The organism is Spongiactinospora sp. TRM90649, from assembly GCF_029382225.1.
Taxonomy (GTDB): Bacteria; Actinomycetota; Actinomycetes; order Streptosporangiales; family Streptosporangiaceae; genus Spongiactinospora.
In genome coordinates this window covers 339,725-396,088 of the sequence record NZ_JARLTC010000005.1, presented here as the reverse complement: position 1 = coordinate 396,088, position 56,364 = coordinate 339,725, and the positions used below count along the sequence as shown (strand labels likewise).

Sequence of the window (56,364 nt, the reverse complement as noted above, 5' to 3'; positions counted from 1 at the left end):
GGAGGCCCGCAGCACCGACGCGCCGTTCGTGGCCGCCAGCATCCCGGCCCAGTCAGAGGGCGGTCCGGGCACCAGGTCGCGCCGGTAGAGCAGCAGCGGCGCGTCGGTGTTGAACGGCGCCGCGTACTGGGTTCCCTCCCACGCCCCGGCCCGCCAGATGGCGTCGGGTATGTCGGCGACCGGCTCGTGCTTGCTCGTGTCCAGCGGGGCGAGCCGGCCGTCGGCGGCGAACTCGGCGATCGACTGGATGTCGAGGTTGTAGACGTCGTACCTGCCGCCGCCGGACTGGGCCTCGCCCATCATCTCGCTGCGCTGCTCGTCGGCGACGGGGGAGATCGGCGAGAAGCACGCCTTGGCCTCATTGCCGTGCCTGCCGTTCCAGTCCTCCAGCAGCCTCTTGCGCACGTCGCCCGAGACGTCGAGCCCGGTGGCCACGACCAGCACGCAGTCACCACCGGGCTCGTTGGGCAGGGCCTGCCCGGAGCAGGACACCGCGGCGCACGCCAGGAGCGCGAGGGGTATCAGGACGGCGGCGCGTCTCATCCGGCCTCCCCGGGCGCCCGCGACGACAGGTCGAGCACGACCTTGCTCAACGTCTCCTCCGGCGGCTCGTCCCCGAGCGGGTAACAGCGCAGGTCCTTGTGCTTCTCCAGGGCCGATACGGCATCGAGGTCGCATCCGTTGTTCGTGGCCAGCACGACGACCTCGGTACCGTCGCGCGTGGCGAAGTCGCCGGGGCCGAGCCCCCTGGTGTCGCCGCCGTCGGTGAACACCACCAGCACCCGGCGTCCGAACAGGCCGCGCAGGTCGGCGAGGGCGTCGGTGATCACCGTGCGCAGCGGGACGTCGGGCAGGTTGGTGCGCAGCCCGGTGGGCGCGAGTTCGCGCTTCAAATCGGCCTCGACCTCTCCCGACGGGCCGAGCGGCACCTGCGGGGCATGGCCGCCGACGGCGCTGGAGGGAAAGACCCACAGGCCGGTGGACTGGGTGCCCGGCATGTGCGACACGATGGTCTGCGCGGTGTCGGTGGCCACCGCGAGACGGGACCCCACCTGCCCGATCGCGCCGTCCATCGAGCCGGAGACGTCGATCGCCAGCAGCACGTGATCGCCGAGGATGGGACGGCCGGCCAGATCCACCGTGTCCGCCACCTTCGGACGCCAGCCGGGCGAGACCTGCGCGTTCCTGCGCAGTTCATCGGCGTCGCCGAGCCTGTCGGGCAGCGCGCCCTCCGTGTCGCGGAAGCCGTAGCGGGCGAGATAGCCGGGCAGCCGACGGCAGAAGTCCCGGGCCGGGTCGTCCGTGCCGGAACCGCCGGGCCAGATCACCCGGACACATCGATAGGTCAGCGCGTGGCCGCCCGCCGGGTAGAGCGGGCGTAGCTGGCTGATCTCGGCGGCCCGCTGGCAGTCGGGGCGGTCCCACACTTCGCTCGCCGAGCCAGACCGGGCCTTGTTGAACTCCAGGAGCTGCTGCTCCGACAGCACCATGGCGGGCATCGTGGCGGGTGCGACGTCCAGATCTCGGCACATCACGTCGAGCGCCGTCTCGGCCCAGCCGACCCCGGCGGACACCCTGGCCTCCAGCGCGGCGCGCTCCTTCGGATCGCGCTCGATGCCCGTGTACATCCCGGCGGTGGCGAGCATCCCCACGTTGGAGGTCTCCGGGTGGGTGCGCAGCACGGCGCGCGGCTCAAGTTTGGAGATCAGCTCCCGCCAGGTGAAACGTCCAGGCTTGGTGCCGCCGAGAAGCTCGGCCACGGCCGCGGGCACGGCGACCACCAGGGGAGAGGTGGCCACCGGCGTATCGGTGCCGATCAAGGACCGGACCTGGGACCTGACCTCGGCCACCTCGGCGGCCGAGTCGGCGATCCACAGGTCGGGGTGCGGCCCGGGCGGCGTGGGCGGCCCGGCGGCCGAGGCCTGCCAGCCGTTGAGGAGCCGGGTGCGCAGGTCGTCGGCCGAGCCGGGGGCGCTGACCGTGACCTGCGCGGTACGGCAGCCGCGCCAGTCGGCGGTGTCCCTGACGAACTCGGCGGCGGCGGCCTGGATCGCCGGGGCGGTCTCGGCGGACGCCGCCACCCTCATCTCGCGTGGCACCGGGCACGCCGACCAGGGCGAATGGGTGACGAACAGACCGACCGGCACGGCGGCGGCGAGCAGCACAGCCGACACCGTCACCCGCGCCGTCGAGCCGGACAGTACCGCGACGGCGGTGAACACCCGCCCCAGCGCGTGCATGGGCACCGCCGCGGCCCGGCCCAGCAGTCCGGGTAACCTGCCCGCCGCGCGTCCCAGCGAGGCGAGCCCGGCGACGGCCCGGTCGGTGTAGTAGAAGGCCACCCCACCGGCCAGCGCGAACAGGGTGACCAGCGACAACCGCTGCGGCAGGTCGGCGAGCGGGCTGGACGCCGCCAGCCCGACCAGCTCGGCGACCAGGACGCCGACCGAGGCCCGGGCCGCCTGAGCCCCCGACTGGCCCTGGCTCTGTGCCGGGCCCTGCGACTGACCCTGTGCCTGGCCTCGTGACCGCCCCTGCGGCTGCTCGGTTGCCGCCTGCTCGGCGGTCGTCGGGGCAGCGTGATTCGCCCCCCGATTCTCTGGACCCGCGCTGGGGCCCTCGCCCTGTGCCATGGTGTCCGTCGCCCCGCTCCGGCTGTGCCGCCCATGCTATGCCGGAGATCGGCCGGACGCGGGCCGGAACGGGGCGAAGCCGTGCGATTTCGTCGAGTCAGTCGCCCGCGAGCGTCACGACCATCCCGGACTCGCGGACGGCCGCCCGCATCGCCCGGGCGAGCTGGCGGTATTCGGCGGCCTTGCCCGAGCTGGCGCGGTAGGCCAGGCCGATCGTGCGTCCGGGGGCGGGGGAGCGGAAGCGGCGCAGCGCCAGCCGTACGCCGGGGCCGCCCTCCACGGGCACGGCCGACTCCGGCAGCAGGGTCACGCCGAAACCGCCCGCCACGAGCTGCACGAGCGTGGGCAGGCTGGTGGCGTAGGTGGTCGCGGTCGCACGGTTGCCGACCTCCCGGCAGATCTCGATGCTCATCAGGTCGTCCACCGACCGCAGCACCCGCAGGGCGTGGACGGCCGCGCGATCACCCTCCGGAGTCAGCAGCACCTTCCTCGTGGTACGTTCCAGCAGTTTCACGCCCAGCACCTCCTCCAGCGCGTAGGCCGCCCCGGAGAGCGCGGACTGGCTCATCCGGAGCGTCGCCGCGGCCTCGCGGAAGTGGAGGTGCTCGGCGACCGCCAGGAAAGCGCGCAGTTGAGCGAGGGTGGGCATTGGCTCACTGACAGATATCACCTTTCACAGCGGTCCGGATCGCCGATTTCTCGGATCAATGCTAGATGCGGCAGGCTTGGACCGGGACAGCGGCGTCCCTTGATCCACTGACCGTTAAGGAGATCCGGACTTGCTCACCGTCGGTGACCAGTTCCCCGAATACGACCTCACCGCCTGCGTCTCGCTCGACGCTGACGCGGCCTTCGAGAGGATCAACCACAAGACCCACGATGGAAACTGGCGCGTGGTGTTCTTCTGGCCGAAGGACTTCACGTTCGTGTGCCCGACCGAGATCGCGGAGTTCGGGCGGCTCAACGGCGAGTTCGCCGACCGCGACGCCCAGGTGCTCGGCGTCTCCGTCGACTCGGAGTACGTCCACCACGCCTGGCGCAAGAACCACGAGGACCTGCGCGACCTGCCGTTCCCGATGCTGAGCGACATCAAGCGGGAACTGTCGCAGGACTGCGGCGTGCTCGGCGCGGACGGCGTCGCCCAGCGGGCCACCTTCATCGTGGACCCCGACAACGAGATCCAGTTCGCCATGGTCACCGCGGGCTCGGTCGGGCGCAACGTCAAGGAGGTGCTGCGGGTCCTCGACGCGCTGCAGTCCGACGAGCTGTGCCCGTGCAACTGGAACAAGGGCGAGTCGGGCCTCGACGCCAAGAAGCTGCTGGCCGTATGAGCATCGACGCGCTGAAGGAGGCGCTGCCCGCCTACGCCAAGGACATCCGGCTCAACCTAGGGTCGCTGGTGACCACCTCGCCGCTGACCGGGCAGCAGTTGTGGGGGACCCTCCTGGCGTGCGCCATGGCCGCCCGCTCGCCACGGGTCGTCGCCGAGGTGGCGGCCGAGGCCGCTGAGAACCTGACGCCGGAGGCGGTCCAGGCCGCCAAGGCGGCGGCGTCCATCATGGCGATGAACAACGTCTACTACCGCTCGGTCCACCTCATCGGTGACGACACCTACGCCACGCTCCCGGCCCGGCTCCGGATGACGGTGATCGGCAAACCCGGCGTGGACAAGGTCGACTTCGAGCTGTGGTCGCTGGCCGTGTCGGCGCTGAACGGCTGCGGCCGGTGCCTGGAGTCGCACGAGCGCACGCTGCGCGAGGCCGGCATGCCGCGGGAGCAGATCCAGGAGGCGATCCGGATCGCCGCCACCGTCAACGCGGTGGCCGCGACCCTGGAGGCCGAGGCGGCGCTCGCCACGGTCTGACCCTCCCGCGTCCCCTCCCGCGTCCCCTTCCGCGTCAGCGAAACGCCCGCCCGCCGAACTCGGCGGGCGGGCGTTTCGCGTGAGCGGCCTGATAGGGGCGATCAGTCGGACGTGGCGGGCGCGGCGGAGGAGCGCAGCGGCAGCTCCTTCAGCGCGATGGCCGCGACCGCGCCGAGCAGCGCCACCGGCACGCCGACCAGGAACACCATGTCCATGGCGTGGGTGAACGAGTCGAGCACGATGTCCAGCACCGGGCCCGGCAGGTCTCGGATGGCGTTCGGCGCTCCGAGGTCGGGGGTCGCCTGCCCGCCCGCCAGCGGGATCTTCGCCGCCGCGAGCCGTTCGGCCAGCTCGCCGCTGAGCCGGTTGGACAGGATCGCGCCGAAGGCCGCCACGCCGACCGCGCCGCCCAGCGAGCGGAAGAACGCGACGCCCGAGGTGGTCGAGGCCATGTCGGCGCGGGTCACCGCGTTCTGCGCGGCGAGCACGAGGATCTGCATGCACGCGCCGAGGCCGATCCCGAGCAGCGCCAGCTCCACGCCGATGATCGCCAGGCCCGTGTCCACGCGCAGCCGGGACAGCAGGAACAGCCCGCAGGCCACCAGCAGCATGCCCACGACGGGGAAGATCTTCCAGCGGCCGGTGCGGGTCACGAACCGCCCGGAGGTGATGGAGGACGCGAGCATCCCGAGCACCATCGGCAGCGTCATCAGTCCCGAGGCCGTCGGGCTCATGCCCTTGACGATCTGCAGGTACTGCGGCATGAACATCAGCGCGCCGAACATGGCCGCGCCGACCAGCAGGGACGCGAGGCAGGTGAGCACGAAGGTGCGGTTGGCGAACAGGCGGGGCGGCAGGATCGGCTCGGGGGTCCTGCGCTCGGCCACCACCGCGCCCGCGAACATGAGCAGGCTGAACGCCGTCAGGCCGTAGGTCCAGACCGAGTTCCAGGCGAACTCGTGGCCGCCGAGCGAGAGCATCAGCATCAGCGCGGTGGTGCCGCCGGTGATGAACGTGGCCCCCCACCAGTCCACCTTGGCGTCGCGGCGGTTCAGCGGGAGCTTGAGCACCTTCTGGATGACGAAGAACGCGACCACGGCGAGCGGGACGCTGATCCAGAAGCACCAGCGCCACGACATGTTGTCCACGATGAAGCCGCCGAGCAGCGGCCCGGCGACCGTGGACACCCCGAACACGGCGCCGATGTAGCCGCTGTAGCGCCCGCGCTCGCGGGGTTCGACGATGTCGCCCAGGATGATCTGCGGCAGCGCCTGCAGGCCGCCCGCGCCGATGCCCTGCAGGGCACGGGCGACGATGAGCTGCGGCATGTCCTGGGCGAACCCGGCGCCGACGGCGGACACGGTGAAGACGACCAGGGCGAGCTGGAACATCCGCTTCCTGCCGTACAGGTCGGAGAGCTTGCCCCACAGCGGCGTCGAGGCCGTCATGGTGAGCAGCGTCGCGGCGGCCACCCAGGCGAGCTGTTCCTGCCCGCCGAGGGTGCCGACGATCGTCGGCAGCGCCGTGCCCACCACCGATGTGGAGATCATCGAGGTGAGCATGGCGAGCACCAGCCCGATCAGGATCTCCAGCACCTGTTTGTGCGTGAACCGCGGCGCGACCGCGACGTCTGTAAGCAAGGCCCCGTTCCCCCTGTTAGCTGTAGTATGCATATAAAATCTAGTAGACGTGCGTTTACCCAGTCAAATGGGAGGATGGTGAGGTGCAATACACCAACGCGTGCGAATCGCCCACGGTCGGAGAGCCCGCGGAGGGCGCCGAACGCCGTGACGCGCGGCGGCGCGACAAGGAGAGCACCCGGCGCCGCATCCTCGACGCGGCCCGGCGCCTGTTCGCCGAGCTGGGCTACGAGCAGGTCACCATGCGGATGATCGCGGCCTCGGCCGACGCCAACATCGCGCTGATCAACCGCTACTTCGGGAGCAAGCGTCAGTTGTTCGCCGAAGTACTGGCCCAGCAGGGCAGGTTTCCCGGCGTGCTGGACGTGGACGAGGCCGAACTGCCGCGCAGGCTCGCCGAGTACGTCGCCGAGCGCCTCGGCTCGGAGTCGGACGGCCCGGTGCTGGCCACGCTGACCCGGTCGTCGTCCAGCCCGGAGATCCACGAGCTGATCCGCGACCGGGTGGAGTCGGCGATCCTGCTACCCCTTCAGGCCCGCCTGTCCGGGCCCGACGCCCGGCTGCGCGCGGGCGTCGCCACCGCCCTGATCATGGGCGGCGGCAGCCTCCGCCAGATCTTCGGCCCCGACTCCGTGGGCCGCCACGACCACGAGGTCGTGGTGGCCCGGCTCACCGCCGTCTTCACGGCGTGCCTGTCCTGAGCCCTCCGCCCCCGTCCGCCGGGCCCGCGATGCGGCACGCGCGACCGGGCACGTGATCCACCTGGAACGTGGAGTGCTCGATGTGGAAGCGCTCGTGCACCAGGTCGGCCAGCTCGCGGCGGACCCGGTGGCAGTCGCCGTCCGGCCGTACCGTGACGTGGACCGACAGCGCGGGGAAGCCGCTGGTCACCGTCCACACGTGCAGGTCCTGGATCTCGGTCACGTCGGCGTGCGCGGCCAGCGCGGCGGCCAGTTCGGCGGGTTCGAGGCCGGCCGGGGCCGCCTCGAACAGGATGCGCCCGGCGTCGCGCAGCAGCGCCCAGCCGGACTTGGCCATCAGCGCCGCGACGACCAGCGCCGCGACGGCGTCGGCCCGGTGCCAGTGGGTCACCCACACGACCGCGCCCGCCGCCGCCGTGGCCACGAACGAGTACAGGTCGTTGAGGATGTGCTGGAACGCGCCCTCGACGTTGAGGCTGCCCCGGTTGGCGCGGGACAGGAGCCAGGTCGCGCCCGCGTTGAAGGCCACCCCCGCCAGGGCGGTGCTGAGGATCAGCGGCCCCGCGACCGTCGGCGGCTCGATCAGCCGGTGGATCGCCTCGTAGGTGAAGAACCCGACCAGCAGCACGAACGTCAGGCCGTTGAAGGCGGCGGAGAGGATCTCCGCCCGCTTCCAGCCGAAGGTGTACGCGCCGCGCGCCGGGCGGCCCGACAGCGCGATGGCCACCAGGGCCAGCACGATCGAGGCGGCGTCGGTCAGCATGTGACCGGCGTCGGAGACCAGCGCGATGGAGTTCGCCATGATCCCGATGACCACCTCGGCGGCCATGAACGCCAGCAGCAGGCCGAGGGCCGCGCCCAGGTAGCGCCGGTCGGATGACGCGCTGTGCCCGTGCCCGTGCCCGTGCCCATGTCCATGGCCGTGCCTGTGGCCGTGCCCACGTGATTTCGTGGTCAACGTCCCTCCCTCAGATGCTCGCGGCTCAGATCGAGCAGCATGCGGACATTGGTGTCGGACAGGCGGTAGTAGACGGTCCGGCCGTCACGGCGGCTCGCCACCACCCCCGCCCTGCGCAACCGTCGCAGCGCGTGCGACACCGCCGTGCCGGTGACCGGCACGGCCTCGCACAGGTCGCCGACGCTCACCTCGCCGCCCGCCAGCAGCGCGTACAGGAGCTGCGCCCTGGTCGGATCGCCGAGCAGCCGGAAGGTCCCCGCCAGGCCCGCGGCCTGCTCGGCGGTCACCGCCCGGTCACGGGTCGTCCTCACCTCGGCCTCGACGGCGGAACGGGCGCCCCCGCGCTGTTGAATCCCGGCCGCGCGCTGGTTAGCGTCACGCTGTGGGGGAACGTGTCCTGATCGCGCTCGGCGGCAACGCCATGACGGCTCCCGACGGCAGCGCCTCCCCGGACGACCAGCGTCGCGCGGTCGAGTCGGGCATGCGGCACGTCGGCGCGCTGATCGACGCCGGGCATCAGGTGATCCTCACCCACGGCAACGGCCCCCAGGTCGGCAATCTGCTGCTGAAGAACCAGCTCGCCGCCGACGTCGTGCCGCCGGTGCCGCTGGACTGGTGCGGCGCGCAGACCCAGGCCACCGTCGGCACCCTCATCCTCAACGCCCTCGCCCGCCCGGCGGCGGTGATCGTCACCCGCACCCGGATCGACGCCGCCGACCCGGCGTTCGCCGATCCGGTCAAGCCGATCGGGCGCTACTTCACCGAGGCGGAGGCGCGGCGCTTCATCGAGATGGGGCAGCACTGGCGCGAGTTCGACCGGGGCTGGCGGCGGGTGGTCGCCTCGCCGGAGCCACGCGAGATCGTGGACGCCGAGGCGGCGTCGGCGCTGGTCGAGCGGGGATTCGTGGTGGTCGCGGCGGGCGGCGGGGGAGTGCCGGTCGCGCGCGGCGCGGACGGCGCGCTGCGGGGAGTGGAGGCGGTCGTGGACAAGGACCTGGCGGCGGCGCTGCTGGCGCGTGCCGTACGGGCCACCGTCCTGGTGATCGCCACCGACGTCCCCGCGGCCGTCACCGGGTTCGGCACCCCGCACGCCCGGCCGATCGGCGTGATCACCGCAGGGGAGCTGCGCGCCCTGCACGCGCGGGGCCACTTCGCGCGCGGCAGCATGGGGCCCAAGGTCGAGGCCGCGCTGCGGTTCGTCGAGCATGGCGGAGCCCGCGCGGTCATCGCCGCGCTGGACGACCTCGGCGCGGTCCTCACCGGCGAGGTCGGCACCGTGGTGGTGCCCGGCGCACCGGAACGACCCTCCGGAATCACGGAAGGTCCGGGCGCTGCGTAAAGAGGGGCCTCCACTTCCGCGCACGGAACGGAGAGACCGGCGGCTGTCCAAGGTCACCGACCTGATCGAGACGGCTACGACGACGCGCGCAGCGACGATGTGCCCCTGATCGCCACCAGAACGAGGACGGGGCGCCCCTCCCAGGTCGGGCGCTCCCCCTCCTCGCGGCAATCGTCGTGCGCGCCCGCACTCCCGGTCAAGACCTTTGTTACAGGGCGCTACAGAAATTGTGTTACCGCGTTATGGACCGTCGATATGGAGAGTTTCGCCCGTGAATCGCGGCCGATCGGCGGGTAATTTCGGCGGGGAGTCTCCAGGCGGAGTCTCCAGGCCGAGCGGAAGGTGCCAAGGCATGCCGGACCCGATCGAAGTACGCAAGGTCGTCATCGAGAGCGTCACCGACGCGTCCGGGCTGGAGCGCCTCATCGACGAAGGGGCGATCGAGGCCGACCGCGTGCTGGCCGTCGTCGGCAAGACCGAGGGCAACGGCGGCGTCAACGACTACACCCGTATCCTGGCCGACCGCGCCTTCCGCGAGGTGCTGCTGTCCAAGGGGACGCGCACGGCCGAGGAGGTCGCGCAGGTCCCGCTGGTGTGGTCGGGCGGCACCGACGGCGTGCTGAGCCCGCACGCCACGATCTTCGCCACCGTCGACCCGGCGAGCGTCCCGAGGACCGACGAGCCCCGCGTCTCGGTCGGCGTCGCGATGAGCGACGTCATCCTGCCCGAGGACATCGGCCGCCCGGCCATGGTCGCCAAGGTCGCCGCCGGGGTGCGCGAGGCCATGAAGACGGCCGGCATCGACGATCCCGCCGACGTCCACTACGTACAGACCAAGACGCCCCTGCTCACCCTGGCCACGATCACCGACGCCAGGTCGCGCGGGCAGGACGTGGTGACCGACGACACCGGCGCGTCCATGGACATCTCCAACTCCACCACCGCGCTCGGTGTCGCGGTGGCGCTCGGCGAGATCGAGACGCCGGACGCCGCCCAGATCCACCGCGACCTTTCCCTCTACTCCAGCGTTGCCTCCTGCTCCAGCGGCGTGGAACTGGACCGCGCCCAGATCGTCGTGGTCGGCAACGTGCGCGGGATCGGCGGGCGCTACCGCGTCGGGCACGCCGTGATGCGAGACGCCCTCGACGCCGACGGCATCTGGGCCGCGATCAGGTCCAGCGGCGTCGAACTGCCCGACCGGCCGCATCCCAGCGACCTCGGCGACCGCCTGGTCAACGTGTTCCTCAAGTGCGAGGCCGACCCCTCAGGGCGGGTCAGGGGACGGCGCAACATCATGCTCGACGACTCCGACGTCCACTGGCACCGTCAGATCAAGGCCGCGGTCGGGGGCGTCGCCGCCGCCGTGACCGGCGACCCGGCCGTGTTCGTCTCCGTGGCCGCCGTCCATCAGGGGCCCTCCGGTGGAGCCCCGGTGGCCGCCATCGCCCGCCTGGACTGATCCGCGCCGGTGCGGCGGCCGGTCCGCCGCGCACGCCGCGAAGGGACCGGCGGCCACGGCGGGTAAGCTCCCCGAACGTGCCGAGCATTCCGCGACCTCTCTTCTCCGGCGACGACGGCCGGGCCGATCCCGCCCTGGCCGCCGCGCTGGCCGCGCACGCCCAGGGCGAGGCCGACGCCCGCGAGATCATCGCGCCGCTGAGCACGGCGCGGCTGCTGGTCCCCGTGGTCGCGGTCCTCACCGAGTCCGAGATCGGGGAGAACGGGCTCCGGCAGGAGAAGTCCAGCGACATGGCGCTGCCCAAGCTGGTCGGCGAGGACGGCCGGCAGGCGGTGCTCGCCTTCACCGGCACCGAGCCGCTGGCCAGGTGGCGCCCGGACGCCCGTCCCATCCAGGTCACCGGCCCGCAGGTCTGCCAGGCCGCGACGCGCGAGGGCGCCGCCGCCGTCGTCCTCGACGTGGCGGGCCCGGCCGCGTTCGTCATCGAGGGCCCGCTGCTGCACACCCTGGCTGCCCTGCACGGCCCGCCGGAGACGGTCGCCGAGCGCCTGCGGGAGCACGGCGTCCCGATCACCGAGCACGGCCCGCCGGAGACGGTCGCCGAGGGCCTGCGGGAGCACGGCGTGCCGATCAGCGATCTCACCGCGCCGCCCGAGGTCGCCCCGGCGCCCCGCCGCCGGTTCCCCTGGTCCCGCCGCCGCTGACGCCTTTCCCGGCCGCCTCCCGCTTTCCCGGGCCGCCGCTCCCGCAGTTTCGGTTAGGGTCGGCGGGTGCTGGTCGCTCTGCTCGCGGTCGTGGTGGCGGTGTGCGGCATGTGGCAGCGGGAGACGGCCCGGCGCCACACGGTCCCGGACGCCCTCCCTTGCCTCTCGCCGAGATGGCCCCCTGCCGGGTTCGAGACGGTCACCGCCGTGGCACTGATCCCGCCGGCCGCGCGCTTCGACGATCCCTGGGAACTGGCCGCCTACACCGCCCTGGTCGTGGCGGCCGTGCCCCTCGCGCTGATCGACGTCGCCGACCTCCGGCTCCCCGACGACCTGACCATCCCCGCCTACGCCGTGGTGACGGCGCTCCTCACCGTCGCGGGCCGCGCCGACCACCGCTACGACGACCTCCTGCGCGCGGGCCTGGGCGCGGTCGCGCTGGCCGCGTTCTACCTGCTGCTGTTCCTGATCCGCCCGGCCGCGCTCGGCCTCGGCGACGTCAAGCTGGCGCTCCCGCTCGGCGCCGCGCTCGGCTGGGCGGGCTGGGAGGCCCTTCTGGCCGGCGTCGTCGTCACCCACGCGTGCGCCGCCCTGTACGGCCTGGCCCTGCTCGCCTCCCGCCGGGCCGACCGCGCCACCGAGCTCCCCTTCGGCCCCTTCATGATCCTCGGCGCGCTGGCCGCGATACACGCCTGGTGAGCGGGGCGTGACATCAGCACTGCGTCGCACATGGAAGACTTATGACCATGTTGCGCTGGTTGACCGCAGGTGAGTCGCACGGGCCCGAGCTCGTGGCGATTCTGGAAGGACTGCCCGCCGGGGTCGAGGTGACGACCCCCGAGATCGCGGAGGCGCTGCGGCGCCGCCGTCTCGGATATGGGCGCGGCGCGCGGATGAAGTTCGAACAGGACGTCGTGACCATCGTCGGCGGCGTGCGGCACGGCCGCACGCTCGGCAGCCCGGTCGCGATCCGCGTGGGCAACAGCGAGTGGCCGAAGTGGGAGACCGTCATGGCGGCCGACCCCGTCGATCCCGACGTGCTGGCCGGGCAGGCGCGCAACGCGCCGCTGTCCCGCCCCCGTCCCGGCCACGCAGACCTCTCCGGCATGCAGAAGTACGGTTTCGACGACGCCAGGCCCGTCCTCGACCGCGCCAGCGCCCGCGAGACCGCGGCGCGCGTGGCCCTCGGGCAGGTCGCCGTCTCCTTCCTGCGCCAGGCGCTCGGCGTCGAGATCGTCAGTCACGTGGTCGGCATCGGCGAGGCCGCCGCGCCCGACGGCGTGATCCCCGAGCCCGGCGATCTCGCCAGGGTCGACGACGACCCGGTCCGCTGCTTCGACCCCGCGGCCAGCGCCGCGATGATCGAGGAGATCGAGACCGCCCGCAAGGAGGGCGACACGCTGGGCGGCGTGGTCGAGGTCGTCGCCTACGGCCTGCCCCCCGGCCTGGGCAGCTACGTCCACTGGGACCGGCGGCTCGACTCCAGGCTCGCGGGCGCGCTGATGGGCATCCAGGCGATCAAGGGCGTGGCCGTCGGCGACGGTTTCGAGACCGCCCGCCGCAGGGGCTCGCGCGCCCACGACGAGATCGTCGGCGAGGTCGGCGGCGTGCGCCGGGTGACCAACCGCGCGGGCGGCATCGAGGGCGGCATGACGAACGGCGAGCCGCTGCGGGTTCGCGCCGCGATGAAGCCGATCTCCACCGTGCCGCGCGCCCTGGCCACCGTCGACGTCATCACCGGTGAGCCCGCCAAGGCCATCAACCAGCGCTCCGACGTCTGCTCCGTCCCCGCCGCCGCGATCGTCGCCGAGGCGATGGTCGCCCTGGTGCTCGCCGACGCCGCGGTGGAGAAGTTCGGCGGCGACTCCGTCGAGGAGGTGGCCCGCAACGTGTCCGGTTACCTGTCCACGATGCTGAAGCCGCCCCACCCGGCCGACTCCCCGGAGGTGGCCGAATGACGGCCACCGTGATAATCGGCCCGCCCGGGGCCGGTAAGACCACGGTGGGACGGCTCCTCGCCGAGCGGCTCGGCGTGGAATTCCGCGACACCGACTCCGACGTCGAGGCGATCGCCGGCAAGGCGGTCAGCGACGTGTTCGTCGAAGACGGCGAGGAACGGTTCCGCGAGTTGGAGGCCGAGGCGGTCCGCGCGGCGCTGGCCGAGCACGGCGGGGTCCTTTCGCTGGGCGGCGGCGCCGTCCTGGCGGAGGAGGTCCAGCGGCTGCTCGCCGGGCACACCGTGATCTACCTCGCGGTCGGGCTCACGCAGGCCGTCCAGCGGGTGGGTCTCGCCCAGGCCAGGCCGCTGCTGGTGCTCAACCCGCGCAGCCAGCTCAAGAAGCTGATGGACGCCAGGCGCCCGATCTACGAGGAACTCGCCACCATCACAGTGTCGACCGACGAGCGCGACCCCGGCGACGTCGCCGACGAGATCGTCAAGGCGATCGCCCGGTGAGCGCCTCCCGGATCACCGTCAAGGGCGACGCCCCCTACGACGTCGTGGTGGGCGCGGGCGTCCTCGGCGAGGCGGCGGGCCTGCTCGGCGACGGCGTGCGAACCGTCGCCGTGGTCCATCCGGCCGGGCTGCCGCAGATCGCCAACCCGGTGGCCGGCGCCCTGGAGGCCACCGGATACGACGTCGTCGCGCTGCCCGTCCCCGACGGCGAGCAGGCCAAGACCCCGCAGGTCGCGGCCGAACTGTGGTCGGCCTTCGGCCGGCACGGCATGACCCGCTCCGACGCCGTCGTGGGCGTGGGCGGCGGGGCCACCACCGACCTCGCCGGGTTCGTCGCGGCCACCTGGCTGCGCGGCGTCAAGGTGGTGCTCATCCCCACCACGCTGCTGGCCATGGTCGACGCCGCCGTGGGCGGCAAGACCGGCATCAACACACCCGAGGGCAAGAACCTGGTCGGGGCCTTCTACCCGCCCGCGGGCGTGCTGTGCGACCTGGCCACCCTCGTCTCGGTGCCCCGCGACGACTACGTGGCGGGCCTGGCCGAGGTGATCAAGGGCGGGTTCATCGCCGACCCGGCGATCCTGGCCCTGATCGAGGACGACCCGGCGGGCGCCAGGCACCCCGAGGGCCGTCACACCCGCGAGCTGATCGAGCGGAAGATCCAGGTCAAGGCCGACGTGGTGGGCGCCGACCTGCGCGAGTCGGGGCTGCGCGAGATCCTCAACTACGGCCACACGCTGGCCCACGCGATCGAGCGCGCCGAGGGCTACCGGATCAGGCACGGCGAGGCCGTCGCGATCGGCATGGTCTTCGCCGCCGAACTGTCCCGTCTCGCCGGCCGGATCGGCGACGACCTGGTCGAACGCACCCGCACCGTGCTCACTTCGGTCGGGCTGCCCACGGCCTACCGCAAGGAGGCCTGGCCCGAGCTGCGTGAGCACATGCGGCTCGACAAGAAGAATCGCGGCAAGAAGCAGCGTTTCGTGGTCCTCGACGGCCTGGCCGAGGTCGGCAGGCTGGAGGATCCCGGGCCCGACCTGCTGGCCGCCGCATACCAGGAGGTGGCGCGATGACCACGGTGCTCGTCCTGAACGGTCCCAACCTGGGGCGGCTCGGCCGCCGCGAGCCCGACGTCTACGGCGCGGAGACCTACGACGACCTGGTCGCCCTCTGCCAGAAGACCGGGCAGGAGCTCGGCCTGTCGGTCGAGGTGCGCCAGACCGACGCCGAGGGCGAGCTGATCGGCTGGCTGCACGAGGCCGCCGACGGGCGCGTCCCGGTCGTGCTCAACCCGGCCGCGTTCACCCACTACTCCTACGCCGTCCGCGACGCGGTGGCCCAGCGCACCGCGCCGCTGATCGAGGTGCACATCTCCAACCCGGCGGCGCGCGAGGAGTTCCGGCACGTCTCGGTGGTGTCGGCGCTGGCCAGCGGCACGATCGCGGGCTTCGGCCTGCGCTCCTACGTGCTCGCCCTGCACGCCCTGGCAGAGATGGCCGACCCGGCCGCCCGGGGCTGACCATGGCGACCTACCGCTCGTTCGTCGCCCTCGGCGACAGCTTCACCGAAGGGCTCAGCGACCCGGGGCCCGACGGGCGATACCGCGGCTGGGCCGATCGCGTGGCCGTGCGGCTGGCCCGGCTCGACCCCGAGTTCCGCTACGCGAACCTGGCGGTGCGCGGCAGGCTGCTCGGCGAGGTGGTGCGCGACCAGGTGCCGAAGGCCATCGCGATGCGGCCCGACCTGATCTCGTTCTGCGCGGGCGGCAACGACCTGCTGCGGCCGGGGTGTGATCCCGACGTGATGGCCAAGACTTTCGCGCACGCCGTACGCGACCTGCGTGCGACCGGCGCCGAGGTGCTGGTCTTCACCGGCGTCGACCCGCGTGACACGCCGCTGATGCGGCACGTCCGGGGCCGCTTCGCGATCTTCTATCTGCACCTGCGGTCCATCGCCGACCTCTACGGCTGCCGCCTCGTGGACCAGTGGTCGATGCAGGGCCTGCGCGACTGGCGCGCCTGGCACGAGGACCGCCTGCACATGAACGCCGAGGGCCACCGCCTGGTCGCGGCCCGCGTCCTCGACGTCCTCGGCGTCCCCGGAGAAGACTCCTGGCGTCACACCTGGCCGCCACGCGAGCTCGTCGACCCCAAGGTCAGACGCCGCGAAGACGCCCAGTGGCTCCGCCACCACCTCCTGCCCTGGGTCGGCCGCCGCCTCCAGGGCACCTCCTCAGGCGCCGAACTCGCCCCCAAACGCCCCGACCTGTCGCCCTACGTCTGACCCGCGTGGTCAGCCGTTCGCGAGGCGCTTCAGGGCGCCGCGGACGAGGTCGGGGTCGCTGGTGTTCCAGAAGGGCGGCAGGGAGGCCCTCAGGAAGCCGCCGTAGCGGGCGTTCACCAGACGCGGGTCGAGGACGGCCACCACGCCCCTGTCGTTCTGCGAGCGCAGCAGCCGTCCCGCGCCCTGCGCGAGCAGCAGCGCCGCGTGGGTGGCGGCCACCGCCATGAAGCCGTTGCCGCCCTTGGCCGCCACGTGCCGCTGCCTGGCCGAGGTGAGCGGGTCGTCGGGCCGGGGGAACGGGATCCGGTCGATGATGACCAGGCGCAGCGAAGGACCGGGGACGTCTACCCCCTGCCACAGCGACAGCGTGCCGAACAGGCAGGTCGGCTCGTCCTCGGCGAATTGCTTGACCAGCAGCATCGTGGAGTCGTCGCCCTGGCACAGCAGCGGCACGCCGAGCCGGTCGCGCAGCGCTTCGGTGGCCGCCTTGGCGGCGCGCATCGAGGAGAACAGGCCGAGGGTGCGCCCGCCCGCCGACTCGATCAGCTCGGCGATCTCGTCTACGTACGCCTGCGGCAGGCCGTCACGGCCCGGCTGGGGGAGATGCTTGGCGACGTAGAGGATGCCGCTGCGGGCGTGGTCGAACGGCGAGCCGACGTCGAGGCCGCTCCAGCCGGCGGGGGCGGCGGCCTTCTCGCCCTCGGCCGCCGCCTGCGGCTCTTCCAGCCCCCACTGGCGGGCCAGGCCGTCGAACGACCCGCCCAGGGCCAGAGTCGCCGACGTGAGCACCACCGTGCGGTCGCCGAACAGGTTGTCGCGGAGCATCCCGGAGACCGACAGAGGGGCGACCCGAAGCGTGGGCGGACGACGGTCGGTGCCCTCCAGCAGCCACACCACCTCGGCCCGGTCGATCTCCCGCTCGTGGCCGAACGCGTCGAGCATCCGCTGCGCGCTGTCGTGCACCTCGTCGAGCGCGTTGAACGCGGCCTTGCGCAGGCCCATCTCCTCGGGGTCGCGCGCGTCGCGGGCCTGGCCGCCGCCACGGTCGGCGGAGCCGCGCGGGCCGAGCGCGGTGAGGCACGCCGCCGCCGCGTCGCGGACCATCGCGAGCGTCATCCCGAGCACCTGCGGCAGGTCGTCGACCCGCCCGGCGGGGGCGGCGGCGAGCAGCGACTCCAGCGACTCGCCTGACTCCTGCAACCGGTCGGCGGTGGCCTGCTCGATGAGCTTGGCGACCCGGCGCACGGCGAGCCCGACGCCGGGGCCGGACAGCTCGTCGGTCACCACGGAGGTGACCCGGTCGACCAGCTCGTGGGCCTCGTCCACCACGACGACGTCGTGCTCGGGCAGCACGTCGAAGTCCTCCATGGCGTCGATGGCCAGCAGGGCGTGGTTGGTGACCACCACGTCGACCTTGCCGGAGCGCTCGCGCGCCAGCTCCGCGAAGCACTCGGCCCCGCTGGGGCAGCGCTGCGCGCCCAGGCACTCCCTCGCGCTGACCGAGAACTGCCGCCACGCCTGCTCGTTGACGCCGGGGACCAGCTCGTCGCGGTCGCCGGTCTCGGTGGACTCGGCCCACTCCTGGATGCGCTGGACCATCCGCCCGGTGGCGCTGACCTCGCGGGGGTCGAAGAGCTGATCCTGCTCGTCTTCTGGCCAGCCGGCGGTGGCCTTGTAGCGGCACAGGTAGTTCCGGCGGCCCTTGAGGATCGCGAAGTCGGGCTCGTGCGGCAGCTCGGGCGCGAGCGCCTCGGCCAGCCGGGGCAGGTCGCGATCGACGAGCTGGCGCTGCAGGGCGATCGTGGCGGTGGAGACGACGACGGCCGACCCCGTGATCATCGCGTGCCGAATCGCCGGGACGAGGTAGGCCAGCGACTTCCCGGTGCCGGTGCCCGCCTGCACGGCCACGTGATCGCCCGCGTCGATGGCCCGCTGCACGGCCTGCGTCATGCGCACCTGGCCGGGCCGCTCACTGCCGCCGAGCGCGCTCACGGCGACGCCGAGCAACCGCTCCACGGGTGGAAGGGTGATCTTGGAACCCTTCCCGCCGGGCTTGTCACTGGGCTTTTCGCCTGGCTTGTCGCCGGTCATGAGGGCAGAGCCGTCGTCGGGCCGGGCGTCACCTGAGTTCTGGTCGGGCACGACAATCAACGCTACCCGTTCGCCGGGCCGCTCGTGCCTGCCTGTGGACGACGGGGCACCTGTGGACGACGCCCCGAACGGCCCGCCGTCGTCCTGATGCGAGCGCCTTTGCCGCGTTCACCGGACGTGGACGGCGGAGGGCGTGGCACACTGGCGTGAGGTCCCGCGCGACGGCGCCACCGGGGAGGGGGAGAGTATGAACGATCTTCGTTCGGTATCCTGGTGGGGTCAGAGGGGAAGGCGAGAGCGCCGGTTCGGTAGGGTTTTCCGGGGTCGAGTGGACGAATAAAGGCTGGTTAAAGCACTATGTCCTCCATGTCGGAAGTTGTCCCATTGCCGTCGTTCGGCGAGGTCTTCTTTGATTCCCGTGGTCAGGAGCGGGTTCTCCGGGTCACGTGGCATGAGGGAACCCTCGTGCTGAGTCTGTGGCGGGGCGAGATGTGCACCGCCAGTTTCCGCATGCCGCTCGAAGACGTCGGCCGTCTGATCGACACCCTCGACGACGGCTACGAGGAGGCGGGCGGCGACCAGATCGTCGAATCCGGGCAGCACGCGGCGCAGTACCAGGAAGGCGAGCAGTACGCCGAGGAGCACGGCGACTACCCCGAGACCGGCCACTACGCCAGGCCGGGCGGAGACGAGTACGCCCCCGAGTACCAGCCCGATTATCACGGCGGCGACGACTACCAGGGCGGCCACTACCCCGAGCAGGAGACGCAGGCCGCGCCTCCGCCGGAGGAGCGTCCCGCGCCCACCCGGCCGCAGAACGACGTGCTCGTCGCGCGCGGCACCCCGGCCCCCGACAAGCTGGTCGCCGGTTACGGCCCGCCTGGAGAGTCCGTTCCCCGCGAGAACCTGATCGTCGGCGACTCCCTGCCCTACGTGCAGCAGCAGCCGACCGGTGCCGACCCCGGCTACGGCCACGACGCCGGTTACGGCGGGCCATCCGAGACGGGCTACCACTCCGCGCCCGACCCCGGCTACGCGGGCGGCCACGACTCCGGCTACCGGCAGGCCCCCGACACGGGCTACCAGCAGGCCCCCGACGGCGGCTATCAGCAGGGCGGGGCGCAGGGCTATCAGCAGTCCGACTCCGGCTACCACTCCGCGCCCGACACGGGCTACCAGACCGCCCCTGACACGGGTTACCAGCAGGCCCCCGACCCCAATTACGGCGGATCGGCCGACTCCGGCTACCACACCGCCCCGGAATACCCCGCCCCCGGCGAGCACGACTACTCCTCGATGCCCCAGACCGGCCGCACCTCGCGACGCTCGGCCAAGGGCGGCGGCCCGGCCACCGACCCGTACGGCTTCTCCGCCTCCGAAGTGGACGACCAGGCGCCGCCGTCGTACCAGGGCCAGGGACAGCCGTCGGGCCGCCAGGCCCCGGTTCCGGCCCCGGGAGACCCTGGCGACTACAGTGACCGCTACGCCGCCCACCCCGACCCCTACCCGGGCGACACGTACCCGCCGGAGGCGTACCCCGCCCCCACACACCAGCAGCAGGGCAGGCAGGTCCCGCACCCCGACCCGTACGGCACCCCCGCCTACCCCGACGACGACGCCGGTTACCGCGGCGGCGAACACGGCAGGCACTACCCCGAAGACGACAACCAGGGTTACCGAGGCGTCGACCCCGCCGACCCGCTAGGCCTCGGCGGCCCCCCGCCCCCCGGAGCCCCGGCCCCGGAGTCCGACGACTACTACCAGACCGACTCTCAGGTGCGCCCCTACATCAACGAGTCCCTCTACGCCACCGGCGAACGCCTCCGCCCCGAACAGGGCCACGACCCCCGCGACAACCACCGCGACTGGTAACCCCACCCCACCCCACCTCGGCCGTGCCGCCGACCGGCCTCCCGCACGGTCCAGGCCGCGTTTCCCCGTGCGCCCGGCCGAGCCCATCGCGGTCGGCTTGTCATGCGCGGATCTTCGACCCGCTCCGGAGATCAGCGCACTCGCGGCCATCCACCTGGCCACCGTGGGAACCCGCGGCCGGTACCAGCGCTGGGGTGCAAGGCAGCGTCTTTCAGGCCGCGCTGTCGACCGCGCGGCACCGCACATCATCGTTCGTGATCAGGCGGCACATCGACGCTTCTCACGACAGTGTTCTGATCTACCGGCACCAGGGCCCGGCATCACATCCAGACCGAGCTTCCGGGGCAGCCTCTCGGAATACGGATCTGTCCTCTGATCGCACCCATCCTGACCTGCGCATCTTCACAACCGCCGAACCGCCGCAGAACGCGGCTGTCCACGGCCCCCATTCGGACCATGACCTGCGACGTCATCCTCGGTCACTGATCATCCCTTGAGGGATCGCAACTGAGCGGACTATCCGAGCGTCGTGTGGAACGCCGATCAGGGATAGCGGTCCCCGTAGGGGGGAATGTCCGTCGCCGTCCTCCCCTGGCCGCCGGAGCGGGAGCCCACGGGGGGCGGTGGACGTGTCGTGTGCCGCCTCGCTGCGGCCGGTCTTTGAAGGCGAGGGCCGCACGGCCGGTCTCTGGGGGTTGGACTCGGCCGTGCGGCTTGCCGTCCCCCGCCGTACGGCGGCGGGGGCGGTGCGGGACATGAGGCTAGTTCGCGGTGGTGTGGCCCGTCTTCCGGGAGATTGCCTATGCGGGCCGGGGCGCCCGAGGCTCAGGCGGCGACCATCCCGCTCAGGTCGCGTACGGCGGACAGCTCGCGCGCTCGGGCGGGCAGCGCCTTTCGCCGTCATCGATGTAGACGCGTAGCGCGTTCCGGTCCATGAGAGGTCGTTCGCTGGACCAGCCCCAGATGGTGGTCTTCTCTTCGGCCACCTCACGCGGAAGCCGGACGGCGAGCGCATCGAACTCCGCCAGCAATCGTTCGAGGGCGTATACCGGGAGAGTGCCGGATTCGATGAGAGGTCGCCGGAGGCGTTCGGCATGGCACGGCATGCGGAACTCTCGTTGCGGAGCGTGGCGAATGGTCGCTCTCCGGCATCATCTCCTGTGGGAGGCCGGTATCGCGCTCATAATGGCGTTGCCGAGGCCGAGTGGCCCGGTGAAACGTGGAACCCGCCGAACGTCCGGGCTCGCGAGGTGAGGGACGGCCGGGCCTTAATCTGATCTACGACGACGAAGCAGGAGGTCGGGTGGACGCCGCTACGGGGTTACAACTGCTCGCGCTGGCCGCCGGGGCACTGGCGTTGGCCGCCGTGGCCAGGCGCAGGGGCTGGCCCGCGCCGTTGTTGCTGGTGGCGGCCGGGTTGCTGGTGTCGTTCATCCCGGGGGTGCCGGTTTACCAGCTCGATCCGGAGATCGTGCTGCTGGTGTTCCTGCCGCCGTTGCTCTACTCGGCGGCGCTGGACAGTTCGTTCCTGCGGCTGCGTGACTTCAAGCGCGCCGTGGGGCTGCTGTCGGTCGGGCTGGTGCTGTTCACCACGCTGGTGGTCGGCGTCGTCATGCATCTGCTGATTCCGCAGCTCGAACTGGCCGCGGCGTTCGCGCTCGGCGCGATCATCGCGCCTCCCGACGCGGTGGCCGCCGTGGCGGTGGCCCGCAGGCTGGGGCTGCCCCGGCGGACGATCACCATTCTGGTGGGGGAGAGCCTGTTCAACGACGCCACCGCGCTGACGGTCTACCGGGTGGCGATCGCCGCCGCGATGGGCGAGGGGATCAGCCTGCTCGGCGGGGTGCTGGAGTTCCTGATCGCGGCGGTGGGCGGCGTCCTGATCGGCCTGGCCGTGGCTTGGGTGCTCGGCTGGGTGCTGGAGCGGATCAAGGATCCGCTGGTCGAGAACACGGTGATGCTGCTCATCCCGTTCGCGTCGTATCTGGCGGCCGAGTCGGTGCACGCGTCGGGCGTGATCGCCGTCGTGATCGTCGGGCTCTACATCGGGCATCGGATGCACCGCACCGGCTTCGGCACGCGCCTGCTGTCCGACGCGTTGTGGCGGGTGATCGGCTTCTTCCTGGAGACCATCGTCTTCGCGCTGATCGGCCTGCAACTGCACAGCATCATCAGCGGGGCGCTCCAGGACCATGACGCCTGGACCCTCGCCGCCTACGCCGTGGTGATCTTCGTAGTCACCGTGCTGGCCAGGTTCGTGTGGATCGTGCCCGCCGCCGCGCTGCCGCCCAAGCTGTCGGCGAAGATCCGGGAACGCGAGGGCCCGATGTCGTGGACGCGGGTCGTCACCGTGTCGTGGGCGGGGATGCGCGGCGTGGTCTCCCTGGCCGCCGCGTTCAGCATTCCCGAGAGCGTGGCCAACCGGGAGCTGCTGTTGTTCCTGACGTTCGCCGTCGTGATCGGGACCCTCCTGGTGCAGGGGCTGTCGTTCCCGGCCCTGATCAGGCGGCTGCGGATCAGCGGTGAACGCGAGGTCTACGCCGACAACCTGGCGGAGGCCGCGGCTCAGCAGGCCGCCGCCTCGGCCGCGCTGGCCAGGCTGGAGGAGCTGACCGCGGACAGCGAGCGTGAGATCCATCCGGACGTCGCCGCCCAGCTCCGCGTGAAGGAGGAACGCCGTTCGCTCAACGCCTGGGAGCGGCTGGGCGGCGGCACGGGCCAGGAGGGCGACGAGACGCCCGGCACGACCTATCGCCGGTTGCGCCGTGCCATGCTCGACGCCGAGCGCCAGGTCTTCGTGCGGTTGCGCGACGAGCGCCGCATCGACGACGAGGTGCTGCGCCGCGTCATGCAGGAGCTGGACTTCGAGGAGGCCATCCTGGAACGCGACTAGCCGGAGCGCCCGGCCGTACGGTCTCGCCCTACGCCACGGACTGGTGGACGAAGCACCAGCGCCATTCCTCGCCCGGCTCGTAGGAGCGGATCACCGGGTGCCCGGTGTCGTTGAAGTGCGCGGTGGCGTGGCGGTTGGGCGAGGAGTCGCAACAGCCGATGTGCCCGCATTCCAGGCAGCGCCGCAGGTGGACCCATCGGCTGCCGGTCTTCAGGCAATCCTCGCATCCCTGCGGCGTGCGGGCCGCGGGATCGTCGGCCTCGATCATGTGCTCGCACATGGTCATGATCTCCCCCTCACCGGACGGATGTCGGCGACCGTCCTCCCAATGATCGTAGTTCCCCCGGACCGGATTCCCCGATCGGCCATCCCGCGCCTATTGATCGCCGGTCCGCCGAGGCGCACGCTTCTCGCGGGTGCGCCACGTCACACTTCCGAGGGCTGGGAAGCGCCATGCCGGGTATCGGGACGCCCATGCTGGAGTTCAGCGGCGTGGAGTTGTCGGTGGCGGGCGTGCGGGCGCTGGACGGTGTCACCTTCCAGGTGCGTCCGGCCGAGCTGTTCGCGATCGTCGGTCCGGACGGCTCGGGCAAGACATCGGTCATCGACGTGGCCAGCGGGGCCCGCCGGCCGCACCGGGGCGGGGTCGTGTTCCTCGGCCGCGACGTCCTCACCAGGGGCCCGGACGAGATCGCCGCGATGGGCATGGCGCGGATCCCGGCGGAGGAGGGACTGTTCGGGAACCTCACCGTGCTGGACAACCTCGCCCTGGGCCGCTTACGACACTTCCGGTACGGCGTGCTGTCGGCGATCCTCTGGCTGGGCCGGGCGAGGTCGCGGGAGCCCGCCGTCCACGCCCGCGCCGAGGACACGATCGACCTGCTCGGCCTCGCCGCCTGGCGCGAGCACCCGGTCCGGCTCCTGCCGTACGGCGTGCGGCGCCGCGTCGAGCTGGGCAGGGCCCTGGCCACCGAGCCCCGGATGCTCCTGCTGGACGACCCCACGGCGGGCCTGAACCGTGAGGAGACCGATGACCTGGCACGGTTCGTCCAGCGCGTCCGCGACGAGCTGGGCGTCGCCGTCGTGCTCGCGGACCACGACATTGGCCCGCTGACGGGGCTGGCCGACCGGGTGCTCGCGCTGGACTCCGGCAGGCGCGTCGCGCTCGGCACCCCGTCGCAGGTCCGCCGTGACCCCAGGGTGCTGCGCGCCTACCTGGCCGAGGCCGGACGGCGCGGCGGCGGGCGGTCGAACTGACCCCCCTTACCCTGCCGCCGATCTGGGCCGCCGATCCGGTCGGCGATGAGCGCCGTAGGCGGGGGCGACTTGGGTAGGGTCGAGACATGCGACTTCTCCCCCGAGTGATCCTGCCGGTCTCCGCCGCCGCCGTGTTACTGACCGGTTGCGGCGAACTCCAGGAGGTCAGCGGCACGGTCGACAAAGCCCAGGCGTGTCTGGAGGCGACGAAGATCGCCGGAGAGATCGCCGCTAAGGCGACCGAGCTCGCCAACAACCCCGACCAGTTGGAGAAGGCCCTCGGCGACGCCGCCACCAAGCTGGACAGCGCGGCGAAGAAGGCGGGCGACACCACGCTCAGCGAGGCGCTCCAGGGCCTGGCCAACGCCTACCAGAACATCAACATCACCGACGTCAACTCCGCCGTCGACGCGGCGCAGAAGGCCGCGACCGACACGGCCAAGTACATGACCGACATCACTCAGGCGTGCGCGGGTTCATGACGCGTCCCGCTACGCGCGGATTCGCCGTGGCGGCGGCACTGGCAGTGCTTGTGTCCGCCGCCGGGTGCGCCGGGGTCGGTGAGGTGAGCGGCGCGCTGGTCCGCGTCCAGGCGTGCGAGGAGGCCATCGCCGTCGCCACGAAGACCCCCGAGGAGATCCAGCGGGCCGCGCCCGCCGAGGTGGAGAAGAGCCTCGGCCGCGCCGCCGAGGCGCTGGAGAAGGCCGCGGGCACGGCGGGCGACGCCACGCTCAGGAAGGCGATGGAGGGCCTGGCGGAGAGTTACCGCGATCTGAAGGTCACCGACACCGCGCGGGCCGAGCGCGAGGTCGCCGCCACCACCGCTAAGTTCCTCCAGGTCATCAGCGCCTCGTGCGCGACGACCTGACCCCGTATCCCGGGTTGTCTAGGGGAAATATGGCGGAAATAGCCTCTTTGGTATGAATGCCCAAGGACCGCCAGGACTTCGCGGATCCCACCGGGAACCCGCGGACTCGGGGCCGGGTAAAGAGCCGGATCCCCGGTTCACCCTGGCCAACGAGCGTACGTTCCTGACCTGGTTGAGCACCTCGCTCGCGCTGAGCGCGGGCGGCGTGGCGATAGCCGCGGTGTCCGCGGACTCGTTCGTGCCGTGGCTGCGGACCACCATGGCGGTGGTCCTGGTCGCCCTGTCCGCCGTGGCCGCGGCCATGGCCTATCCCCGCTGGCGGCGCGTGCAGCGGGCACTGCGCAGCGAGTCGCCGCTGCCGCCCCCGGCGCTGGCCGCGGTCTTCGGGTACGGCGTCGCGACCGTCGCCGTGCTCGCCCTGATCCTCATCCTGATCGCGCGCTGACCGTGTCTCCCGAGCCGTGGGACCCTGGGCTGCAGAGCGAGCGCACCCGGCTGGCCTGGGTGCGGACGGCCACGGCGCTGGCCGCCGGCGGGCTCGGGGCCGGCGGCGCCGCGCTGCGCGGCGGACTGCCCCCGCTCCCGGCGGCGGCGTTCGTGCTGGCCGCGCTGTTCGGCGGAATCCTGCTCTCGCGCACCGGCGTGCGCTACCTGCGGGTACAGCGCGCCCTGCACGAGGGCCGTCCGCTCGACCATCGCGCGGACGCGCTGCTGGCCTGGCTCGGCGTGATGGCCGTGGCGGTGGGCGCGATCATGTTCGTGATCACCCGCCTGCCGCAATAGCCACTTCGGCCGCACTAGCAGCATTTAGTGGCATCTAGTGCCATCTAGTGGCGCAGGCCGCATTGGTTTGTGGGCGTGGCCGGCCCCGGACGGCGGCATCCCGCACGACGTCCGTCTCTCCTCGACCGGCGACGCGACCGACGTTGGAGCGCGCCCTTCCCCTGGGCGCTCCCGCCGTCAGTACCAGTTGTGCGACTGGAAGTGGCCCCACGCTCCGCAGGGCGAGCCGTAACGGCCCTTGATGTAGGTGAGTCCCCACTTGATCTGGGTGGCGGGGTTCGACCGCCAGTCCCCACCCGCGCCCGCCATCTTGGTGGCGGGCAGGGCCTGCGGGATGCCGTACGCTCCCGAGGACCCGTTCGTGGCCTTGTGGTTCCACCCGCTCTCCCGGGTCCACAGGCTGTCCAGACAGCGGAACTGCCGGACGGTCCAGGCGCGCTGCACGACGATGCGGAAGGCGATCGCCTTGTTCCTGATCGTCGGCATCCTGACCCCGGTCTTCGACGGCCTGGCCGAGGTCTTCCAGCGCCGGTGATAGACGCGCTGGGCGCCGGTCCGGCCGGTCAGCTCGGCCGTGGTCGGCACCGGTGGCTCGTAGCCGGTCTCCTGTTGGGCGGGCGGTTCGATGGACGGCGGTTCCTGTTGTTCGGCCTCCGCGTCCGCCCGCTCGGTCTCTTCCGCGGCTCGCGCGGACGTCGCGCAGCCTCCGGTGATGGCCATCGCGGCGACCAGGGTGGCCACCGCGTTACGCAGTACTCGATGACTGTCCACATGAATCCTTGTCGTCGGGTCGCGTGCGAGGGCGCCCGAGCGCCGGGATGACCCGTGCTCGCGCGCGCTGCCCGCCCCCGCCCGTGGCTTCGGGCGAGGCGGGCCCGCATGGCCGACCGGACCTCTACACCCGGAGGTGCTCCGGAAGGCGCCGCGACGCTTCCTCTAAGGCGGATTGAAATACGTGGACCGCCATCAGCGGCATTTCCCGCGACACGCGTAGGACAAGAGTTTGCTCAGGTGAGCTCGATGTCATGCGGTTCTGGGTGTACTGATTTACCGGACGACAGGTCGGCGCGGGATGCGATTACCGTGCTCCGGCTCCCGGTTTGAATTCGGGGCGCGAATCGCTCAGTACCAGCCCCGCGCACGGAAGTGCGCCCATGCGCCGCACGGAGTGGCGTAGCGTTCCTTTATGTATGAAAGGCCCCACTTAATCTGGGTACGGGGGTTGTGTCGCCAGTCCTTGCCCGCGCTGGCCATCTTGCGCCCCGGCAGAGCCTGCGGAATCCCGTAAGCCCCTGAACCGCCGTTGCGCGCGAGGTGGTTCCAGCCGCTCTCCCGCTGCCAGAGCCGGGTCAGGCAGCGGAACTGGGCGGACTTCCAGCCACGCTTGAGCGCGAGCCGCTTACCGGTGGCTTTGTTGGTTGTCACGCGCTTGGCGATCTTTCGCGGCTTTTGGGCCTTCTTTGCCCGCTCCGCGGTGGCGGGTGCCGCCTTGGGGGTAGCGGCGCTCGCGCCGGCGGGTCCGGCCGTGCTCGTGACGCTGCCCGCGGCGAGAGCGGCGGTGACGAGCAGCGCGCTGGTACGGCGTGGCGTCGGCATGAGTGTTCCCTTTCGTGGGAGATCGGGGGACGGCCGACACCTTGCCGTAATGGTGTGGATTTCAGCTAGTTTACAAGCGGTTGTGTAGATCGTTGTTAGAGATCATTCATGTTCCGATCATGCTCCTTATGTGGACTTACAGAGACGTAGTGTGGTTTAGCGCACACTTTCGCCTTCCGCGCCTTGTTGAGTAGTCTCTAGATCATGAATGTTCGTGACATCCCCGTCCGCACACTCGCGGACGTCCCCACCACCCTTGCCGAGCTGACCGGGGACAAGGCGGTCCTGGTCGTCAACGTCGCGTCCAGGTGCGGCCTCACGCCGCAGTACACCGGCCTGGTCGAGTTGCAGCGCACCTACGGCGAGCGTGGCTTCACCGTGGTCGGCGTGCCCTGCAACCAGTTCATGGGCCAGGAGCCGGGCACCGCCGAGGAGATCCAGGAGTTCTGCTCCACCACCTACGGCGTGGACTTCCCGTTGCTCGCCAAGTCGGAGGTGAACGGCGAAGGCCGTCACCCCCTCTACACCGAACTGACCGCCGTCGCCGACGCGGCCGGTGACGCCGGCGACATCCAGTGGAACTTCGAGAAGTTCCTGCTCGACCGGGAGGGCCACGTGGTGGGCCGGTTCCGGCCGGGCACAGAGCCGGGCGACCCGGCGATCACCGGAGCGATCGAGAAGGCCATCGGCTGAGATCGGACCGACTGGAGAGCCTCATCTGCGGGGGCCGCAGCTCCCGCGGATGATCAGCTCGGTCGGCAGGCGCACCGGGCGCGTCCGGCGGCCCGGCGTGCGCAGCACGAGTTCGGTGGCGCGGTAGCCGATGTCCCGCGCGGGCGGAGCGATGACGGTGAGCGGGGGAGCGCACAGCTCGGCCCATGGCACGTCGTCGAACATGATGAGCGAGACGTCGCGCGGCACCCGCAGGTCGAGCTCCCGCGCGGCCAGGACGGCCGCCTCGCCGAGCATGTTTCCCCCGGTGATCACCCCGGTCAGGTCGGGCCGGTGCTGGAAGAGCCCGGAGGCCGCCGCGTAGGCGGAGTCGCGGGTCGCCCGGCCGAACACGATCAGTTCCTCGTCGATCTTCACGCCCAGGGCCGCCAGTGTGTCGCGGAAGGCCGCCGCCCGCCCGCTCTGCCCGACGCCGCCCAGATACGCGATGCGGCGATGGCCCAGCCCCACCAGGTACTCGACCGCCGTCCGCACGCCGGAACGCTCGTCGGCCAGCACGGCGGGGATCGCGCCGACCATGTCGTCGCGGCCGTTGACCCGCCGGTCGGCGAAGACCACGGTCATCCCGGCGCGGAGCGCGGGCGCCCAGGGCTCGGTGTCGCCGGACGGCACCGCCACCACGCGGTCGACCCCCTGCTCCAGCAGGATCCCGATCATCTCCGCCTCGCCCTCGGCGTCGTCGCCGGTGGCGCCCACGATCACCGGTTCTCCGGCGGCCCGCGCGCAGGCCAGCACGCCGTCGGCCAGCCGTCCGTAGAAGGAGTCGGTGATGTCGGGGATCAGCAGGCCGATGCCGCCCGTACGGCGCTGGCGCAGGTTGCGCCCGAGGGCGCTCGGGCGGTAGTCGAGCTGCGCCGCGACCGCCAGCACCCGCTCCCTGGTCTGCTGGCTGGCCGACCCTCCGGACAGCACGCGGGAGACGGTGGCGACCCCGACGCCCGCCGCCTCCGCCACGTCCTTGATCGTTGTGCGCGCTCTCATGGAAACGATTCCATCATGGATTCCATCGGTGGACCAGCGCGGAACGGTAACAGAACGCCTGGTGACCTAGGGGGTCTTGACAGCGATGTCCGTTTCGGGTGAGATGCATGAAAACGTATCCACATCCGTGGTGATCCCTACGGAGGCGGGGCCCGGTCCCGTAAGCGCTGAAGGACTGTCATGGCATCCATCGTTCTGACCAATGTCGACAAGATCTACGCCGGTGGCGTGAAGGCCGTGAACGGTCTGAACCTGGAGATCAAAAACGGGGAGTTCATGGTCCTCGTCGGTCCTTCGGGCTGCGGCAAGTCGACCGCTCTGCGCATGATCGCCGGGCTGGAGGACATCAGCGGCGGCGAGATCGCGATCGGCGAGAAGGTGGTGAACCACCTGCCGCCCAAAGACCGTGACATCGCCATGGTCTTCCAGAACTACGCGCTCTACCCGCACATGACGGTCGAGGAGAACCTCGCCTTCGGCCTCAAGCTTCGCAAGATGCCCAAGCCGGAGATCCAGAAGCGGGTGCACGAGGCCGCCAAAATGCTCGGCCTTGAGCAGTACCTCAAGCGCAAGCCGGCCGCGCTGTCCGGTGGTCAGCGCCAGCGTGTCGCGATGGGCCGGGCCATCGTGCGCGAGCCGCAGGCGTTCCTGATGGACGAGCCGCTGTCCAACCTCGACGCCAAGCTGCGCGTCTCGATGCGCGCCTCGCTGAACCAGATGCACGAGCGCCTCGGCGTCACCACCGTCTACGTCACCCACGACCAGGTCGAGGCCATGACGCTCGGCGACCGGGTCTGCGTGCTGCGCGACGGCGTGCTCCAGCAGGTGGACACCCCGCAGAACCTCTTCGACAGCCCGATCAACCTGTTCGTGGCCGGTTTCATGGGCTCGCCGTCGATGAACTTCGTCACGGCCGACCTGGTCCGCACCGACCGGGGCGGTGCCGTGTCGTTCGCCGGGTTCACCGTGCCGGTGCCCGACTCGACCTTCGCCTCCAAGCCGGGTCTCGACCGCTACTTCGGCAAGAAGCTGATCCTGGGCATCCGCCCCTCCGACTTCGAGGACTCCGCCGCCGCCAATGGCCACACCGGGACCGGCTGGGCGCGCCTGCCCGTCCGCGCGGAGGTCACCGAGGAACTGGGCAGCGAGATCAACGTGCTGTTCCTGATCGACGCCCCGCCGGTGGAGCACCGCGACACCGTGGCGGCCAAGGACGCCGATGAGGAAGACGAGTCGATGCCGCTGGCCGGTGACAAGTCGCTGTGGACGGCCCGGGTCAACGCCCGCAGCCACGTCCGCCCCGGCCAGAACACCGAGCTGCTCGTGGACACCCACAACCTGCACTTCTTCGACACGAACTCCGGCCTGGCCGTCGGCCACCCGGGCAACGCCGGGCGCTAGCCCATCCTGGGCCGGGGAGCCGCCTGCCACGGCGCCCCGGCCGAACCGGCCGCGGGCGCACCGCGCCCGCGGACGGACGACGAGAGGCCCTCGCTGCGACCCCCTCCCGCGGTGAGGGCCTTTCGCTTGTCCGGAAACCCGGGTCAGTCACCGACTTGGGCGGCCAGGCGCGCCCCCAGTCCGAGCGGGATGAGACGGCCCGCGGCCACGATCGCCTTGTAGCGCAGGGACGGCACGCTGACCAGCCGTCCGGTGGCCAGGTCGCGCATGGCCGCGCCGACCACCTGGTCCGCCTCCAGCCACATCGGCCCGGGGATGCCGGAGACGTCCATCCCGGCCCGCTGGTGGAACTCCGAGCGCACGTATCCCGGGCACAGCGCCATGACCCGGACGCCGGTGCCGGCCAGCCGCGCGCCCGCCGACTCGCTGAAGCGCACCACCCACGCCTTGCTCGCGCTGTAGCTCCCGTGCGCGAAGAACGCCACCACGGACGACACGTTGATCACGCCGCCGCGTCCGCGCGAGCGCATCCACGGCAGCGCGGCGAGCGTGAGCCGGAGCACCGCCTCACAGTGCAGGCGGAGCATCCGCACCTCGTCCTCGGCCGTCACTTGGAGGAACGACTCCCGGTGCGCGAATCCCGCGTTGTTCACCAGCAGGTCGATCCCCTCGTGGACCCGCTGCTCGACCCGCGCGAGGTCCTTCTCATCGCTGAGATCGGCGGGTAGCGCCCGCGCCGGCACGCCGTAGCGCAGGGTCAGTTCCGCGGCCGTCTCCTCCAGCCGCGCGGCGTCGCGGGCCACCAGGACGAGTGAGAAGCCGTCGCCGGCGAGGCGGCGGGCGAACGCGGCGCCGATGCCGGACGTGGCACCGGTGATCAATGCGGTTGGCATGACTGCAGCGTAACCGCACGGCCGCGCCCGCCTTTCCTGTCCGGGTGCGGACGCACGTTCTACCGGGGTATTTCTGTAACAGATCAGACCGGCGTCAGAGAAAGGTTTGGTCAAGATTTCCCAGATGTGCCCGGCCGGATGCGGGAGGGATACTGGAAATCGGGCCCGGAGGGGACCACCGATCCGCATTGGACCGGGGCCCCCGGTGCGCACGGCGGCCACGGACCGCAGCCCGCCCCGTCGCCCGGTCCGCACCCGGCAGGGGCCCCAGGCCAGTGGCCGCAAGCGCCGTCCCGAGGACCGTCGGGTCCGGAGGGGGCGGCGGGGCGCAGGGTGCGCCGTCGGACGGCTCGGCGGGGGCGTACCCGGCGGGGGGGCTGGGGTGGGTGCGGGGCAGTGGCCGGAGGCGGCGTTGCCGTCCTCAGGGCCAGAGCGTGGCGCTGGTACGTATGGTGCGGGCGGGCCGCGGGGGGTGTGGGTTTTGCCGGCCAGTGTGGCGGCGTTGGCGGTGTTCACGGTCTTCGGGTCCTACGCGGTCGTCGCACCCGGGCCCGGGGTGGCGGCGGCGTCGGCGGAGACCTTCATCACGCCGGGGGCCGCCGTCCTGTTGCTGATCGTGATCGTGATCGCCGCGATCGTCGTGGCCGTGTCCTTCTACGTGATCCGTGGCGTCCAGGCCGAGCGTGCCCGCGCCGATCGGGCCAGGGACGAGGCCGTGGCCCGTGCCCAGTTCCTGGCCGCCGCGTTGGAGCCGGAGTCGGCCATGCGCCTGCTCGGCTATGGCGGCACCGGCCCGTATCATCCGCCCCGGACCGGCGGGACGGCCTGACGCCGCCATGCCCAGTGGGCCGGGCGGGAGAGGGACGGCGGCAGCCGGGTCGCGGCGTCGCCCGCGGCGGCGTCGAGCTGGGCCTGGATCAGGAAGAGGCTCCCGGTGAGGTCGGCCCCGCCCAGGTTCGCGCCGCGCAGGTCGGCCCCGATGAGGTCGGCCATCCGCAGATCCGCGCGGCGCAGGTCGGCGCCGATGAGATAGGCCCCGCGCAGGTTCGCGCCCCGTAGGTCGGCTCCGCGCAGGTCGGCTCCGACGAGGTCGGCCCCCCGGTGCTCGCGCCCCAGCGGACGGCGGCGGCCCCGCTTGGGCGCTCCGCCGGGCCGCGCGGGCGGGACCTCGGCCCGTGCCAGCTCGCTCGCCCGCAGCAGCAGGTCGTTGACGCGGGCCCGATGCGCCCCGAGGTCGAGGGCCGCGAGCGAACCCGCGTCGCCGAGCGTGAGCCGTTCGGTCTCCTCGAAGGCGCGGGTGAGCGCGTCGCGTACCGGCGCGGCGGCGGGCAGTGCCATCGCCTCGCGCACGTACCACAGCAGTTCGTGCAGGGGCCGCATGACGGCGAAGGCGTCGAACATGCTCCGCGCCGTGGCGGGCTCGCCCCGCCAGTCGCGCCCGGCGAAGGTGACCTGGGAGACCCGCTGCCCCGCGCCGAAGCAGTCGAAGACCGTGCACCCGGTGAACCCCCGGTCCCGCAGGTGCGGGTGGATGCCGCAGCGGAACCCCGGATCCAGGTTGGGGCACGGTGTGCCGGACGGCTTGTCGATCGCGAAGTCGGCCGAGGCGGTGAACGCGGGCGCGACGCAGCACAGCGCGAAGCACCGCGAGCAGTCGGCACGCAGATCCTCCAGATCGGCCCGGTTCACGCCCGCGCCCGCGCGTTCCCCGGTCTGCTCACGCCGTACGGACAACTGCACGATCTCCCGAGGTCGAGGGACTTGATCCCGGGCCGGGAATCGGCGGCGGGACCCCGAGAGTTTACCCCCCGGTCTCCCGCCGCCCGGACGGCCGGCGCCGTCAGCGCTGTCAGCGGCCTCCCAGCTTCTTGTCCAGACCGGCTCGGCGCAGCGCCTCGGCCATGGCCCCGGACGCCGGGGGCTGGCTCCGGCGGTCGTTCCGGCGCTCGCGCGGCTGGTCGCCACGCCGTCCCTTGGGCTGGTCGCCCCGGGGCTGCCGGTCGCGGCGGCCGGAGGACGGTGCGGGCTCGTCGTCGAGGCGCAGGGTGAGCGAGATGCGCTTGCGCGGGATGTCGACCTCCAGCACCTTCACGCGGACCACGTCGCCGGGCTTGACGATGTCGCGCGGGTCCTTGACGAAGGTCTTGGACATGGCCGACACGTGGACCAGGCCGTCCTGGTGGACGCCCACGTCCACGAAGGCCCCGAACGCGGCGACGTTGGTGACCACGCCCTCCAGGAGCATGCCCGCGGCGAGGTCGGAGAGCTTCTCGACGCCGTCGGCGAAGGTGGCGGTCTTGAACGCCGGTCGCGGGTCGCGGCCTGGCTTCTCCAGTTCCTTCAGGATGTCGGTGACGGTCGGCAGGCCGAAGGTGTCGTCGACGAACGTGCGGGCGTCGAGGGTGCGCAGCACGCCGCTGTTGCCGATCAGCGTGGCGAGGTCGCCGGAGGTGGCCGCCAGGATGCGGCGGACCACCGGATAGGACTCGGGGTGGACGCTGGAGCTGTCGAGGGGGTCGTCGCCGCCCCGGATGCGGAGGAAGCCCGCGCACTGCTCGAACGCCTTCGGGCCAAGCCGGGGAACGCCCTTCAGCGCGCTGCGGGAGCTGAACGGGCCGTTGGCCTCGCGGTGGGCCACGATGTTCTCGGCGAGCCCGGAGCCGATGCCGGAGACCCTGGTGAGCAGCGGCGCGGAGGCGGTGTTGACGTCGACGCCGACCGCGTTCACGCAGTCTTCCACCACCGCGTCGAGCGAACGCGAGAGCTTGGTCTCCGAGACGTCGTGCTGGTACTGCCCGACGCCGATCGACTTGGGGTCGATCTTGACCAGCTCGGCGAGAGGATCTTGCAGGCGGCGGGCGATCGAGACGGCCCCGCGCAGCGAGACGTCGAGCCCGGGCAGCTCCTGCGCCGCGAACGCCGAGGCCGAGTAGACCGACGCCCCGGCCTCGGAGACCATGACCTTGGTCAGTCCGGGCACCAGCGCGGCCAGTTCCCCGGCCAGTTTGTCGGTCTCGCGGGAGGCGGTGCCGTTGCCGATGGCGACGAGCTCCACGCGGTGCTTCTTGGCCAGTGCCCCGAGGGTGGCCAGCGCCTCGTCCCAGCGCTGCTGCGGCTGGTGCGGGTAGATGGTGGCGGTCTCCACGATCTTGCCGGTGGCGTCGACCACGGCGACCTTGACGCCGGTGCGGAAGCCGGGGTCCAGGCCCATGGTGGCGCGGGTGCCCGCGGGCGCGGCGAGCAGCAGGTCGCGCAGGTTGGCCGCGAAGACCCGGACGGCCTCTTCCTCGGCCGCCTGCCACAGGCGCATCCGCAGGTCGATGCCGAGGTGCACCAGGATGCGGGTGCGCCAGGCCCAGCGGACGGTCTCGGTCAGCCAGCGGTCGGCCGGCCGGCCGAGGTCGGCGACCCCGTTACGGGCGGCGATGCGCTCCTCGTAGCCGCCGTCGGCGTCTTCCTCGGGGTCCATGGTGAGAGTGAGGATCTCCTCCTTCTCCCCGCGGAACATGGCCAGGATGCGGTGGGAGGGCAGCTTGGTCAACGGCTCGGCGAAGTCGAAGTAGTCGGAGAACTTCGCGCCGTCCTCCTCCTTGCCCTCGCGGACCGCCGCGACCAGCCTGCCGCGCGACCACATCCGCTCGCGCAGCGAGCCGATGAGGTCGGCGTCCTCGCCGAAGCGCTCGACGAGGATCGCCCTGGCGCCTTCGAGCGCCGCCGCCGCGTCGGCCACGCCCTCGGTGACGAACTCGGCCGCCGTCTCCGCAGGGTCGAGCGAGGGGTCGCCGAGCAGCCGGTCGGCGAGCGGCTCCAGGCCCAGCTCCCTGGCGATCTGCGCCTTGGTGCGCCGCTTGGGCTTGTAGGGCAGGTAGATGTCCTCCAGGCGGGCCTTGGAGTCGGCGGCCATGATCTGGGCTCCCAGCGCCTCGTCGAGCTTGCCCTGGGAGCGGATGGACTCCAGGATCACCTGGCGCCGCTCCTCCAGTTCGCGCAGGTAGCGCAGCCGCTCCTCCAGCGTGCGGAGCTGGGTGTCGTCGAGCGCGTCGGTCGCCTCCTTGCGGTAGCGGGCGATGAACGGCACCGTCGCCCCGCCGTCGAGCAGCTCGACGGCCGCCTGCACCTGACGCTCGCGCACGCCGAGCTCCTCGGCGATCCGCTGATCGATAGAGGTCGTCACGTCCTCCGCCTTCCCCCTTGGGTCCGGGGATGATTGTGCCGCCATCCGGGCGTGGTTGTCGCGCCGCCCCGGCGCGCCGCCGCGCGTGCCACCGCCGCACGGGTCTCACTCAGGCGATTCATCGAGATGCAGTGAACTTCAAACGATCTCTGAATTCAGCTCGGAAACCGCTCTTTCGATGCTGAACCCGAGGGCCGGACTGTGCGATGATGCGGCTTTCCTTCGTGGGCATCGGCGCTCACGTGCACTTCAGGGATTCATGCTGAACTTCATCGGGTACTTGAACTTCAGGTGAAGGAGGTGATCACCGTGTCGACCGAAGACGCCGGGCAGGCCCTGGCGCGCCGCCTCCGCTCGCTGCGCGAGGACGAATGGCCCGACACCCGGATCACGCAGCTCCAGCTCGCCCAGGCTCTCGGTGGAGACCGCCCGCTGAGCGTGCCGCTCATCTCCTCCTGGGAGTCCCTGTCCAAGCCGAAGATCCCGCCGGTCAGCCGTCTGGAGGCCTATGCGACCCTCTTCGCCACCCGCAGGTCGGTCGACACCGGCCACGTCAGGATGCCCGACCCTGCGGGCCTCAGCCCGGAGGAGCGGGCCCGCAGGGGCGAGCTGTATCGGGAGCTGCAGGCCCTGCGGGCCGCCGCGCTGAGAGGGCTCAACGACCCCGCCAGGCGGGCGCCGGTGGGCGGGCTCGGCGCGATGACGGCCGCCAACGGCGACGGGCCGTGGCTCTTCGCGGAGGGGGAGGCGATCACGCTGGTGTGCGCGCAACTGCCGCCCGACATGCGGGAGCGCATGCCGTACGCCGACCCCGACGATCCCGATTTCATCGAGCTGTACACCTACGCCGACCTCGACGCCCTGTTCGAGCTGCACGGGCACGTCCGCGCGCTGAACCCGCGCAGCCAGGTGAACCTGCGCGTCGCGCAGCGGTTGCAGCCCGACGACTACACGACCCACCTGGTGCTCCTGGGCGGGGTCGACTGGAACCACGCCACCCAGAACGTGCTCAACCGGCTCAGCCTGCCGGTCCGCCAGATCGCCGACTGGGAGAACCCGGCCGGGCCGTACTTCGAGGTGTCGCGGGAGGGCGGGTCGGAGGCGTTCTACCCGATCCTGGAGCGGGTGGGCGACGGTAAGCGCCTGGTCGGCGACGTCGGCCACTTCTACCGGGGCCAGAACCCCTACAACCGCAAGCGCACGATCTCCATCTGCAACGGCATGTACGGCCGGGGCGTCCACGGCGTGGTTCGCGCGCTCACCGACGCGCGCTTTCGCGACCGGAACGCCGAGCACGTCGCCGAGCGGTTCGGCGACGCCGAGTCCTACAGCATCCTGACGCGCGTCACCATCGAGGGCGGCGTGGTGCTCACGCCGGACTGGACCATTCCCGACAACCTCCTGCACGAGTGGTCGGACCCTACTGAATGAGACGCCCGGCACCGCCGCGCGGGAGATCTGGCGGCAGCCCCTTTCACAGCGGCTCCCACCGGCATCTCCTGGCCGAGGAAAGACCGGCGGAGGTGGTGCCCGGGCACGTGGACGCGCTGGTGGTGCCCACCGCCCGGCGCGCGGCCTCGCTCCGGCACGCCGCCGCGCTGGCGGACGGGCTGGCCGTGCCCCTGGTGGCGCTGTGCAGTAGGTGGGCGAGCGCGGAGGCGACGGCCAGGACGGTCGATCCGCCCGACCTGGCGCTGCTGGCCGTGGACGTCCCGCGCGCGGCGGGGCTGGCGCTGCCCACGCTGGCCACCACCGAACTGCTGGCCGAAACCAAGTTCGAGCGCCGGACCGACATTAGCCTCAAGCGCAACCTGGGCCTGATCATCGCCCGGATGGTCGGCTGGCGGCGCATCGTGTTCCTCGACGACGACATCACCGTGGCCGATCCCGGCGACCTGCTGCGCGCGGCCGGGCTGCTCGACACCTATGAGGGCGTGGGCCTGTCGATCGGCGGGTTCCCCGACCACTCCGTGGTGTGTCACGCGCACCGGCGTACCGGCGGCTACCAGGAGACGTTCGTCGGGGGCGGCGCGCTGGCCGTGGATCCGGTGCGCACCACCTCGTTCTTCCCCGACATCTACAACGAGGACTGGTTCTACCTGCTGGACGACCGGCGGCTGCGGCCGGTCACCGTGACCGGTCACGCCTGCCAGGCCCCCTATGACCCGTTCGCGCATCCGGACCGCGCCCGGGCGCAGGAACTGGGCGACGTGCTGGCCGAGGGCGTGTACTCGCTGCTCGACGTCGGCCGTGCCGTCCGCCAGGCCGACCGCGCGTTCTGGGCGCGGTTCCTGAGCAGGCGGCGGCACTTCATCGACGACGTGGGCCGCCGGGTCGCGCGGTGGCCCGACACCCCCGAGCGGCACCGCATGACGGTCTCCCTGAAGGCGGCGTACGGCAGGCTCCAGTTCATCACCCCCGGCCTGTGCGAGGAGTACCTGCACGCCTGGCTCGCCGACCGGGCCAGGTGGCGGCGGTACGTGCGCAGGCTGCCGATGCGGGTGCGCCTGGAGGAGGCCCTGGCGGTCGTCGGGCTGGGCGCGCACGAGAGCGTGCTCCAGCCGGGCGCCGACCGGCAGAGGACCCCGGAGCCGGTCCTGCCCAGCGGAGCGGTCATTTGGTAATCATCTGGGGCGGATGGGATCAATAGACTATAAGTGGATCTCTTGGGCATCCTTCTGGAAACAGCACCCTGGCGACCGACGACGGAGGCTCCGTGCCCGACCCGCACATCCGGCCCGTCATCGACAGCGACCTGACGGCGCTCATCTGGGCCTTCGGCCAGGCCGACTTCTTCTTCGACCGCTTCAGCCGCCAGAGCCGGGGCAGGGGCGCGCTGCTGATCGCCCTGCGGGGCGGTGCCGTCGTGGGGAACGTCTACCTGTGGTGGGAGCCCGCGGAGGAGGCCGAACTGCGCGAACGCCTGCCGGGGGTGCCGGTGCTGACGCACCTGGAGGTGCGCTCCGACCAGCGCAACCGGGGGATCGGCACGGCCCTGCTCGCCGAGGGCGAGCGCATCCTGCGGCAGCGCGGGCACCACAGGGTCGCGCTGGGCGTCGGGCTGGCCAACGCCGACGCCCAGCGGCTCTACTCACGGCTCGCGTACGTGGAATGGGACTACCCGCCCGTTCGCACGGCCGAGGAGACCTTCCAGATCTTCGTCAAGGCGCTCGGGTGCGAGCGGGACGAGGAGGAGTGCCGCCCTAGATGCGGAAGTCCAGATCAGGGGTGATGTCGGCGACGTCCATCTGCGCCTTCTGCAGACGGCCGCTGTAGTCCCAGTTCATCGCCTGCCAGCGGGTGAACTGGTTGAGCACCCACACGCCGGACTGGCGGCTGCCGTTGCCGGACTTGCCGTTGCCGCCGAACGGGAGGTGGGCCTCGGCGCCGGAGGTGGAGTTGTTGACGCTCACCATGCCCGCGCCCACGCCCGCGCGGAATCGGAACGCCGCCTTCGGGTCGGTCGTGTAGATCGACGATGACAGGCCGTATCCGGGCAGGTTGGCCAGCTCGATCGCCTCGTCGAGCGACTCGTAGGAGGTCACCCCGACCAGAGGGCCGAAGGTCTCCTCCATGAACAGGCGGTCGCCCGGGCGCACGCCGTCCACGACCACCGGGTGGTAGTAGAGCCCGCCCTCGCCGGTGAACGCGCCGCGCGGATTGTCGGCGGTGACCTGCCCGGTGGGGCCGGACACCACCGTGTGGTGCGGCTCAAGCCAGGTGAGGTACTCCTCGAAGCGCTCGGCGAACTTGCCGTCGAGCAGCGGGCCGAGCACCACGTCGCCCGCCGGGTCGCCGAGCGGCGCCTCCTGGACGGCCCGCGCGAAGCGGGCGACGAACTCGTCGCGGATCGAGGAGTGCGCGATGACCGTGCCCAGGGACGTGCAGCGCTGACCCGCGGTGCCGAACCCGGCGAACAGCGCGCCCTCCACGGCGAGGTCGAGGTCGGCGTCGGGGGTGACCACCATCGGGTTCTTGCCGCCCAGCTCCAGGCACGGCGACTGCAGGTGGCGCCCGCACAGCTCGCCGATCGCGCGGCCGACCGCGCTGGAGCCGGTGAAGCCGACCTTGCCGACGGTGCCCTCGTCGAGCGCGCGGGACAGGCCGTCGAAGGTCGCCCGGCCGTCGGCGAAGACGATGTTGAGCACGCCGTCCGGCAGGCCGGCGGCGGCGAACAGGCGGTACATTGCGTGCGCGGAGGCGGCGGCGTACTCGGCGGGCTTCCAGACCACCGTGTTGCCGCACAGCAGGGCGGGGACCAGGTACCAGGACGGGACGGCGACCGGGAAGTTCCCAGCGGTGATCACGGCCGCGACGCCCACGGGGACCCGGAAGGTGAAGAGGTTCTTGTCGGGCATCTCGGAGGGGACCGTCTGGCCGTACAGGCGGCGGCCCTCACCGAGGAAGAAGTCGCAGGTGTCGACGATCTCGCGGACCTCGCCGAGCGCCTCGGCGTAGGGCTTGCCGATCTCGCGGGTGACCAGCGCGGCCAGCGTCTCGGCGTTGGCCTCGACCAGGCGGCCGATCGAGGCGATCACCCGCCCGCGCACCGGCGCGGGCACCGCGGCCCAGCCGCGCTGCGCCTCCTTGGCGGTACGGCACGCGGTGGCGAACGTCTCGGCGTCGGCCGGCCCGACGCGGGCCACCACCTCGGAGGTCCTGGCGGGATTCGTGGAGTCGTACGCCTCGACGGAAGCGGCGTCCTTGCCGCCGATCACGGAGACGATCTGTCGGGTCACCATTGACCTCTGCCTTCCTTGTAGAGAAACCGCGCAGAAACCCGCTCAGCGCGTACGAAAGTCCGCGAAGTCGAAACCAGGGGAGACCACGCAGCTGACCAGCACCTCACGGTCGCCCGCGGGGCGGGCGGCCTGCCACGCCCCGGCGGGCACGATCGCCTGCGGGATCTGGCCCCGCTCGACCTCGGGCCCGAGGATGATCGGCTCGCGGTCGTCGATCAGCAGGGCCAGCGGCCCGCCCCGATGCCACAGCCAGACCTCGTCGGAGCGCACCGCGTGCCAGATCGACTCCTCTCCCGGCATCAGCAGGAAGTAGATGCCGGTCGCCGACGACCGCTCGCCCGGATAACCCTCCGGCCGGAACGACGCCTCCGTCCGCCATGTCTCGCGGAACCACCCGCCTTCGGGATGGGGGAGCAGCCCCAGGGCCTCGGCCACCGGTGGGCGCTCCTCGATCGAGATGAACGTTCCCGCCGCGTCACGCCGCAGGAACCGCATCCGGCCGTCGTCCACCGCCACCACGGGCTCCGGCCCGGGGAACGCCTCGGCGGCGATCCGCAGGGCCTCGGAGTCGTCTCGCGCGTGGACCGGCCGTCCGTCGGGATAGACCTTCAACAGCACTCCACGATCGTAGCCGCTGTCCGCTTCCGCGCAGCTCAGCCCGCTCTTTCCGGAAGATCGTTAAAGGTGGCCGATTCTGTCGGTGAGCACCGCTAATGTGCCAGCGTGATCGATCGGTGGAGCCGTGATCAAGTGCTGGAGCTCGCCCCCGACGCGTCCTCGCGAAAGGCCGCCCAAGGCGTCTCAGCCCCGGGAAAGTGGTCGTCGTCGGGCGTGGCCCCGGGGGCGATCTGGGGCGAGTGCGCGGGCAGCGGCGCGAAGCCGTACCGGGCGTGCGTCGACCTCGACGAGCCCGCCTACCGCTGTACCTGCCCGAGCCGCAAGTTCCCGTGCAAGCACGCGCTGGGCCTGCTGCTGCTGTGGTCGGCCGACGGCGTTCCGCCCGCGCAGGCACCACCGGGCTGGGCCGAGGAGTGGCTGGCCGGGCGCAGAGACCGCGCCGAACGCCGCGCGGCGGCGGCGCGCGAGCCCAAGCCCTCCGAGACGGACGGCCGGCCAGAGGGCCGGTCAGATGGCCGGCCGGACGGGCGGCCCGGTGAGCGGCCGGACGAGCGCCGGGGCGCAGAGGCCGACCGGCGGGCCGAGCAGCGCGAACGCCGCGTGACGTCGGGCCTCTCCGAGCTGGAGCGGTGGCTGGCCGACCAGATCGGCCAGGGCGTCGCCGGCACCCGCGCGGCCGGTCCCGCGCACTGGGACGACCTGGCCAAACGCCTCGTGGACGCCCAGGCGCCCGGCGTCGCGGGGGCGGTCGCGCGGCTCGCCCCCGTCCTGTCGGGCGACGACTGGCCGGGCCGCCTGGTCGAGGAGTACGCCCTGCTGCACCTGCTGGCCCTGGCCCATCGCCGGGAGCTGCCCGGCGACCTCATCCAGACGGTCAGGTCGCGGGTGGGCTTCCCGGTGTCCCGGGAGGAGGTCCTGGCCGGGGCGGCGGTCCGCGACGAGTGGCACGTCCTCGGCAAGCGCGACCACGAACAAGACCGCCTGGTCTCGCGCCGGGTTTGGCTGCGCGGCCGGACGACGGGGCGGGCGGCGCTGGTGCTGTCGTTCGCGCCGATCGGGCAGGCGCTGGACGCCTCGCTCGTCACCGGCTGCGCCGTCGACGCCGACCTGGCGTTCTACCCGGGCGCGAGCCCGCTGCGCGCCCAGGTGGCGCTGCGCCACGCCACGCGGTCCGCGGTCGGGCCGCCGGGCGTCTCCGTCACGGAGGCGCTCGACGAGGTGGCCGGGGCGCTGGCCGGAGACCCGTGGGTGGAGTCGTGGCCGGTGGTCCTCGCGGGCGTCGTCCCGATGCGCGGCGACGGCTGGCTGCTCGGCCACCCGGCGGCGCCGGGCGGCCAGGCCGAGGGCATGCCGCTCGCGCCCTCGGTGGGCGCTCCCTGGCGGCTGCTCGCGGCCTCCGGCGGCCGTCCGGTCACCGTCGCCGCCGAATGGACCCCGCGCGGCCTGGTCCCTCTGTCCACCTACGACGCGGCGGGAAAGGTGATCGTGCTGTGAGCGGCGAGAGCGCTCGGAGAACCGGGGAGTGGGAGGAGATCGTCTCGGCGGCGCTGGTCGGCACCGACCGCCGTCCGCCCGCCGGGATGCCAGAAGGCGCCGAACCGGCGCCCACCCTGCTGGAGCGCGCGGCCGTCCAGGTCGTGCGCAGGCGCGCGGGGCAGCGGCTCATCAGGGGCGAGCCGCTGCCCGTCGCGCCCGGCGAGGAGCGTCCGGAGGTCCCGGTGGCCGCCGCCGACCGGCTGGCCAGAATCCTCGGCGGCGAGCACCCCAGGCTGCTGCCCGAGTGGCTGGGCGCGGCGGCGGCCATGGGGCGGCGGGTGCCGCCGCACCTGCTGCCGCAGTTGCTCGACCACGCGGCCAAGGACCGCTCGATCCGCTCCCACGTGGCCGCGCTGGCCGGACGTCGCGGCCGGTGGCTGGCCGGGCTGGGCAGGCAGGAGTGGTCCTACCTCGACCGCGAGCCCGACGCCGCCGCCGGCCCCGGCGACGACACCTGGCGGCTCGGGAGCCAGGGCGAGCGCCTCGGGCACCTGCGCGACCTGCGCGCGGCCGACCCCGACGCCGCCCGCGACCTGCTCGCGGGCGGCTGGGCCCAGGAGACCCCCGACGACCGGCTGTCGTTCCTGCAGACCCTCGCCGACGGCCTGGCCGACGCCGACGAGCCGTTCCTGGAGGCCGCGCTCGACGACCGCCGCCGCGAGGTGCGGCAGGAGGCCGCCGACCTGCTGATCCGGCTGCCCCGCTCCCGGCTCGCCGCCCGGATGGCCGAACGCGGGCGGGGCTGCCTGCGGCCCTCCGGCGGGCGGATCGAGGTGGTGCCGCCGACCGCCTGCGACACCGCGACCCGGCGCGACGGCGTGCGCGCCACGCCGCCGCGCGGCACGGGCGAGCGGAGCTGGTGGCTGCAGCAGGTTGTGGCGCGCACGCCGTTGTCGGTGTGGACCGATACCTTCGGCGTGCCGCCGGACGTCCTGGTCGGTCTGAAGATCGTCGACTGGGCGCGCGAGGTGCGGGCGGGCTGGGTCCGCGCCGCCGTGCTCCAGCGCGACCCGGCCTGGGCGCGGGCACTGTTCGAGGTCGACCCGCTGGCCGAGCTGCTGGGCGTGCTCCGCCCCGCCGAGCGCGAGGCGCTGACCGCCGAGTTCGTCGCCCGTCATCCCGTGGACGGGCAGTTGATCATGGTGCTGGGCGGGGCCTCGGCGCCCTGGGGCCCGGCGCTGACCCGTGCCGTGCTCCTCAAGATCATTGAGATGGCCGGCACCCAGCCGTGGAACCTCGGCGAGCTGGCCAGGCTCGCAGGGGAGCGGGCCGATCCCGCGCAGCACGAGGCGGCGGCCAGGTTGTCGGCCGATCAGCCCACCGTGCAGGAGGTCGCCGCCGTCCTCCGCTACCGCAGCGACATGTTGAAGGAGTTGTCGTGACCGAGGTTCTGCGCCCGCACGCCGAAGACCTCTACGCCGAGGAGCTCGCCGTGCTCGCGAAGACGGACGACCGGGCGAGGCCGCCCGGGTGGCGGCTGTCCCCCTGGGCCGTGACGACCTACATCGTCGGCGACGGCGACCAGATCAGCCCCAAGTACATCGGCCCGCGCCGCATCGTGGAGGTGGCCGTGGCCACCCTCGCCACCGACCGGGCGCTGCTGCTGCTCGGCGTGCCGGGCACCGCCAAGACCTGGCTGTCGGAGCATCTGGCCGCGGCGATCAGCGGCGACTCCACGCTGCTGGTGCAGGGCACGGCGGGCACGGCCGAGGAGGCCGTCCGCTACGGCTGGAACTACGCCCGGCTGCTCGCCGAGGGGCCCTCGCGCGAGGCGCTGACGCCGAGCCCGGTCATGCGCGCGATGTCGGAGGGACGCATCACCAGGGTCGAGGAGCTGACCCGGATGCCCTCCGACGTGCAGGACGCGCTGATCACCGTGCTGTCGGAGAAGACGCTGCCGATACCCGAGCTGAACGAGGAGGTCCAGGCCACGCGCGGGTTCAACGTCATCGCCACCGCCAACGACCGCGACCGGGGCGTCAACGAGCTGTCCAGCGCGCTGCGGAGGCGGTTCAACACGGTGGTGCTCCCCGTCCCGGCCACCGCCCAGGAGGAGATCGACATCGTCTCCCGCAGGGTCGGCCAGCTCGGCCGGTCGCTGGAGCTGCCCGAGGTGCCGACCGCCCTTGAGGAGATCCGCCGGGTGGTCACCGTGTTCCGCGAGCTGCGCTCCGGCGTCACCGAGGACGGCCGCACCAAGGTCAAGTCGCCGAGCGGCACGCTGTCCACGGCCGAGGCGATCTCCGTCCTCACCGGCGGCGTCGCCCTCGCCGCCCATTTCGGCGACGGCGTGCTGCGCCCGGCCGACGTCGCGGCGGGCATCCGGGGCGCGGTGGTCCAGGACCCGGTCTCCGACCGCGTGGTGTGGCGCGAGTACCTGGAGACCGTGGTGCGCGAGCGCGACGGCTGGAGCGACTTCTACCGGGCCTGCCGCGATGCCGACTGACGCGCCGGTCGCGCCCGCCCTGCTCGGCGTACGGCACCACGGGCCGGGCTCGGCCCGCGCGGTCCGCGCCGAGCTGGTCCGGCTCGCCCCCGACATCGTGCTCATCGAGGGGCCGCCCGAGGCCGACGCGCTGGCCGCCCTGGCGGGCGACCCCGGCATGGAGCCCCCGGTGGCGCTGCTCGCCCACGTCCCAGGCGAGCCAGCCAAGGCCGCCTTCTGGCCGTTCGCGGCGTTCTCTCCCGAATGGCAGGCGATCCGCTACGCCCTGGACGCGGGCGTCCCGGTCCGGTTCTGCGACCTGCCCGCCGCGGTCAGCCTGGCCGACGCCGACGACGACGAGGCCGACGGGGAGGCCGCGGCGCACGTCGATCCCATCGGCGCGCTGGCCTCGGCGGCGGGCCACGACGATCCCGAGCGCTGGTGGGAAGACGTCGTCGAGCACCGGGCGGGGATGACCCCGTTCGAGGTGATCGCCGAGGCGATGTCCGCCGTGCGCGAGGGGCACGTGCCTGGGGCGCGGGAGGCCCGGCGCGAGGCGCACATGCGGCGGACGCTCCGCCGTACGCTCAGGGAGGGCTACCAGCGGGTGGCCGTGGTGTGCGGGGCGTGGCACGTGCCCGCGCTGGCCGCGCCGTCCACGGCCAAGGCCGACGACGCGCTGCTGCGCGGCCTGCCCAAGGCCAAGGTCGAGATCACCTGGGTGCCGTGGACCTACGGCAGGCTCTCCGCCCGCAGCGGCTACGGCGCGGGCGTCGCCTCGCCCGGCTGGTACGACCACCTGTTCACCGCGCCCGACCGGCCGGTGGAACGCTGGCTGGCCGGGGCCGCAGGGGTGCTGCGCGAGGAGGGCCTGGCCGTCTCCTCCGCCCACGTCATCGAGGCCGTGCGCCTGGCCGAGGGGCTCGCGGTGCTGCGCGGGCGTCCGCTGGCCGGGCTCGGAGAGGTCACCGAGGCCGCCAGGGCGGTGCTCTGCGAGGGCGACGACCTCCCGGTCGAGCTGATCGCGCGGCGCATGGTGGTGGGCGAGCGGCTGGGCGGCGTCCCCGACGCCACGCCCATGGTCCCGCTCCAGCGCCACCTGCGCGAGGAGCAGCGCAGGCTCCGGCTGAAGCCGGAGGCGCTCGACCGCGACCTCGACCTCGACCTGCGCAAACCGCTCGATCTCGACCGCAGCCACCTGCTGCACCGGCTGGTCCTGCTCGGGGTCGGCTGGGGCACCCCCCGCGAGACCAGGGGCAAGGGCACCTTCCGCGAGTCGTGGACCCTCGCCTGGCGGCCGGAGTTCGACGTCGAGCTGATCGAGGCGAGCGCCTGGGGCACCACGGTCCCCTCGGCCGCCGCCGCGAAGGTCCGCGACCTGGTGGCGCGGGAGGACGCGACCCTCGCCGAGCTGACCGGCACGGTCGAGGCGTGCCTGCTGGCCGGGCTCGGCGAGGCGCTGCCCGACGCCGTGCGGGCGCTGGCCGGGCGCGCCGCGCTCGATCCCGATGTCACCCACCTGATGGCGGCGGTGCCCGCGATGGCCCGCGCCTGGCGCTACGGCGACGTGCGCGGCACCCCCGCCGAAGGGCTGGGCGCGGTGGTCTCCTCGATGCTGGCCCGCGTCCGCGCGGGGCTCTCCCCGGCGATGACCGGCCTCGACGACGACGCGACCAAGGAGATGATCGGCCACGTCGACGCCGTCCACGCGGCCACGGCGCTGCTGCCGGAGGCCGAGCGGGCCGCCTGGCTGGTCACGCTGAACGGCCTGGCGGGCCGTACCGACCTGCACGGCAGGATCGAGGGCAGGCTGATCAGGATCCTGCTCGACGCCGGGCGGCTCGGCGACGGCGAGGCCGCGCGCCGGATGGCGCTGGCCACCTCGGCCGGGCATCCGCCCGCGCGGGTCGCCTCCTGGGTGGAGGGGTTCCTGTCCGGCGGTGGGCTGCTTCTGGTGCACGACGCGCAGTTGCTCGGAATGGTCGATCAGTGGCTCAGCGGGCTCGGCGCGGGGGCGTTCGTCGACGTGCTGCCGCTGCTGCGCCGTACGTTCGCCGCCTTCGACGCGCCGGAGCGGCGGGCAATCGGCGAGCGGGTGCGGAACGCGGGCCGGGCGGCGCGCCCGTCCGGAGGCTCCAGCGACTTCGGCGACTTCGGCGACTTCGGCGACATGGTGTGGATCGATGAGAAGCGCGCGGCCGGAGCCGTCGCGACGGTGCTGGCGATCCTGGGGAGGTCCGATGGATGACACGTCGAGCGCGGAGCGGCTGCGCCGCTGGCGGCTGGTGCTCGGCGGCGACGCCGACGGCACGGGCTGCGCGCTGTCCGGGGGAGACGCGGGGATGGACGCCACGCTGGCCGCGCTCTACGGCGGGCGGCAGGGCTCCGGCGCGGGCTCAGCGGGCTCGGGCGAAGGCCGTACGGCCGGCCTCGGCGGCTCCGCGCCTCAGGTCGCCCGCTGGCTCGGCGACATCCGCGGCTACTTCCCGAGCACGGTCGTGCAGGTCATGCAGCAGGACGCCATCGAGCGGCTGAACCTCACCCGGCTGCTGCTCGAACCGGAGATGCTGGAGGCCGTCGAGCCCGACGTCCACTTGGTGGGCACCCTGCTCTCGCTGAACCGGGTGATGCCCGAGCAGGCCAGGGAGTCGGCCAGGGCGGTGGTCCGCCGGGTCGTCGAAGACCTGGAGCGCAAGGTGGCCCAGCGCACGCGGACGGCGATCAGCGGCGCCCTGGACCGCTCGGCCCGCACCCACCGTCCCCGCCGGGCGGCCGACATCGACTGGGATCGCACGATCCGCGCGAATCTGCGGCACTACCTGCCCGAGCGGCGCACGGTCGTGCCGTCCCGGCTGGTCGGCTACGCCCGCCGGCAGCGGGCGGTGAAGCGCGAGGTGGTGCTGTGCGTCGACCAGAGCGGTTCGATGGCCGCCTCGGTGGTCTACTCGGGCGTCTTCGGGGCGGTGCTGGCATCGATGCGCTCGCTGCGCACCTCGCTGGTCGTGTTCGACACCGCCGTGGTCGATCTCACCGACCGTCTGCACGACCCGGTCGAGCTGCTGTTCGGCACCCAGCTCGGCGGCGGCACCGACATCAACCGTGCCATCGCCTACTGCCAGGGGCTGGTCACCCGGCCGGCCGACTCCACGTTCGTCCTGATCAGCGACCTCTATGAGGGCGGCATCCGGCAGGAGATGCTGCGGCGGGTGGCGGCGATGCTCGCGGCCGGGGTGCAGGTGATCGTCCTGCTGGCGCTGTCCGACGAGGGCGCGCCGTCCTACGACCACGACAACGCCGCCGCGCTGGCCGCGATGGGGGTCCCGGCCTTCGCCTGCACGCCCGACGCCTTCCCCGACCTGATGGCCGCGGCGATCCAGCGGCGCGATGTCCGCGCATGGGCCGAGCGCCACCTGGGGGCCAGTGCCTCCGGGTGACGCTCGGTGGTGCGAACGCGCGCGGCGCGTTCGCCGCCCGCCCATTTCCGGTCTCTCTTTGAGTGGTGGTACGAACGGTGTTCGCTGACGAACACTGTTTTAGTTGGCGAACGACATTCGTGACAAGTACGATGTTCGTGTAAGTGGAAGCAAGCTCGAAGCGAGCGTTGGGCAGGCTCGAAGCGGGCTCGCGAAGACGCAGGACCCGGGGGCCTGGGCGGCAGGAGGGCCGATGAACGAGCAGGCGGAAGCCGTACCGGTGCCGCCATGGCGGACGCCGCGCAAGACGCCGGCGGCCAGGCGGCCGCTGAGCCAGGACGCGATCGTGGACGCCGGTCTGCGCGTCCTCGACGCCGAGGGGCTCGACGCGCTCAGCATGCGCAGGGTCGCCCAGGAGCTGGGTACCGGCCCGGCCTCGCTGTACGCCCACGTGGCGAACAAGGACGAACTGCTGGACCTGCTATACGACCGGGTGCTCGGCGAGGTCGAGACCCCGGAGGCCGATCCCGAGCGCTGGCTGGAACAGATGCGGGAGCTGGCCGTCCACATCTTCGATGTGCTCGGGGCGCACGCCGACATCGCCAAGGTGGCCATCGCCAACATCCCCAGCGGGCCCAACGCGCTGCGCGTCGCGGAGGCGGAGATGGCCATCATGATCAAGGGTGGGGTGCCGCCGCGCATCGCGAGCTGGATGCTCGACCGGCTCAACCTCTACATCGCCGCCGACGTCTACGAAGGCGCCCTTTACCAGGCCAGGCGGCGGGCCTCCGGCAAGGACATCGGCGATTTCATGCACGACTACTTCGCTCAGATCGGCGACTACTACCGGACCCTCCCCAAAGACCGGTTCCCGATGATGGCCGGGCACGTCGACGACCTGCTCGAAGGCGGCGGCAACGTGCGCTTCGAGTTCGGCCTCGACCTTCTGCTGAGCGGCCTGGCCCGCTTCGCCGGACCCCGCCCGGAGGCGTAGCGCGGCGGGGCTCCGGGCCGCCCCGATAGGCCGTTCCGTTTTGCGAGGGGGCCGGTACCGGGCACCATGGAGGGGAGGAGAACCGCGCGCCGGGGGACGGCGGATCGCTCCTCATCGTCCAGCACACCACAGGGGGTCCGTTGCCGCGCGTCCGCGAACTAGAGGTCTTCCGCCTCACCCTGCCCTACGGCAGGCGGCCCGAGAGCATCCTGGTCCGGCTCACCGACCACGGCGGCATGACCGGCTGGGGCGAGGTCGTCGAACCCGGCCTCGACAAGGCCTGGGCCACCCTTGAGGAAAGCCTCGCCCCCGCGCTGATCGGCGTCGACTGGGAGCACCCCGACGACCTGGCCACCGTGTCCTGCGGCGGCAGCGCGGCCGACATGGCCTGCTGGGACCTTTGGGCGCGGATGCGCGGGGTTCCGCTCGCGCACGCCCTCGGCGGCAGCCGCACCTCGCTCATGGCGACCGTCCGGATCGGCGGCGACCGTTCGCTGGAGAGCCTGGTGGCCAAGGTCAACAGGCAGGTCTGCGGCGGATACGCGCACGTCACCATGGACGTCCACCCCGGCTGGGACATCGAGCCGGTGCGCGCGGTGCGCAACGCCTTCCCCGGCCTGGCCATGTCGGTGGACGCGCAGGCCGCCTACACCTCGGCCGAGGCCCTGGTCGCCCTCGACTCCTACGACATCACCGTCATCGAACGGCCGTTCCCGACCGGCGACCCGGTGGTCCACGCGGCGCTGCAGGACCAGGTGTCGGCCGCCGTCGCCCTGGAGATCGGCTCCGACGCCGAACTGGCCATGCACATCACCGCCCGCTCCGCCAGGGCCCTGCTGCTGCGGCCCTCGCGCTTCGCCTCGCTCAGCGAGGTGCGCCGCGCCCACGACCGCGCCATGGCCGCGGGCTGGGAGATCGCCTGCTGCGGCGGCCAGGGCACCGGCCTCGCGCGGGCGGCCACCGTGGCCGTCGCCGCGATGCCCGGCTGCACCCTGCCCTGCGACGTCACCCAGCCGCCGCGCAGCGCCCAGATCGTCAACCCGCCCGTCGGAGCGTCCGGCGGCGTCGTCGCCGTCCCGCTGACCCAGCCAGGGCTCGGGCACACGGTCGACGAAGACCGCCTGCGCCGCCTGGCCACCACCTCGTTCGCGGTCTGAGCCCGGTGGCGGTCACGGCGCTCAGGCGCCCTGACAGCCGTCGGTGAGGCCGGTCACGCCGTCCGGGGTGGGGGTGCGCACTGCGGAGGGAGTGCCGCGCTCCTTGGCCATGACCGTCGGGCGCGGCGACGCCTTGGCGGAGGGCTCCGGCTTCGGGCGCGTCGAGTCGCGGATCGCCTTGACGGTGAGCAGGCGGATCTTCATCCAGTCCGGATAGCCGGTGTTGATCAGCGGCGGCATGAACTGCACGCTGGTCACCTTGGCGTTCTTCACCCTCAGCGCCAGCGGCACCAGGTGTTCCAGCATCGGGCGGGGGATGTCGGTGCGCAGCAGTTCGTTGGCGGCCCGCGCCACCTGGTTGAAACGCGAAAGCACGGTAGCCGGGTCTGCCTGGTCGAGCAGCGCGCCGAGCACGCAGCGCTGGCGCCGCATCCGGGTGAAGTCATCGCTGTAGGTGCGGGAGCGGGCGAACCACATGGCGTCGGCGCCCTTGAGCTTGCGGGTGCCCGCGCGGACCAGGCCCTCGTTGTACTTGCCGAAGACTACGTCGCGGTCCACGGTCACGGTGATGCCGCCGATCGCGTCGATGAGCCGGGCGAAGCCCCACATGTTGACCAGCGCGTACCAGTCGATCTTTAGCCCGAGCGTGTAGCCGATCGTCTCCTTCAGCGTGTGCGCGCCCTGCTTCTGCCGTCCGCCGAAGATCTCCGGATGGCTGTCGGCGTACTCCCACACCGCGAACAGCAGGTCCTCGCGCCCGCCGCCGGGGCCCACGGGCAGGCGGAAGCCGTCGGGGAAACGGGCGTGCATCGGGCTGCCCGGCGGGAAGCGGACGTTCTCCAGGTTGCGCGGCAGGCTGAGCAGCACGGTGCTGCCGGTCCTGACGTCCACGCTGGCCACGTTGATGCTGTCGGTGCGCACGCCGGGACGGTGGTCGTCGGCGTCACCGCCGAGCAGCAGGATGTTGACCCGGTTGCGGCCGTTCCACGGGTCTTCCGGCTTGACCGTCGCGAGGGGGTCGGGGGCGGCGTCGAACACCTTCTCCAGGGTCTGGTCGCCGATCACGACCCACTGGGCGACCAGGCCGAACGGCACCATGACGGCCACCGACGTGAAACCGGCCACCACCCCGGTGAGCACCTGGCCGCTGACCGTCAGCGTGCCGGGCCGCAGCACGACGAACGAGTGCAGGATCATCGCGAACCAGGCCAGGCCGAGCACCGCCGCCCCGGCGATGATGCCGTTCAGCGAGGACGACGAGGTGAGCTGCCCGAGCAGCGCGGCGTCGGCGGTGAACGCCAGCACCCCCGCCGTGAGCAGCAGGATCAGGTAGACCCCCAGCAGGGAGAACCCCGTCCGGCGCCAGCCGGCCCGCACGTGCGCGGCACCCGGTGCGATCGCCGAGACGAGTGTCCATCCGGCCAACGCACCGATGCCGAGCCTTCTCGATCGTTCCCGTACGCGCGCCAAGATCCCCTCGCGATTTGTCCCCTGTGTCCCACCCGGCGTCGAGGAGGGAGCGTAGACGGGATCGCGTGGCTCACAGGCTACTTATGCGTGAACATCCCAAGAACGCGGACCGCCCCGCCCTCCGGTCCCGTTCCGGCGTGACCTTGGTCATATTCAACAGCCACGTCCCCGCGGATGCGGTGATCTACGCCGATCCCGGCGAGTCGGGCCGTCATGAGCCCGGTCTTCGCGCTTACCGGATGGTCGTGCGCCGGGGCGTCGGCGGGTTAGCTTGAGGGATGCGCGATCTGCTCGGCCCCGGTTACGAGGCGACCGTCCTGCCCATGGGTCACGACGAGGAGGGCGAGGTCATCGCCACCCTCGTGCGACGGCCGGCGCCCGAGCCCACTCGGCGCGCCGTGCTCTACATCCACGGCTTCACCGACTACTTCTTCCAGACCCACCTGGCCGACCACTTCACCGCGCAGGGCTACCACTTCTACGCTCTCGACCTGCGCAAGTACGGCAGGTCGCTGTTGCCGCACCAGACCCCCGCCCTGGTCCGCAGCGTGACGCACTACTTCCCGGAGATCGACGAGGCGGTGCGCCGGATCCGCGAGGACGACGGCAACGAGGTGCTGACCATCAACGCCCACTCCACCGGCGCCCTGGTGGCCGCGCTGTGGGCCGACCGGGTGCGCGGCTCCGGGCGGGTGCAGGGGCTGGTGCTCAACAGCCCGTTCCTCGACCTCAACGTGCCGACCTATCTGCGGATCATGGCCGACCTGCTGAGCTGGCCGCTGTCGCACGCGCCGGCGCGCGCCGTCCTGCCGCTGGCCCTGGCCACCGCGTACGGCAGCAGCCTGCACCGCTCGCACAACGGCGAGTGGGACTACGACCTCGCCCTCAAGCCGCTCACCGGGTTCCCCATCCACGCCGTGTGGGTGTCGGCGGTCCGCAGGGCCCAGCGCCGCCTGCACGCCGGGCTGCGGGTGGACGTCCCCGTGCTGGTGCTGTGCTCGGACAAGGGCCTGCGGCTGCGCGACTTCGCCCCAGAGGCGCACAGCGCCGACGTCGTGCTCGACCCCGAGCACATGGCGCGCTGGGCGACCAGGATCGGCGGGCACGTCACCTGCGTGCGGGTGCCCGGCGGCATCCACGACCTGGTGCTTTCCGCCGAGCCGGTGCGCAAGCAGGTGTTCGGCGAGATCGACCGCTGGATGCGCGTCTACCAGGGGAACGAGAACAACCCGTAGTAGGCGGCCACGGCCAGCAGCACCCCGGTGCCGCCGACGACCCCGGCGATGGCCACGTGCTGGCCGCGGCTGGGCTGCCAGCCCTCGCGCAGCCCCGAGACCACCGCGGCGACCGCCGTGACCTCCTGGAGCAGCATCAGCACCGCCAGGCCGCGGACCACCAGCCAGCCGGACAGCACGGCGGGCCACGCCCCGGCCTGGTTGATCGAGAACAGCACCAGCAGCGTGATGAAGCCGAGCACCGACACCAGCAGGCCGAGGCCGGTCGCCGCCATGCGCCGCAGCCGCCTCCTGATCGGCGGCCACACCACCGCGTTGGCGTGCGCGCGGTGGTCACGGCCGCGCAGCCGTACCACGATGCCCGCGACCGGGCCCGCCACGTAGCCGACGACGGCCAGGCACAGCGCGAGCCCGAGCACCGTGCCGCCCGCGTACCACGGCGCGGCCGGGACGTCGCTGGCCTGGTAGCGCTGCACCGGATTGGCCCCTGCCATGCGCACCGTGGGCTTGCCGCTCTCCGGCAGCCGGTCGATCCAGTTGGCCAGCGTCTCCTGGTAGCCGGGCGCGAACGGCCCGGCATGGATGCGCATCGCGTGGTCGGCGCCGCCGAGGAACCTGATCGTGTACCGGTCGTTGCCCGCCTGGGCCAGCCCCTCGGTCAGCGCCTCGGTGCTCTCCACGAACGGGATGGAGGGATCCATCGTGCCGTACAGCGCCAGCACCGGCTGACGCACCTCGGAAAGCCACGGCAGCGGATCGTGGCGCAGGAAGGGCAGCCCCACCACGCCCATCGCCCGCGACAGCAGGTCGCGCACGCCGACCGGCGCGTACAGCCGCAGCAACTGCTCGTTGAGCGCCCAGGCGACCTGGCGCAGCGGCGACACGTTCGGCGCGGAGACCATCACCAGGAAGCCGACGTCGGAGCTGCGCGCCGCCGCGATCGGGGTCGCCCAGGTGCCCTCGCTGACCCCCCACAGGCCGATCCGCGTGCGGTCGACGTCGGGACGGTTGCGCAGGTGGTGCACCATGCGCAGGATGTCGTCGGCGAGCAGGCCGAAGTCGCGCGTGCTGAAGGAGTATCCGACGGACCGTTTGTCGTAGCCCATCGCGATGATGCCGGCCTTGGCCAGCCATTCGGCCTGCGTGGCGAACTCACGGCGGTCGGCCGAGCCGGACCCGTGGACGAAGACCACGGCCGGGTGCGGGCCGGGCGTCATCGGCGCCCAGATCATCGCCCGGGAGGAGGTGCCCTGCAGCGGCACCGTCACCTCTTCGGTGGTGATCGGACCCTTGGCCGCCACGGGCGTCCGCTCGCTCGCCGGCTGTGGCGGCAGCGAGGTGAACGCGGCGTCGGCCCGGAGCGGAGGCGGATCGAACGACGGCGGCAGGGCATAACCCACGGTCGCGAGGACCACCAGCACCAAACCGGCGGCCACGCTCAGCGTGCCTCGACCAGCCTGCACTCGTTTCCGCTCCCCGAATCGGGGCCAGTCACGGCCCAATGTCGTTAATGTTCCCTCCGATCTTTCAGCGTACTCGGCAAAGAATCCCTCCGACTGCCATGCGGCCACGCTCCGCGATCACGCCGCGCAACCGTTAGCATCCTGCGACCTGCGCCGTGCCGCGACCGTTCCGCGATCATTCCGCGAGAGTGCCGAGGCCGGCGCTCGGCCCGGGGGCGCGACACGCCGACGGAGCTGTCATCTGCCCTGGTCGGGCGGCCATCTCCGCCATGCGGCCAAAATTGTCCCCAGGAACTGTTACGTTCCTGCCACATGCGGGTCCTGCACACCTCCGACTGGCACCTCGGCCGCTCCTTTCACCGGGAGAGCCTGCTCACCGCGCAGGCGTCGTTCGTGGACCATCTGGTCGGCGTCGTCAGGAACGAGCGCGTCGACGTCGTCGCCGTGGCCGGCGACGTCTACGACCGGGCCCTGCCGCCGGTCGACGCGGTGACGCTGTGCAACGAGGCCCTGCACCGCCTGGTCGGCGCGGGCGCGCGGGTGATCATGATCAGCGGCAACCACGACTCACCCCGGCGGCTCGGCTTCGGCGCCGGGCTGATCGACGCGGGCGGCGTCCACCTGCGCACCGACCCCGCCACCGTGGCCGAACCGGTGGTGGTCGAGGGCGTCGCCTTCTACGGCATCCCCTACCTTGAGCCCGACCTCGTCCGCGGCCCCTGGGAACTGGCCGCGCGCGGCCACACGGCGGCGATCGGCCACGCCATGTCGCTCGTCAACGACGACGCGGCGCGGCGCGGCGGGCCCCGAGTGGTCCTCGCCCACGCGTTCGTCACCGGCGGCGAGGCCAGCGACAGCGAGCGCGACATCAGCGTCGGCGGCGTCGCCCACGTGCCGCTGTCGGCGTTCGACGGCGCCGACTACGTCGCGCTCGGCCACCTGCACGGCCGCCAGCGGATGAGCGAGGCCGTCCGCTACTCCGGCTCCCCGCTGGCCTACTCCTTCTCCGAGACGGGCCAGCTCAAGGGATCATGGCTGGCCGACCTCGACGCCACCGGGCTGCGGCAGGCCGAGTTCGTGCCCGCGCCGGTGCCGCGCCCGATCGGGCGGCTGCGCGGCCCGATCGACGAACTGCTGACCTCGCCGCGCCACTCCGGCCTCGAAGGCCACTGGCTCTCCGTCGTGCTCACCGACCCCGTCAGGCCCAAGGGGGCCATGGAACGGCTGCGGCAGCGCTTCCCCTACACGCTCACGCTGGCCTTCGAGCCGGACGGCGCGCGGGAGGCGGTCGCGGCGCGGCCGGGCGCGGCGGGCCGTCCGGAGATCGACGTCGCCCTCGACTTCATCCGCGAGGTGCGCGGCGAGCCCGCCGACGCCGAGGAGCGACGGCTGCTCCAGGAGGCCGTGACGGCCTGCCGGGTCAAGGAGGCGGCGGCGTAGATGCGGCTGCACCGCCTGACCATCACCGCCTTCGGGTCCTTCCCCGGCGAGGAGACCGTCGACTTCGACGCCCTCGGCCAGGCCGGGCTGTTCCTCATCCACGGCCCCACCGGGGCGGGCAAGACAACCGTCCTCGACGCCGTCTGCTACGCCCTGTACGGCCAGGTCCCCGGCCAGCGCAACGACGCCAGGTCCCTGCGCTGCGACCACGCCCCGGCGGGCCGGGGCCCACGGGTCGAGCTTGAGGTCACCGTGCGCGGCCGGACGCTCCGGCTGGTCCGCTCGCCCGCCTGG

General features: G+C 72.3%; 54 protein-coding genes (2 of these 54 only partly in view). 35 read left to right on the top strand and 19 right to left on the bottom strand.

What is annotated here, in order from left to right; translation table 11 throughout:
* The 3 genes from P3X83_RS07240 to P3X83_RS07230 form a co-directional block, all read right to left on the bottom strand.
* Nucleotides 1-543, bottom strand: the start of a protein-coding gene (locus P3X83_RS07240) for an extracellular solute-binding protein (protein WP_277304081.1). Its footprint begins 813 nt before the window's first position; 543 of the gene's 1,356 nt are visible here — the first part of the coding sequence; it begins with the start codon at nt 541-543; the stop codon falls past the left edge of the window.
* Nucleotides 540-2,633, bottom strand: coding sequence for a vWA domain-containing protein (locus P3X83_RS07235; protein ID WP_277304080.1), 2,094 nt, complete (start codon nt 2,631-2,633; stop codon nt 540-542). The genes P3X83_RS07240 and P3X83_RS07235 overlap by 4 nt, the downstream gene beginning before the upstream one ends.
* 97 nt (nt 2,634-2,730) lie before the next feature.
* Nucleotides 2,731-3,282, bottom strand: coding sequence for a LysR family transcriptional regulator (locus P3X83_RS07230; RefSeq protein ID WP_277304079.1), 552 nt, complete (start codon nt 3,280-3,282; stop codon nt 2,731-2,733).
* A 130-nt stretch (nt 3,283-3,412) separates the two neighbouring features.
* On the opposite strand from P3X83_RS07230, the gene P3X83_RS07225 reads away from it, so the two are divergent.
* Together P3X83_RS07225 and P3X83_RS07220 are read left to right on the top strand one after the other, a co-directional pair.
* A complete protein-coding gene (locus P3X83_RS07225; RefSeq protein WP_277304078.1) occupies nt 3,413-3,964 on the top strand; it encodes a peroxiredoxin in 552 nt (183 codons plus the stop codon).
* Nucleotides 3,961-4,497, top strand: a complete 537-nt coding sequence (locus tag P3X83_RS07220) for a carboxymuconolactone decarboxylase family protein (protein ID WP_277304077.1) — start codon at nt 3,961-3,963, stop codon at nt 4,495-4,497. Before P3X83_RS07225 ends, P3X83_RS07220 begins: the two co-directional genes overlap by 4 nt.
* A 101-nt stretch (nt 4,498-4,598) precedes the next feature.
* On the opposite strand, the gene P3X83_RS07215 is transcribed toward P3X83_RS07220, so the two are convergent.
* Nucleotides 4,599-6,137 (bottom strand): MDR family MFS transporter, encoded by a 1,539-nt coding sequence (locus P3X83_RS07215; protein ID WP_277304076.1) that lies wholly within the window; start codon nt 6,135-6,137, stop codon nt 4,599-4,601.
* Nucleotides 6,138-6,220: 83 nt separating this feature from the next.
* Here P3X83_RS07215 and P3X83_RS07210 point away from each other — a divergent pair, with 83 nt between their 5' ends.
* Nucleotides 6,221-6,838, top strand: coding sequence for a TetR family transcriptional regulator (locus P3X83_RS07210; protein ID WP_277304075.1), 618 nt, complete (start codon nt 6,221-6,223; stop codon nt 6,836-6,838).
* Here P3X83_RS07210 and P3X83_RS07205 read toward each other — a convergent pair.
* Together P3X83_RS07205 and P3X83_RS07200 are read right to left on the bottom strand one after the other, a co-directional pair.
* The gene (locus P3X83_RS07205; protein WP_277304074.1) at nt 6,819-7,796 is read right to left on the bottom strand and encodes a cation diffusion facilitator family transporter; all 978 of its coding nucleotides are present in this window, start codon (nt 7,794-7,796) and stop codon (nt 6,819-6,821) included. The genes P3X83_RS07210 and P3X83_RS07205 overlap by 20 nt on opposite strands.
* Nucleotides 7,793-8,107: a metalloregulator ArsR/SmtB family transcription factor gene (locus tag P3X83_RS07200; RefSeq protein ID WP_277304073.1), complete on the bottom strand. Its 315-nt coding sequence runs from the start codon at nt 8,105-8,107 to the stop codon at nt 7,793-7,795. Before P3X83_RS07200 ends, P3X83_RS07205 begins: the two co-directional genes overlap by 4 nt.
* Nucleotides 8,108-8,178: 71 nt before the next feature.
* Here P3X83_RS07200 and P3X83_RS07195 point away from each other — a divergent pair, with 71 nt between their 5' ends.
* The 9 genes from P3X83_RS07195 to P3X83_RS07155 all read left to right on the top strand — a co-directional run bounded on the left by P3X83_RS07195 (nt 8,179) and on the right by P3X83_RS07155 (nt 16,036).
* A complete protein-coding gene (locus P3X83_RS07195) occupies nt 8,179-9,135 on the top strand; it encodes a carbamate kinase (RefSeq protein ID WP_277304072.1) in 957 nt (318 codons plus the stop codon).
* A 352-nt stretch (nt 9,136-9,487) separates the two neighbouring features.
* Nucleotides 9,488-10,594 carry a ring-opening amidohydrolase gene (locus P3X83_RS07190; protein ID WP_277304071.1) on the top strand — a complete coding sequence of 369 codons (1,107 nt, stop codon included), beginning with the start codon at nt 9,488-9,490 and terminating at the stop codon, nt 10,592-10,594.
* Between the two features lie 77 nt (nt 10,595-10,671).
* A complete protein-coding gene (locus P3X83_RS07185) occupies nt 10,672-11,298 on the top strand; it encodes an SseB family protein (protein ID WP_277304070.1) in 627 nt (208 codons plus the stop codon).
* A gap of 66 nt (nt 11,299-11,364) precedes the next feature.
* Entirely contained in the window at nt 11,365-11,997 is a 633-nt protein-coding gene (locus P3X83_RS07180) for an A24 family peptidase (protein ID WP_277304069.1), read from the top strand.
* A gap of 47 nt (nt 11,998-12,044) precedes the next feature.
* Nucleotides 12,045-13,256: a chorismate synthase gene (aroC, locus tag P3X83_RS07175; protein ID WP_277304068.1), complete on the top strand. Its 1,212-nt coding sequence runs from the start codon at nt 12,045-12,047 to the stop codon at nt 13,254-13,256.
* The gene (locus P3X83_RS07170; RefSeq protein ID WP_277304067.1) at nt 13,253-13,753 is read left to right on the top strand and encodes a shikimate kinase; all 501 of its coding nucleotides are present in this window, start codon (nt 13,253-13,255) and stop codon (nt 13,751-13,753) included. Before aroC ends, P3X83_RS07170 begins: the two co-directional genes overlap by 4 nt.
* The gene (gene aroB / locus P3X83_RS07165) at nt 13,750-14,826 is read left to right on the top strand and encodes a 3-dehydroquinate synthase (RefSeq protein ID WP_277304066.1); all 1,077 of its coding nucleotides are present in this window, start codon (nt 13,750-13,752) and stop codon (nt 14,824-14,826) included. The genes P3X83_RS07170 and aroB overlap by 4 nt, the downstream gene beginning before the upstream one ends.
* Complete coding sequence (gene aroQ / locus P3X83_RS07160) at nt 14,823-15,272, top strand: type II 3-dehydroquinate dehydratase (RefSeq protein WP_277304065.1); 450 nt, start codon at nt 14,823-14,825, stop codon at nt 15,270-15,272. Before aroB ends, aroQ begins: the two co-directional genes overlap by 4 nt.
* Before the next feature lie 2 nt (nt 15,273-15,274).
* A complete protein-coding gene (locus tag P3X83_RS07155) occupies nt 15,275-16,036 on the top strand; it encodes an SGNH/GDSL hydrolase family protein (RefSeq protein WP_277304064.1) in 762 nt (253 codons plus the stop codon).
* 9 nt (nt 16,037-16,045) lie between these two features.
* Here the strand turns inward: P3X83_RS07155 and P3X83_RS07150 are convergent, their stop codons facing one another.
* Nucleotides 16,046-18,178, bottom strand: coding sequence for an ATP-dependent DNA helicase (locus tag P3X83_RS07150; protein WP_277304063.1), 2,133 nt, complete (start codon nt 18,176-18,178; stop codon nt 16,046-16,048).
* Nucleotides 18,179-18,592: 414 nt separating this feature from the next.
* On the opposite strand from P3X83_RS07150, the gene P3X83_RS07145 reads away from it, so the two are divergent.
* Nucleotides 18,593-19,999, top strand: a complete 1,407-nt coding sequence (locus P3X83_RS07145) for a hypothetical protein (protein WP_277304062.1) — start codon at nt 18,593-18,595, stop codon at nt 19,997-19,999.
* An 845-nt stretch (nt 20,000-20,844) separates the two neighbouring features.
* On the opposite strand, the gene P3X83_RS07140 is transcribed toward P3X83_RS07145, so the two are convergent.
* On the bottom strand, nt 20,845-21,105 hold the full coding sequence (locus P3X83_RS07140; RefSeq protein ID WP_277304061.1) for a hypothetical protein: 261 nt from the start codon (nt 21,103-21,105) through the stop codon (nt 20,845-20,847).
* Nucleotides 21,106-21,302: 197 nt separating this feature from the next.
* Between P3X83_RS07140 and P3X83_RS07135 the strand changes: the two genes are divergently transcribed.
* A complete protein-coding gene (locus P3X83_RS07135) occupies nt 21,303-22,892 on the top strand; it encodes a Na+/H+ antiporter (RefSeq protein ID WP_277304060.1) in 1,590 nt (529 codons plus the stop codon).
* A gap of 28 nt (nt 22,893-22,920) precedes the next feature.
* Here P3X83_RS07135 and P3X83_RS07130 read toward each other — a convergent pair whose 3' ends face one another.
* Nucleotides 22,921-23,178 (bottom strand): UBP-type zinc finger domain-containing protein, encoded by a 258-nt coding sequence (locus tag P3X83_RS07130; RefSeq protein WP_277304059.1) that lies wholly within the window; start codon nt 23,176-23,178, stop codon nt 22,921-22,923.
* Between the two features lie 167 nt (nt 23,179-23,345).
* On the opposite strand from P3X83_RS07130, the gene P3X83_RS07125 reads away from it, so the two are divergent.
* The 5 genes from P3X83_RS07125 to P3X83_RS07105 all read left to right on the top strand — a co-directional run bounded on the left by P3X83_RS07125 (nt 23,346) and on the right by P3X83_RS07105 (nt 25,800).
* Nucleotides 23,346-24,149 (top strand): ATP-binding cassette domain-containing protein, encoded by an 804-nt coding sequence (locus tag P3X83_RS07125; RefSeq protein ID WP_277304058.1) that lies wholly within the window; start codon nt 23,346-23,348, stop codon nt 24,147-24,149.
* A gap of 86 nt (nt 24,150-24,235) precedes the next feature.
* Nucleotides 24,236-24,631, top strand: coding sequence for a hypothetical protein (locus P3X83_RS07120; protein WP_277304057.1), 396 nt, complete (start codon nt 24,236-24,238; stop codon nt 24,629-24,631).
* Nucleotides 24,628-25,017 carry a hypothetical protein gene (locus P3X83_RS07115; RefSeq protein WP_277304056.1) on the top strand — a complete coding sequence of 130 codons (390 nt, stop codon included), beginning with the start codon at nt 24,628-24,630 and terminating at the stop codon, nt 25,015-25,017. Before P3X83_RS07120 ends, P3X83_RS07115 begins: the two co-directional genes overlap by 4 nt.
* Nucleotides 25,018-25,069: 52 nt before the next feature.
* Nucleotides 25,070-25,462, top strand: coding sequence for a DUF202 domain-containing protein (locus tag P3X83_RS07110; protein ID WP_277304055.1), 393 nt, complete (start codon nt 25,070-25,072; stop codon nt 25,460-25,462).
* Nucleotides 25,463-25,464: 2 nt separating this feature from the next.
* Nucleotides 25,465-25,800 (top strand): DUF202 domain-containing protein, encoded by a 336-nt coding sequence (locus P3X83_RS07105; protein ID WP_277304054.1) that lies wholly within the window; start codon nt 25,465-25,467, stop codon nt 25,798-25,800.
* A 177-nt stretch (nt 25,801-25,977) separates the two neighbouring features.
* Here P3X83_RS07105 and P3X83_RS07100 read toward each other — a convergent pair whose 3' ends face one another.
* The gene (locus P3X83_RS07100) at nt 25,978-26,571 is read right to left on the bottom strand and encodes a transglycosylase SLT domain-containing protein (protein ID WP_277304053.1); all 594 of its coding nucleotides are present in this window, start codon (nt 26,569-26,571) and stop codon (nt 25,978-25,980) included.
* A gap of 351 nt (nt 26,572-26,922) precedes the next feature.
* Entirely contained in the window at nt 26,923-27,396 is a 474-nt protein-coding gene (locus tag P3X83_RS43300; protein WP_346742687.1) for a transglycosylase SLT domain-containing protein, read from the bottom strand.
* 204 nt (nt 27,397-27,600) lie between these two features.
* Here P3X83_RS43300 and P3X83_RS07090 point away from each other — a divergent pair, with 204 nt between their 5' ends.
* Complete coding sequence (locus P3X83_RS07090; protein WP_277304052.1) at nt 27,601-28,089, top strand: glutathione peroxidase; 489 nt, start codon at nt 27,601-27,603, stop codon at nt 28,087-28,089.
* Nucleotides 28,090-28,110: 21 nt separating this feature from the next.
* On the opposite strand, the gene P3X83_RS07085 is transcribed toward P3X83_RS07090, so the two are convergent.
* Nucleotides 28,111-29,109, bottom strand: coding sequence for a LacI family DNA-binding transcriptional regulator (locus P3X83_RS07085; RefSeq protein ID WP_277304051.1), 999 nt, complete (start codon nt 29,107-29,109; stop codon nt 28,111-28,113).
* Nucleotides 29,110-29,289: 180 nt separating this feature from the next.
* Here P3X83_RS07085 and ugpC point away from each other — a divergent pair, with 180 nt between their 5' ends.
* The gene (gene ugpC / locus P3X83_RS07080) at nt 29,290-30,510 is read left to right on the top strand and encodes a sn-glycerol-3-phosphate ABC transporter ATP-binding protein UgpC (RefSeq protein WP_277304050.1); all 1,221 of its coding nucleotides are present in this window, start codon (nt 29,290-29,292) and stop codon (nt 30,508-30,510) included.
* A 143-nt stretch (nt 30,511-30,653) separates the two neighbouring features.
* On the opposite strand, the gene P3X83_RS07075 is transcribed toward ugpC, so the two are convergent.
* Nucleotides 30,654-31,403, bottom strand: a complete 750-nt coding sequence (locus P3X83_RS07075) for an SDR family oxidoreductase (protein WP_277304049.1) — start codon at nt 31,401-31,403, stop codon at nt 30,654-30,656.
* A 481-nt stretch (nt 31,404-31,884) separates the two neighbouring features.
* Between P3X83_RS07075 and P3X83_RS07070 the strand changes: the two genes are divergently transcribed.
* Nucleotides 31,885-32,232, top strand: coding sequence for a hypothetical protein (locus P3X83_RS07070; protein WP_277304048.1), 348 nt, complete (start codon nt 31,885-31,887; stop codon nt 32,230-32,232).
* On the opposite strand, the gene P3X83_RS07065 is transcribed toward P3X83_RS07070, so the two are convergent.
* Together P3X83_RS07065 and P3X83_RS07060 are read right to left on the bottom strand one after the other, a co-directional pair.
* A complete protein-coding gene (locus P3X83_RS07065; protein WP_277304120.1) occupies nt 32,202-33,077 on the bottom strand; it encodes a pentapeptide repeat-containing protein in 876 nt (291 codons plus the stop codon). The genes P3X83_RS07070 and P3X83_RS07065 overlap by 31 nt on opposite strands.
* Before the next feature lie 175 nt (nt 33,078-33,252).
* Entirely contained in the window at nt 33,253-35,577 is a 2,325-nt protein-coding gene (locus P3X83_RS07060) for a Tex family protein (protein WP_277304047.1), read from the bottom strand.
* A gap of 309 nt (nt 35,578-35,886) precedes the next feature.
* On the opposite strand from P3X83_RS07060, the gene P3X83_RS07055 reads away from it, so the two are divergent.
* The 3 genes from P3X83_RS07055 (at nt 35,887) to P3X83_RS07045 (ending at nt 38,809) form a co-directional block, all read left to right on the top strand.
* Nucleotides 35,887-37,008, top strand: coding sequence for a helix-turn-helix transcriptional regulator (locus P3X83_RS07055; protein WP_277304046.1), 1,122 nt, complete (start codon nt 35,887-35,889; stop codon nt 37,006-37,008).
* A gap of 95 nt (nt 37,009-37,103) precedes the next feature.
* Nucleotides 37,104-38,201, top strand: coding sequence for a hypothetical protein (locus P3X83_RS07050; protein WP_277304045.1), 1,098 nt, complete (start codon nt 37,104-37,106; stop codon nt 38,199-38,201).
* Nucleotides 38,202-38,293: 92 nt separating this feature from the next.
* Nucleotides 38,294-38,809, top strand: coding sequence for a GNAT family N-acetyltransferase (locus P3X83_RS07045; RefSeq protein WP_277304044.1), 516 nt, complete (start codon nt 38,294-38,296; stop codon nt 38,807-38,809).
* On the opposite strand, the gene P3X83_RS07040 is transcribed toward P3X83_RS07045, so the two are convergent.
* Together P3X83_RS07040 and P3X83_RS07035 are read right to left on the bottom strand one after the other, a co-directional pair.
* Nucleotides 38,781-40,319 (bottom strand): aldehyde dehydrogenase family protein, encoded by a 1,539-nt coding sequence (locus P3X83_RS07040; RefSeq protein ID WP_277304043.1) that lies wholly within the window; start codon nt 40,317-40,319, stop codon nt 38,781-38,783. The genes P3X83_RS07045 and P3X83_RS07040 overlap by 29 nt on opposite strands.
* 42 nt (nt 40,320-40,361) lie before the next feature.
* Nucleotides 40,362-40,937: a cupin domain-containing protein gene (locus P3X83_RS07035; protein WP_277304042.1), complete on the bottom strand. Its 576-nt coding sequence runs from the start codon at nt 40,935-40,937 to the stop codon at nt 40,362-40,364.
* Nucleotides 40,938-41,042: 105 nt separating this feature from the next.
* On the opposite strand from P3X83_RS07035, the gene P3X83_RS07030 reads away from it, so the two are divergent.
* The 7 genes from P3X83_RS07030 to P3X83_RS07000 all read left to right on the top strand — a co-directional run bounded on the left by P3X83_RS07030 (nt 41,043) and on the right by P3X83_RS07000 (nt 50,462).
* Nucleotides 41,043-42,431 carry an SWIM zinc finger family protein gene (locus P3X83_RS07030; RefSeq protein WP_277304041.1) on the top strand — a complete coding sequence of 463 codons (1,389 nt, stop codon included), beginning with the start codon at nt 41,043-41,045 and terminating at the stop codon, nt 42,429-42,431.
* Nucleotides 42,428-43,855, top strand: coding sequence for a DUF5691 domain-containing protein (locus P3X83_RS07025; protein WP_277304040.1), 1,428 nt, complete (start codon nt 42,428-42,430; stop codon nt 43,853-43,855). The genes P3X83_RS07030 and P3X83_RS07025 overlap by 4 nt, the downstream gene beginning before the upstream one ends.
* Nucleotides 43,852-44,919 carry an AAA family ATPase gene (locus P3X83_RS07020; protein WP_277304039.1) on the top strand — a complete coding sequence of 356 codons (1,068 nt, stop codon included), beginning with the start codon at nt 43,852-43,854 and terminating at the stop codon, nt 44,917-44,919. The genes P3X83_RS07025 and P3X83_RS07020 overlap by 4 nt, the downstream gene beginning before the upstream one ends.
* Nucleotides 44,909-47,146, top strand: a complete 2,238-nt coding sequence (locus P3X83_RS07015) for a DUF5682 family protein (protein ID WP_277304038.1) — start codon at nt 44,909-44,911, stop codon at nt 47,144-47,146. Before P3X83_RS07020 ends, P3X83_RS07015 begins: the two co-directional genes overlap by 11 nt.
* The gene (locus P3X83_RS07010) at nt 47,139-48,332 is read left to right on the top strand and encodes a VWA domain-containing protein (protein ID WP_277304037.1); all 1,194 of its coding nucleotides are present in this window, start codon (nt 47,139-47,141) and stop codon (nt 48,330-48,332) included. Before P3X83_RS07015 ends, P3X83_RS07010 begins: the two co-directional genes overlap by 8 nt.
* Nucleotides 48,333-48,564: 232 nt before the next feature.
* Nucleotides 48,565-49,305, top strand: coding sequence for a TetR/AcrR family transcriptional regulator C-terminal domain-containing protein (locus P3X83_RS07005; RefSeq protein ID WP_277304036.1), 741 nt, complete (start codon nt 48,565-48,567; stop codon nt 49,303-49,305).
* A gap of 140 nt (nt 49,306-49,445) precedes the next feature.
* Nucleotides 49,446-50,462, top strand: coding sequence for an enolase C-terminal domain-like protein (locus P3X83_RS07000; RefSeq protein WP_277304035.1), 1,017 nt, complete (start codon nt 49,446-49,448; stop codon nt 50,460-50,462).
* 21 nt (nt 50,463-50,483) lie between these two features.
* Here P3X83_RS07000 and P3X83_RS06995 read toward each other — a convergent pair whose 3' ends face one another.
* Nucleotides 50,484-51,887: an LCP family protein gene (locus P3X83_RS06995; RefSeq protein ID WP_277304034.1), complete on the bottom strand. Its 1,404-nt coding sequence runs from the start codon at nt 51,885-51,887 to the stop codon at nt 50,484-50,486.
* A 323-nt stretch (nt 51,888-52,210) separates the two neighbouring features.
* On the opposite strand from P3X83_RS06995, the gene P3X83_RS06990 reads away from it, so the two are divergent.
* Nucleotides 52,211-53,167: an alpha/beta hydrolase gene (locus P3X83_RS06990; RefSeq protein ID WP_277304033.1), complete on the top strand. Its 957-nt coding sequence runs from the start codon at nt 52,211-52,213 to the stop codon at nt 53,165-53,167.
* On the opposite strand, the gene P3X83_RS06985 is transcribed toward P3X83_RS06990, so the two are convergent.
* Nucleotides 53,140-54,630 carry a prolyl oligopeptidase family serine peptidase gene (locus tag P3X83_RS06985; RefSeq protein ID WP_277304032.1) on the bottom strand — a complete coding sequence of 497 codons (1,491 nt, stop codon included), beginning with the start codon at nt 54,628-54,630 and terminating at the stop codon, nt 53,140-53,142. The two genes, P3X83_RS06990 and P3X83_RS06985, sit on opposite strands and share 28 nt — an antisense overlap.
* 312 nt (nt 54,631-54,942) lie before the next feature.
* Here P3X83_RS06985 and P3X83_RS06980 point away from each other — a divergent pair, with 312 nt between their 5' ends.
* The gene (locus P3X83_RS06980; RefSeq protein WP_277304031.1) at nt 54,943-56,070 is read left to right on the top strand and encodes an exonuclease SbcCD subunit D; all 1,128 of its coding nucleotides are present in this window, start codon (nt 54,943-54,945) and stop codon (nt 56,068-56,070) included.
* A protein-coding gene (locus tag P3X83_RS06975) for an AAA family ATPase (RefSeq protein ID WP_277304030.1) crosses the window boundary here: on the top strand, nt 56,071-56,364 show its 5' portion. 3,819 nt of this gene lie beyond the right edge of the window; the window shows 294 of its 4,113 coding nt (coding positions 1-294); the start codon lies at nt 56,071-56,073; its stop codon lies beyond the right edge, outside the window. It begins immediately after the preceding gene.

Excerpts from the sequence above, each read along its gene's own strand:
- P3X83_RS07140 (WP_277304061.1), bottom strand. The coding sequence starts at position 21,105 with ATGCCGTGCCATGCCGAACGCCTCCGGCGACCTCTCATCGAATCCGGC.
- aroQ (WP_277304065.1), top strand. The coding sequence starts at position 14,823 with ATGACCACGGTGCTCGTCCTGAACGGTCCCAACCTGGGGCGGCTCGGC.
- P3X83_RS07170 (WP_277304067.1), top strand. The coding sequence starts at position 13,253 with ATGACGGCCACCGTGATAATCGGCCCGCCCGGGGCCGGTAAGACCACG.
- P3X83_RS07110 (WP_277304055.1), top strand. The coding sequence starts at position 25,070 with ATGAATGCCCAAGGACCGCCAGGACTTCGCGGATCCCACCGGGAACCC.
- P3X83_RS07155 (WP_277304064.1), top strand. The coding sequence starts at position 15,275 with ATGGCGACCTACCGCTCGTTCGTCGCCCTCGGCGACAGCTTCACCGAA.
- P3X83_RS07125 (WP_277304058.1), top strand. The coding sequence starts at position 23,346 with ATGCCGGGTATCGGGACGCCCATGCTGGAGTTCAGCGGCGTGGAGTTG.
- P3X83_RS07015 (WP_277304038.1), top strand. The coding sequence starts at position 44,909 with ATGCCGACTGACGCGCCGGTCGCGCCCGCCCTGCTCGGCGTACGGCAC.
- P3X83_RS07005 (WP_277304036.1), top strand. The coding sequence starts at position 48,565 with ATGAACGAGCAGGCGGAAGCCGTACCGGTGCCGCCATGGCGGACGCCG.
- P3X83_RS07040 (WP_277304043.1), bottom strand. The coding sequence starts at position 40,319 with ATGGTGACCCGACAGATCGTCTCCGTGATCGGCGGCAAGGACGCCGCT.
- P3X83_RS07230 (WP_277304079.1), bottom strand. The coding sequence starts at position 3,282 with ATGCCCACCCTCGCTCAACTGCGCGCTTTCCTGGCGGTCGCCGAGCAC.
- P3X83_RS07220 (WP_277304077.1), top strand. The coding sequence starts at position 3,961 with ATGAGCATCGACGCGCTGAAGGAGGCGCTGCCCGCCTACGCCAAGGAC.
- P3X83_RS07120 (WP_277304057.1), top strand. The coding sequence starts at position 24,236 with ATGCGACTTCTCCCCCGAGTGATCCTGCCGGTCTCCGCCGCCGCCGTG.
- P3X83_RS07090 (WP_277304052.1), top strand. The coding sequence starts at position 27,601 with ATGAATGTTCGTGACATCCCCGTCCGCACACTCGCGGACGTCCCCACC.
- ugpC (WP_277304050.1), top strand. The coding sequence starts at position 29,290 with ATGGCATCCATCGTTCTGACCAATGTCGACAAGATCTACGCCGGTGGC.
- P3X83_RS43300 (WP_346742687.1), bottom strand. The coding sequence starts at position 27,396 with ATGCCGACGCCACGCCGTACCAGCGCGCTGCTCGTCACCGCCGCTCTC.
- P3X83_RS07075 (WP_277304049.1), bottom strand. The coding sequence starts at position 31,403 with ATGCCAACCGCATTGATCACCGGTGCCACGTCCGGCATCGGCGCCGCG.
- P3X83_RS06990 (WP_277304033.1), top strand. The coding sequence starts at position 52,211 with ATGCGCGATCTGCTCGGCCCCGGTTACGAGGCGACCGTCCTGCCCATG.
- P3X83_RS07010 (WP_277304037.1), top strand. The coding sequence starts at position 47,139 with ATGGATGACACGTCGAGCGCGGAGCGGCTGCGCCGCTGGCGGCTGGTG.
- P3X83_RS07085 (WP_277304051.1), bottom strand. The coding sequence starts at position 29,109 with ATGAGAGCGCGCACAACGATCAAGGACGTGGCGGAGGCGGCGGGCGTC.
- P3X83_RS07235 (WP_277304080.1), bottom strand. The coding sequence starts at position 2,633 with ATGGCACAGGGCGAGGGCCCCAGCGCGGGTCCAGAGAATCGGGGGGCG.
- P3X83_RS07190 (WP_277304071.1), top strand. The coding sequence starts at position 9,488 with ATGCCGGACCCGATCGAAGTACGCAAGGTCGTCATCGAGAGCGTCACC.
- P3X83_RS06980 (WP_277304031.1), top strand. The coding sequence starts at position 54,943 with ATGCGGGTCCTGCACACCTCCGACTGGCACCTCGGCCGCTCCTTTCAC.
- aroC (WP_277304068.1), top strand. The coding sequence starts at position 12,045 with ATGTTGCGCTGGTTGACCGCAGGTGAGTCGCACGGGCCCGAGCTCGTG.
- P3X83_RS07130 (WP_277304059.1), bottom strand. The coding sequence starts at position 23,178 with ATGACCATGTGCGAGCACATGATCGAGGCCGACGATCCCGCGGCCCGC.
- P3X83_RS07115 (WP_277304056.1), top strand. The coding sequence starts at position 24,628 with ATGACGCGTCCCGCTACGCGCGGATTCGCCGTGGCGGCGGCACTGGCA.